Consider the following 55,063-nt stretch of genomic DNA (forward strand, 5'->3'; position numbering starts at 1 on the left):
CAGGCCTCGTGGCCGGCGACCCGCACCCTCGCGGTCTCGCCGAACAGCTTGCCGTCGACCTTGAAGCGCTCGCCTTCGCGTTCGGCCAGGGCGTCGACAAAGCGGAACCCGGCGTTGTGCCGGGTCCGCGCGTGTTCCGGGCCGGGATTGCCCAGCCCGACGATGAGGCGGATGCCGTCCATCGCACCGGCGCAGGCCGGCGCTCCACCAGGGAAGCGCCGGCGCAGCGCGCCTTACTTCTCCTCGGCGTCGTCCTGCTTCGCGGCCGGCACGTCGCCAGCCTCCTCGCCGGCCTCGGGCTCGGCCTCGACGCGCGCGTGGCGGGCCACGGCGACGGCGGGGTTGTGCCCCTCGTCCAGCTTGGTGGCCAGCTCGACGCCCTTGGGCAGCACGACCTCGGACAGGTGCACGGTGGCACCGACCTCCATCGCCGACAGGTCGACCTCGATCGACTCGGGCAGGTCACCGGGCAGGCAGACGATCTCGACGTCGTTCAGCTCCTGGGTCAGGACCACGCCCGCGGTCTTGCCGGCGGGCGAGACGTCGGCGTTCACCAGGTGCAGCGGCACGTGGACGCGGATGGCTTCCTTGGCGCTGACGCGCTGGAAGTCCAGGTGCATGATGACCTGCTTGTACGGATGGCGCTGCATGTCGCGCAGGAGCACGGTCTCGACCTTGCCGTCGACCTCGAGGTCGATGATCGACGAGTAGAACCACTCGTGCTGGCTGGCGACCCAGGTCTTCTCCTGGTCGAGCTGGATGCTCTGCGGGGCGACGTCGCCGCCGTAGATGATGGCCGGGACCTTGCCCGCATGACGCAGGCGGCGGCTCGCACCCTTCCCCTCGTCCTTGCGGCCGGCGGCCGTGATCTTGTGATTGCTCATTGTGGGTTGCTCACTTGCTGGGTTGGCCCGCCTCGCGGCGGAAAGATGGCTCCCCCGCGACCAGGGGAGCCGGAAAAGCGGAAACAGCGGATCGCGGCCCGGGGGCCGTCAGTCCACGTACAGCGAACTCACCGACTCACCGCCGGCGATGCGGCGGATGGTCTCGGCCAGCAGCTCGGCGACGCTGAGCTGGCGGATGCGGCCGCAGGCGCGGGCCGCGTCGGAAAGCGGAATGGTATCAGTCACCACCAGCTCGTCGAGCTGGGAGCGGGTGACGTTGTCGATCGCCGCGCCCGACAGCACCGGGTGGGTGCAGTAGGCGACGACCTTGGTGGCGCCCTGCGCCTTCAGCGCCGCGGCGGCCGCGCACAGGGTGCCGGCGGTGTCGACGATGTCGTCGACCAGCACGCAGGTCTTGCCGGCCACGTCGCCGATGATGTTCATCACCGTGGCGACATTGGCCTTGGGGCGGCGCTTGTCGATGATCGCGAGGTCGGCGTCGTCCAGCCGCTTGGCGATCGCGCGGGCGCGGACCACGCCGCCCACGTCGGGGCTGACCACGACCATGTTGTCGGTGCCGTGTGCGCGCCAGATGTCGGCCAGCAGCAGCGGCGAGGCATAGACGTTGTCCAGCGGGATGTCGAAGAAGCCCTGGATCTGGTCGGCGTGCAGGTCGACGGTCAGCAGGCCGTCGGCGCCGGCGGCGGTGAACATGCGCGCGGCGAGCTTGGCGGTGATCGGCACGCGCGATGAGCGCATGCGGCGGTCCTGGCGGGCGTAGCCGAAGTACGGCACCACCGCGGTGACGCTGCTGGCCGAGGCGCGCTTGAGCGCGTCGATCAGGGCCAGCAGCTCCATCAGGTGCTCGGCGGTCGGGGCGCAGGTGGACTGCACCACGAACACGTCCTGGCGGCGCACGTTTTCCTCGATCTCGACCTGGACCTCGCCGTCGGAGAACGTCGACACCAGCGCCTTGCCGGGACGCACGCCGAGCTCGCGGCAGACCTCGAGCGCAAGCGGACGGTTGGCATTGCCGGAGAAGATCAGCAGGTTGCCATCTTCCTTTTTCACGGGACTACTCCGCTGGACGCTGCAGGACAGGGATGTAACTGGCAGGGGCGGCAGGATTCGAACCTGCGGATGCCGGGATCAAAACCCGGTGCCTTGGACCTCTTGGCGACGCCCCTGCGGTGACCAGGCCGCAAGTGCATCCAGCAGCGGCGAGCGCGGCGCACCGGCGACCACGCGGGCATCGAGCCCTTGCGGCAGCCGGGCGAGCGCGTCCTCGGCGGGCCCGCGCGCGGCGAACTCGACGAAGCAACCACTGCCCGTCCCGGTAAGGCGTGGCGTGCCGACGTGCGCAAGCGCCTGGAAGGCCGCCTCGACGGCAGGTTCCAGGCCACGCAGCACCGGCTCGAACACGTTGCCGAGCGGAGCACCCGAAGCGAAGTCGGATATTGTCGCGGGCGCGGCATCCCTCGTCAATTCAGGGGCTTGGAACAGGGTCGCGGTGGCCACGTGGACGCCCGGATCGGCGACCAGGTACCACGCCGGCGCGAGATCCACCGGGAACAGCCGTTCGCCCACGCCTTCGGCCCAGGCGTTGTGGCCGTGGACGAAGACGGGCACGTCGGCGCCCAAGCTGGCCCCGATCGCGGCCAGCCGGTCCACGCCGGCCTCCAGCCCCCAGATCGCGTCCAGCGCCCGGAGCACCGTGGCCGCGTCGGACGAACCGCCGCCGAAGCCGCCACCGGCCGGCGTGCGCTTTTCGACGCGGATATCGACGCCATGACCGACATTGAGCTCCGATCGCAGCATGTCCGCGGCACGAAGGCTGAGGTCGGCCGCCTCCGGCACCGCCGCGAGATCCGGCCCGTGGCGGACGATGCGACCGTCCGGCCGCAGGCGCAGCCGCACCGTGTCGCCCCAGTCCAGCATCCGGAACACCGTCTGCAGCTCGTGGTAGCCGTCGGCGCGGCGGCCGGTGATGCGCAGGAACAGGTTGAGCTTGGCCGGCGCGGGCCAAGCCGACCAGCCAGCCTCGCTCACGGCTCCGCCCCGCTCCAAGCGTCGACCACGAGGCGGACGCCGGCATCGCCACGGCGGGCGTCGATGCGCAGCGGCAGCGCGGGCGCGCCGTCGATCGACGGTCGCCACGCGCGGAAATCGATCCCCCAGCCCGCCTGCTCCAGCCGCGCCGGCAGCAGGTCGGCACCGAACTCCAGGCGTGCCGGGCCGTGCACGGCCTCGTCGGCCGGCAGTCCGCGCAGCCACGCGCTCAGCGCCTCCACCGGCACCTCGAGACCGGTGGCCTCGAACAGCAGCGCCTGGCCGTCGGGACCGTGGCGGGTGCCGCCTTCCAGGCCCTCGAGGCGCGCCCCGCCACCGTCCACCGCCAGCCGCCAGCTCTGCCGGGTCACCGGCGCGGCCAGCGCGACCTCGAAGGCCGGCCCGTCCTGGCGCCATTCGATGCGGCCGCTGCCGCCCTTGCCGGCGCGGGTGATCGACGCGCGCCCCTCCAGCCACCAGGCCGGGACCGCCTGCAGGGCCCCGGCACGGGCCGCCTGCAGCGCCTCGGCACGGGCCTGTGCCGCGGGATCGAGCGCAGGCACGGGCGCAGGCGCCGGCAGCCGGGTGGCGCAGGCCGCGAGCATGGCCACGCAGGCCAGCGCCATCAGGATCCGCGCCGCCCTCATGCGCCGATGTCCTCGAGGGCGCGGCGCAGGGAGCGATTCTCCGGATCGATCGAGCGCGCCTGCTCGAACCACTCCATGGCCTCCTCGCGCCGCCCCAGGCTCCAGAGCACGGTGCCGACGTGGGAGGCGATCTCGGCGTCCTTCTCCAGCACGAAGGCCCGGCGGAGTTCGACCAGCGCCTCCTCGTCGCGGCCGAGGCGATGCAGCACCCAGCCGTAGCTGTCGATGATCGCGGCGTTGGCGGGTTCGGCGATGCGCGCGCGCTCGATCAGCTCCAGCGCCTCCCCGTAGCGGTCGGTGCGGTCGGCCAGGGTGTAGCCGAGCGCGTTGAGCGCCGCCGTGCTGTCGGGCTCGGCGACCAGGATGCGGCGCAGGTCGGCCTCGGCGCGCGGGATGTCGTCGCGGCGCTCCCACATCAGCGCGCGCGAGTACAGCAGGGCCGATTCGTCGGGAAACGCGGCCAGGCCGCGGTCCAGCGCGTCGAGTTCCGCGGCGTCGTCGCCGTCGGCCCGGCGCAGTTCGGACTCCATCAGATAGGCGTCGCGGCGCAGGCGGTCGTTGGCCGCGGCGTCCTGCTGCAGCGCGCGCAGGGCGGCCCAGGCCTCGTCCTGGCGATCGAGGTCGTGCAGCACCTTGGTCTCGCGCAGCCGCGCGGTGTCGCGCTGCTCGCCGCCCGGCACGCTGCGGTACCACTCGAGTGCCTCGCCGGGGAGCTCGAGGAATTCGGCCACCTGGCCCAGCAGCAGCCGGCGCGCCGGGTTCGGGACTTCGGCGCCGGCGGCCAGGCCTTCGTACAGCCCTGCCAGGGCCTGGCGGTCGTCGGCGTCGGCCAGCAGCGAGGCCCGCAGGGCGACCTGGCCTAGGTCGTCGTCGGACGCGCCCCCGGCCTCCAGCAGCGCGGCTCCCGCCGCAGGGTCGCCCAGCTCGGCGTAGCCCAGGGCGATGCGCTCGCGAATGCGCGGATTCGCGGGGTCGCCGGCGGCCAGGGCATCAAGCACCTGGCGCGCCTCGGCGCTGCGGCCGGCGCGATGCAGATGGCTCACGCGCAGCAGGCCCATGGCCGGATCGGCGGGATGCAGTTCGCGCGCGACCTCGTCGATCCGCCCGAACAGCGCGTCGTCGCCCAGCCCCAGCGCCAGCTGCCCGGCCGCGGCCAGGGCCATCGGCTGGGTGGGCAGCACGTCGCGCTCGAACAGCTCGCCGAGCACCCGCGCCGACAGCTCCGGATCGCGGCTGCCGGTGCCCAGGACCGCGTAGGCCGCCAGCCAGCCGCGCGCCCCGCCTTCGCGCAGCATCGTTTCCAGCTCGCGCCGGGCCGCGCGGGCGCGGCCGGTGCGCAGCGCCAGGGTCGCCCTCGCGCCCTGCATGCCGATCGAATCCGGGGCGCGGGCGCTCCACAGCGCCAGCGCCTCCTCCAGCGCGGCGTCGTCGCGGCCCATGAGCGCGTACTGGGTGGCCCGCGAGGCCAGCGCGGCGTCCCCGGGCGCGGCGCGCGCGGCTTCGAGATACCAGTGGACGGCCTCGTCCGGGCGCCCGGCGGACACCGCGAACTCGGCGGCCAGCACCTCGCGCAGGGGCTGCCCGGCAGGTGGCTTGCGCGCCGTGGCCGGCGCCGACAGCAGCGCCAGGCACAGCGCAGCGCCCAGCACGTGCGCGCAGGCGAACGCCGGGCCGGAACGGCCGCCGGAGCGGGTCCGGGACGCGCGGGGCGCGGGCACCGTAAAATAAGGCCGTGTCATGCCAGCACTTTATCGCAAGCACCTGAACACATGAGCCTCGTCGCCATCGGCCTCAACCACCAGACCGCGCCCGTCGAACTGCGCGAACGGGTGGCCTTTGCCAACGACCGGCTGGAGCGCGCGTTGGCCGACCTGCGCGGCCTGCCGGGGGTGCGCGAGGTCGCGCTGCTCTCGACCTGCAATCGCACCGAGCTCTACGCCGTCGCCGACGACGGGGGGCGCGCGCTGGTGAACTGGCTGGCGACCCATCCCGAAGACCCGCTGGGCGACGCCGGCTCGCTGCAGGCCTATCTGTACCGGCACGCCGGCGACGACGCCGCCCGCCACCTGTTCCGCGTCGCCACCGGCCTGGATTCGATGGTGCTGGGCGAGCCGCAGATCCTCGGCCAGGTGAAGCAGGCCTGGGCGGCCGCGCGCGGCGCCGGCACCCTGGGCGGGCACCTCGACCGCCTGTTCCAGCACGCCTTCGTCACCGCCAAGCGCGCGCGCACCGAGACCCGCATCGGCAACAGCCCGGTGTCGATGGCCTCGATGGCAGTGCGCCTGGCGCAGGACAGCTTCGCGCGGCCCGAGGACTCGGTCGCGCTGCTGGTGGGCGCCGGCGAGACCATCGAGCTGGCCGCACGCCATCTCGCCGCCGCGAAGGTGAAGCGCCTGATGGTTGCCAACCGGACGTACCGCCACGCCGAGGAGTTGGCCCACCGCCACGGCGGCACCGCGCTGCCGTTGGAGGAGCTGCAGCACCACCTGCACCTGGCCGACATCGTGCTGTCGGCCACCGCCAGCCGCGAGCCGGTGATCCGGCGTGCCGACGTCGAAGCGGCCCTGGACGCGCGCCGCCACCGGCCGATGCTGCTGCTGGACCTGGCCGTGCCGCGCGACATCGAGCCCGAGGTCGGCGGCCTGCGCGACGCCTACCTGTACACCGTCGACGACCTCGAGCGCGCGGTCGAGGACAACCGCCGCAACCGGCGCGAGGCCGCCGACGCCGCGGAATCGATCATCGACCTGCAGCTGGCGCAGTACGCCCGGGTGCAGGCCACCGGCGCCCGCAGCGGCCCGATCCGGCGCCTGCGCGCCCACGGCGAAGCGGTGAAGGCCGAAGTGCTGGACCGCGCCCGGCAGCAGCTGGCGGCGGGCCAGTCGCCGGAGGCCACGCTGGAGTTCCTGGCACACACGCTCACCAACCGCCTGCTGCACCCGCCCACCGCGGCCCTGCGCGACGCCGCGGCCAGCGGCGACACCGCCATGCTCGACGCGATCGCGCGCATGCTGCCGCCCGACGACGACGCCCCCGACGACCGACGCGATGCTGCCGACGCTGCGCCGTAAGCTCGAAGCCCTGGCCGAACGCCGCGACGAGCTCGAGCGCCTGCTCGCCGAGCCCTCGGTCGCCGCCGACCAGGCCCGCTTCCGCACCCTGTCGCGCGAGTTCGCCGGCCTCGAGCCGCTGGCCGCCACGCTCGCCGACGAGGCCCGCGCCCGCGCCGACCTCGAGGCCGCCGAAGCCATGCGCGCCGATCCGGAGCTGCGCGAACTGGCCAAGGACGAGGTCGAGGCCGCCAGCGCGCGCCTGGCCGAGCTCGACGATGCGCTGATGGCGCTGCTGGTGCCGCGCGACGCCCGCGACGACGGCGGCATCTGGCTCGAGGTCCGCGCCGGCACCGGCGGCGACGAGGCCGCGATCTTCGCCGGCGACCTGCTGCGCATGTACACCCGCTACGCCGAGCGCCAGGGCTGGCGGGTGGAGATCGAGTCCGCGAACCCGGGCGAGCACGGCGGCTTCCGCGAAGCCGTGGCCCGGATCGAGGGCGCGGGCGTCTACGCGCGGCTGAAGTTCGAGTCCGGCACCCACCGCGTGCAGCGCGTGCCCGAGACCGAATCGCAGGGCCGCATCCACACCTCGGCCGCGACGGTGGCGATCATCCCGGTCGAAGAGGAAGGCGAGCCGATCGAGATCAACCCCGCCGACCTGCGCGTGGACACCTTCCGCTCCTCCGGCGCCGGCGGCCAGCACGTCAACAAGACCGACTCGGCGATCCGCATCACCCACTTGCCTTCGGGTGTGGTCGTGGAGTCGCAGACCGAGCGCAGCCAGCACGCCAACCGCGACAAGGCCATGAAGCGCCTGCGCGCCACGCTCGCCGAGGCCGAGGCCGAGCGCCGCGCCGCCGCCACCGCCGCCAGCCGCAAGCTGCAGGTCGGCAGCGGCGACCGCAGCCAGCGCATCCGCACCTACAACTACCCGCAGGGCCGGATCACCGACCACCGCGTCGAAGGCCTGACCCTCTACGACCTGCCCAACGTGATGGACGGCGCGCTGGACGCGCTGGTGGACCGCCTCGCGCGCGAACACCAGGCCGACGAGCTGGCGCGGCTGTCGGAGCAGGCGGCGTGATTCCGCGGCCGCGCGCATGACCCTCGCGCGCGACCCCCGCGAGGAGGCGCGCCGCGCGGTCGCCGCGGCCCCCGGCAATGCCATCGCCTGGATCGTGCTGGCAGATGCCGAACTCGACGCCGGCAACGCGGCCGCGGGCGACGCCGCGGTGCGGCGGGCGCTGGCGCTGGCGCCGGGCCATCCCGAAGCACTCGCCCGCCTGGGCCGGCTGCAGTGGATGCAGGGCCGGCACCGCGACGCCGCCGACAGCCTGCGCCAGGCCGCGCGCGCAGCGCCTGGCCATCCGGGCATCGCGCTGTGGCTCGGGCATGTGCTGGAGGACACCGGCGAGGCCGAGGCCGCCGCCGAGGCCTATGCCCGCGCGCACGCGCTGGCTCCCGACGCGGCGCAGATCGCCGCCCACCTGCTGGCCTGGCGCCGGCGCCTGTGCGATTGGCGCGGCCTCGACGCGCTGTCGGCGCAGGTGCGCGGCGCCGTGGCCCGCGGCGAGGCGGCCGTGGAGCCCTTCGCCTTCCTCAGCGAGGACGCCGACGCCCTCGAGCAGCTGCGCTGCGCGCGCCTGAGCGCGGTCCAGGTCGCGCGCCGGGCAAGGGTGCTGCCGCCGCGCACGATCAGCGACGCCGGTCCGCTGCGCATCGGCTTCCTCTCCAACGGCTTCGGCGCCCATCCCACGGGCCTGCTCACGGTGGCCTGCTTCGAGGCGCTTCGCGCGGAGCCCGGGCTCGAGGTGCACCTGTTCGCGCTCAATCCGGGCGACGGCAGCGCGGTGCGCCAGCGGCTCGAGGCCGCCACGACCCTGCACGACGTCGCCTCCCTTCCGCATGCGCAGGTGGCGATGCGCATCCGCGACGCCGGCATCGACATCCTCCACGACCTGCGCGGCTGGGGCGGCGGCGGCGTACCGGCGGTGCTGGCGATGCGCCCGGCGCCGCTGCAGGTGAACTGGCTGGCCTATCCGGGCACGTCCGGGGCGCCGTGGATCGATTACGTGCTGGCGGACGGATTCGTGCTGCCGCCGGGGCTGGAGGCGGGCTTTTCGGAAGCCGTGGCGCGCCTGCCGCGCTGCTTCCAGCCCTCCGACACCCGCCGTGCGCCGGCACCGCCGCCGTCGCGCGAGGCCTGCGGGCTGCCGGACGAGGGCGTGGTCTTCTGCTGCTTCAACAACAGCTACAAGACCAACCCGGCGAGCTTCGCGCGCGCGATGGCCATCCTGCGCGGCGTGCCCGGCAGCGTGCTGTGGCTGCTGTCGGGTCCCGGCCGCGGCGACGACCGCCTGCGCGCCGCGGCATCGTCCGCGGGCGTGGACGCGGCGCGCCTGGTCTTCATGCCCAAGCAGCCGCACGCGGACTACCTCGCGCGCCTGCAGCTGGCCGACCTGTTCCTGGACAGCAATCCCTACAACGCCCACACCACCGCGTCCGATGCGCTCTGGGCCGGCTGCCCGGTGCTGACGCGCCCGGGCCGCAGCTTCGCCGCGCGCGTGGCGGGCAGCCTCAACCACCACCTGGGACTGGGCGAACTCAACGTGGCCGATGACGCAGCGTTCGTCGGACTGGCCACCGCGCTGGGCAACGACCCGGCCCGCCTGCGCGATCTTCGCAGCCGCCTGCACGGGCTTCGCGCATGCTCGGGCCTGTTCGACATGGCCGGCTTCGCGCGCGACTTCGCGGCCATGGCCCGGGCGATGGCCGCGCGCCACCGCGACGGGCTGCCGCCGGCGTCGATCGAGCTGCACCAGGCCTGACCCGCGGGCGGCACGCGCCGCCCGCCCCGACCCACCCCGCGGGAGCGCACGGATGAAGACGTTCAAGGGCGAGGAGTACAGGACCGAGCTGCGGCGCATGCAGCACGAGCTGGTGGCGATGGCGCGCTGGGCGCGGCAGCGCGGCGAACGCATCGCGATCGTGATGGAAGGCCGGGACACCGCCGGCAAGGGCGGCACGATCAAGGCCATCACCGAGCACCTGGACACGCGCCAGTACCGCGTGGTGGCGCTGCCGAAGCCGAGCGAGCGCGAGCAGGGCGAGTGGTACTTCCAGCGCTATGTGTGCCACCTGCCGGCGGCCGGCGAGATCGTGCTGTTCGACCGCAGCTGGTACAACCGCGCCGGCGTCGAGAAGGTGATGGGCTTCGCCACCGACGCCCAGGTCGACGCCTTCCTGGCGCAGGCGCCGGTGTTCGAGCGGCTGCTGGTCGACGACGGCATCCGGCTGTTCAAGTACTGGCTGTGCTGCGACCAGGAACAGCAGGAGGAGCGCTTCGCCGAGCGGCTCGAGGATCCGCTCAAGGCCTGGAAGCTGTCACCGGTCGACGTCGAGGCCCGGCTGCGCTACGACGACTACACCCGCGCCCGCGAGGACATGCTCGCGGCCACGCACACCGATCATGCGCCGTGGACGCTGGTGGACTTCAACCACCAGAAGTCGGGGCGGCTGGCGCTGATCCGGCACCTGCTCGACCGGCTTCCGGACGTGACCGTGCCGGCCAGGAAACCCGGCTTCGCGCCGCTGCCGGGCAAGCCGTCGAAGGAGCGTTACGGAGTCCTGGAGCCGATCGACCCGTACGACGGCGAGGACTGAGACCGCTGCCGCGCCCCCTCGCGCTGCACCCGCGGTGCGGGCCCGGGCGGACTCTCCCGGCCTCAGGCGCCCTCGCCCGGCGCGGGACCGCCCGCGGCCTCGATCGCCTGCTCCAGTTCGAGCGCGGTGACCGGGCCCAGGAAGGTCTTCACCCGGCGGCCGTCGGGGGCGACCAGCACCGTCAGCGGCAGGCCCCGCGGCGTCGGGAAGTCGGCGGGCGGGTCGTAGGTGCTCACGATGGCGACCGGATAGACCACCGGGTGCTTCGCCAGGAACGCACGCAGGGTGTCGGCATCGGTCTCCTCGTAGGCGAGGCCGATGACCTCCACGTGTTCGCGCAGGGCGTCGAGCGCGGACAGCTCGGGCATCTCCTTGAGGCAGGGCGCGCACCAGGTCGCCCAGAAGTTGACGACCACCCAGCGCCCGCGGCGTTCGGCCAGGTCGTAGCGCCCACCGTCGAGCGTGGTCACGACCAGGGCCGGGAATTCCTCGCTTGAAGCGGCAGCGCCGTCGGACCGGCCGGGGCCGGCCGGCTGCGCGTCACCGGTATCGCGGCCTGCGGGCGCATCCGCATCCTGCGCCTTCCTGGCCGTCGCGTCGGCACCCGGCGCGGCGGCGGTACCCGCCTGGTCGCGCTGGCAGGCGGCGAGCAGCAGCAGGAGCAGGCAGGTGGCGATCGCGTGGCGAAGCGGCATGGCGGTCATTCCGGGGTCTGGTCGAGGCAGTCGCCGACGCGGCGACGCAGGAGGTCGCGCAGCGGCAGGCGCAGCGCGTCGATGGTGGCGATCACCGCGGCGCCGCGCGCATCGTCGGCGCCCGGCAGGTGGGCTTCGGAGATCGGGATGCGCAGCTGGCCGGCTTCGTAGAGTTCGGCCAGGCTCAGTTCGTCGAGGTCGCGGGCCAGCAGCCATTCGCCCGACTCGGCGCGGCGCACCACGTTGATCGAGGCCAGCTGCCCGAGCGTCTCCTGCACCAGGGCGTCGGTGAGGACCGGCTCGCACTCGAGGATCCGGTCGCTGTGCAGGCCGTGGCCGGTGGTGCGCGCTTCGCGGAAGCGGTCGAGCAGGCGCAGCATGGCGTAAAGCTCGTAGCCCTGCGGCAGGCGCAGGTGCGCGGGCTGGTAGCGGAAAGCCGAGACCGAAGCCGCGAACGAGGCGCCGAGCAGGATGCTGACCCAGCCGAAATACAGCCACAGCAGGAAGATCGGCACGAAGGCCACCGCGCCGTAGATGTTCTGGTAGGCGTTGAAGCTGCCGAGATAGAAGCTGATCAGCCGCCGGCCGATCTCGAGCAGCACGACCGCCACGAGCGCGCCGGCGAAGGCATGCCGCCAGTGCACCGTGCGATGCGGCACCACGCGGTAGATCATCGCGAACGCCAGCAATTCGATCAGCACCGGCGCCGCATCCAGGAGCGCCGCCTGCAGCCACTGCCCGGCGCTGCTGCGGAACACATCCAGCGCGAACAGCCGCCCGACCACCGACAGGCTGGCCGCGGCGACCAGCGCGCCCAGGGTCAGCACCGTCCAGTACACGAGAAAGCGCGACAGCCGGGGCCGCGCGGTGTGCACCCGCCAGATGCGGTTGAACGCCGCCTCGATGCCGACCAGGGTCACCAGCACCGACACCACCAGCGCGATCACGCCGACCGCGGTCAGCTTGCCGGTGTTCTCCGAGAACGACATCAGCCAGTCGCGGATGCCCTGCGCCGAGCTGGGCACGAAGTTCGCGAACACGAACTCGCTGAGCAGGTCGCGCCACTCCTCGAACACCGGGAACGCCGACAGCACGCCGAACACCACCATCGACAGCGGCACCAGGGCGAAGGTGGTGGTGAACGACAGCGCGCCGGCGGCCTCGAACAGGCGGTCGTCGAGGAATCGGCGCCACAGGAAGCGCGCGAAGCTCATCGCGCGCGCGCGGTCGCGCAGGCGGTCGGCCCAGTGGTTGAGCGAGTCCAGTGGCTCCATCGTGGCGAGGTTAACCGATCGCACCGGCGCCGCCGCAGCGCGTCCCGGCCGCTGCGGCTATGCTTCCCGGCCCCCCGAGGAGTCGCCATGCCCGAGATCCTGGTCCTGTACTACAGCCGCGGCGGCTCCGTGGCCGCGCTGGCGCGCCAGATCGCGCGCGGCATCGGCGAGGTCGAGGGCATGTCCGCGCGCCTGCGGACCGTGCCGCCGGTGGCGCCGGTGACCGTGGCGGCGCAGCCGCCGGTGCCCGAAGAGGGTGCGCCCTACGTCGAGCCCCGCGACCTGTCCGACTGCGCCGGCCTGCTCCTCGGCAGCCCGACCCGCTTCGGCAACATGGCCGCGCCGATGAAGCACTTCCTCGACGGACTCGGCAGCGAATGGGCCAGCGGCACGCTGGTCGGCAAGCCGGCGGCGGTCTTCACCTCGACCGCCACCCAGCACGGCGGCCAGGAGTCGACGCTGCTCACGATGATGCTGCCGCTGCTGCACCACGGCTGCGTCATCGCCGGCATCCCGTTCACCGAGCCCGGGCTGTCGGCGACGCGCACCGGCGGCACCCCGTACGGCGCCAGCCACGTCGCCGGCGGCGACAACGACCCCGCGCCCAGCGACGAGGAGGCGAAGCTCGCGCGCGCGCTCGGCCGGCGCATCGCGGCGCTCGCGGCGAGGCTGGGCTGATGCCGCTGGCGACGTCGCGGCGGCTGCTGGCCGTGCTGCTGCTGGCGCTGGCCGCGCTGTTCGCGGCCTGGTTCGCGGGTGATGCCCGCTACCTGCAGGCGCTGGCGGTGTTCTCGCTGCCGCCGCTGCTGCTGGCGATCGGCGTGCTGGCGCGGCGCCGCACCGCCCCGTTCTGGTCGGGCGTGCTGGCGCTGGGGTGGTTCTGCCACGGAGTCATGCTGGCCTGGGCGCGCGCGGACGGCCGTGCCTATGCGCTGGGCGAGGTGCTGCTGGCCCTGGGCATCGTCGCGGCCACGAGCTGGCCGGGGCTGCAGGCACGCTTCGGCGGGCGCGGGGGCAAGCGCGGCACCGCGAAGGACTAGAATGCGCACCCGGCCCGCGCGACGCGGGCCCCGGCTGGCGCAATCGAGGAACACGCGATGGAAGAACTGCTGATCGTCACCACCGGCGGCACGATCGACAAGGTCTATTTCGACGACAAGTCGGACTTCCAGGTGGGCGAGCCGCAGATCGGCCGGATCCTCGAAGAGCTCGGCGTGGCGTTCCGCTTCCGCGTGATCCCGATCATCCGCAAGGACTCGCTGCACATCGACGATGCCGACCGCGAGCTGCTGCGCGCCACCATCGCCGCGCAGCCCACCCGGTACGTCCTGGTCACGCACGGCACCGACACGATGGTCGAGACCGCGAAGGCGCTGGCATCGCTGGACGGCCGCACCATCGTGCTTACCGGCGCGCTCAACCCGGCGCGATTCCGCGGTTCCGACGCCGAGTTCAACATCGGCACCGCGGTGGGCGCGGTGCAGTCGCTTCCGGCGGGCGTGTACATCGCCATGAACGGGCGCATCTGGGACCCGTTGAAGGTCCGCAAGAACGTCAGCGCGAACCGCTTCGAAGCCGCCTGACCCGCGCGCGCGACGTCCGGCCGCTCAGGGCCGCGGCGGCCTTGACGGCTGGCGCATGCGCGGCGGCTGGCCCGAGGGCGGCGGCACGGCGGGCGCTCGCAGCCGGGTCCTGGCGCGCTGGCCCAGCTCGCCCATGAACGCCAGGCCAAGGCGAGCGATGATGGTGGCGTGCTGGGCGGTCCCGCCGACCTGCTCCAGGGTGTCGTGGGGCGTGTGCAGCAGCGGGAAGAACGGGCCTTCGTCGTACATCGCCGCCGGAAAACCCGCCTGCGTCCACGATGCGTGGTCGGAGCAGGCGTAGCCGCAGGACGATTCGCCGCGGGTGTAGCCCAGCGGGGCCAGGTAGGCGTCGAACAGGTCGCGCAGGAACTGCACCAGCTGCGGGTGCGAATTGTCGGTCATCACCCGGATGTCGGTGGTCGAACCGGGCGAGCGGTAGTTGGTCATGTCCATCTGCAGCACGCCCACGACGTTGCGCCCCTCGCCGGCGAAGCGCTGCGCGATGGCGCGCGAGCCGCGCAGACCGACCTCCTCGGCCGCATAGCCCATGAACATCACCGTGCGCCGCGGGCGGTAGCCCTCGGCCATGGCGATGCGCAGCACTTCGGTGAGCGTGGCGATGCCGGACGCATCGTCGTCCGCGCCCGGGGCATCCATGTTCTCGCCCCAGCCGGAGTTCGAGATCGAGTCCAGGTGCCCGCCCAGCACCACGATCTCGTCGGCGAGGTCGGTGCCCTGGATGGTGAGGATCACCGAGGGCTGGCCGCCACAATTGCTGCAGTCGGTGAACAGCTCCGCACTGACGTCGGCGCGGCCCGCAGCCAGCGACAGCCAGTGGTCGCGGATCCACAGCGGCGCCGCGTGGCCATGGCTGCTGCCGTAGTAACGGTTCGGCCAGGCAGTGGAGAGATGGGTGATGGTGGCCCGTATCCCGTGCTCGGACACCTGCGCCAGCCAGGTCGTCACCATGTCCTGGTGGGCGACGGCATAGGCCGGCAGCGGCGCGCGCAGGCCGCGCACGCCGGCATCGGAGGCGATGAAGGCCTCGGCCTCGGCACGGCTGGCGAAAGCGAAATAGCCGCCGCAGCGGCGCTCGACCTCGTGCACGTGGCGGCTCAGGTCCTCGAGCTGGTGTTCGCGCAGGGTGGCCAGGACCAGCGCTCTGCCCTCCGCGTCGCGACGGGGCAGCGCGCGGCCGCTGAAATCACGCAGGGCGGCTTCGAAGGTGCCGCGTTCGGCAACCACGTGGACTTCGGCCATCGGATCGGACGCGGTCGCGCCGTTATCGTGGGCGGTGGCAGCGCCGGTCGCCAGCAGCGCGCAGGCGGCTGCCAGCCGCAGTGCCATCAGGTGGATCCGCATGTCTTCTCCCGGTCGATGCCCCGGCGTCGATGATTGCATGCCTCAGGGGCGGACGTGCCCCCGGAAACAACAAGGCGGCGGACGGGATCGCCCCGTCCGCCGCCCGTCACTCGCCCGCGGTCAGTAGCTGCCGACCAGGCTCACGCCCGAGTACGCGCTGTAGCCGCGCACCATGACGTGCCAGGTTCCGGCGGCCGGGCTGTTGATGGTGCAGGTCTCGGCGTTGCCCGCACGGTACGGCCGGCAGGTATAGCTGGTGGTGGTCGGGGCGGATCCCTGTCGCACATAGAGGTCCGCGTCGCCGGTGCCGCCCGACATCTGCACGCGCAGCTGGCTGCGGCCCGCCGGCACCTGGATGGTGTAGCGGCGCTCGCTCGACGCCGCGCCCGACAGGCCGGTCACCGGCACGCCGTTCTGCAGCGTGTTGCCGCCACCGCCGCCACCGGTGCTGTAGCTGGCGGTCAGGGTGGCGCCCGAGTACGCCGAATAGCCGCGCAGCATCACGTGGTAGGTGCCGGCCTGCGGCGTGGCGAAGCTGCAGGTCTCGGCATTGCCCGAACGGTACGGCCGGCAATCGTAGGTGGACGTGGTCGGCTGCGAGCCGAAGCGCACGTACAGGTCCAGGTCGCCGGTGCCGCCTGCGGTGGCGATGTTGAGCCCGGTGGCGCCCGCTGGCACGGTGACCGTCCAGTACTGCGTGCTGCCCGAAGCACCGGACACGGCCACCGGCGTCCCGTTCTGGAGCACGCCGTCGCCCGGACCCGGGTCCGGATCGCCGCCACCGCCGCCCGAGGCCGCGTCCACGGCGGCCTTCGCATCGATGATGCCGGCGCCGATCGGCTGCGAGGGCGTGGACGGGAAGGCCCGTGCCGTGCTCTTGATCAGCGCCTCGACCTGGGCCGGCGTCTTCGCCGGGTTCGACACCGACTGGATCAGCGCGACCACGCCGGCGACGTGCGGCGCCGCCATCGAGGTGCCGCTGTAGCTGGCATAGCTTTCGGCGCCCGGGCCCTGGCTGCCGCTGTTGAGCGTGGACTGGATGTTCGAACCGGGCGCGGCGATGTCGACGATCGCGCCGTAGTTGGAGAAGCTCGAGCGCGCGCCGGTGCTGGTGATCGAGCCGACGGCGATGACGTTGCTGCAGTTCGCGGGCGAGAAGCCCGAGGTGTTGGCGTTGCTGTTGCCGGCGGCGATGACGATCGTCGAGCCGCGGCCCACGGCGCCGTTGATCGCGCTCTGCATGGCGCTGCCGCAGCTGCCGGAGCCGCCCAGGCTGAGGTTGATCGCCTCGGCCGGGTTGGCATTGGCCGGCACGCCGCTGACCGAGCCACCCGAGGCCCAGATCACCGCGTCGGCGATGTCGGAGTCGTAGCCGCCGCCGCGGCCGAGCACGCGCACCGGCACGACCTTGGCGCCATAGGCCGTCCCGGCCACGCCCTTGCCGTTGTTGGTCACCGCGGCCACCGTGCCGGCCACGTGGGTGCCGTGCCAGCTGGACGCATAGCCGCCGGAGTAGTCGCCGGGATCGCTGGCGTCGCTGTCGCGGCCGTTGCCGTCGCCGGCCACCGAGGTATCGGAAATGAAGTCGTAGCCCGGCAGCACGTTGGCGTTGAGGTCGCTGTGGCTGGCGATGCCGGTGTCGAGAACCGCGACCACGGTGCCGGCGCCGCTGGTGGTGTCCCAGGCCTGGGTGGCGCGGATGCCGCCGGGGCCGGTGCCATAGCCCCACTGCTGCGAGAACATGGTGTCGTTCGGGGTCATGACCAGCGTGTTGAGCTTGTCGACCTCGACGTATTCCACGTTCGGGTTGGCCGCGATCTGGCGCATCAGGCTCTCGGCCTCGACGCGGTCGAGCTTGCGGCTGGTGGTGATGACTTCGGCGCCGACGGCCATGCGGCGCTCGTGGCGCAGGGCCAGCGGTGCGCGCCGCGCGGCGGCGGGTACCGCGCCGGCGGCGGCCCGCAGGGCGGCATCGCGCGCCTTCGCGCCGGCCTGTTCGGGACTGCCGTCGACGTACTTGACGATGAATCGATCGTGCTGGTCGGCGGACTTCAGGCCGCTGAGATCGAGGCGTTCAGTGGCCAGGGCGGGGGCGATGGCCAGGGACGACAGGGCCGCGGTGGTGGCCAGCGCGAGGGCGTGGATGCGCGCGCGGCGGAGCATTGCGTCGGTCATGGATGATGTTCCCGGAACGGAGGTGTGCCGCGGGGGCGGCGGGCCGACGGCGCCGCTCCGGGAAACCCCTCCCCCTTCGTGGCAGCCGCCGGAAACGGCGGACTGACACATTTCGTCCGCAAAGTGACGCTAAGCGACACCTCGACCGACCACAAGCGGGAACAGGTCTCATCCGGCGCCACATCCCGTGCCGCTGGTCACAGTTCCTGACATTGATACCGCGGGCCAGGCGCGATGGGCCTTGCGCCCGCCCGCTCAGAACATCCCGGTCTCCAGGCGCGCGGCCTCGGACATCATGTTGCGGGTCCACGGCGGGTCGAACACCAGCTCGACGTCGGCCTCGGCGACCGTCGGGATCATCTCCAGCTTGGTGCGCACGTCGTCGACCAGGATCTCACCCATGCCGCAGCCGGGCGCGGTCAGGGTCATCCGGACTTCGACCAGGCGCTGGCCGTCGTCGCGGTGCCGCACGCCGGCCTCGTACACCAGGCCCAGGTCGACGATATTGATCGGGATCTCGGGATCGAAGCAGGTGCGCATCTGGCTCCACACCAGGCGCTCCACCGCCGCGTCGTCGGCGCCTTCCTCCAGCTCCAGCGGCTCCGGCGGCTCCTTGCCGATCGCATCGGCGTCGTTGCCGGCGATGCGGAAGAGGTTGCCCTCGACGAAGACCGTGAAGCTGCCACCCAGCGCCTGGGTGATGTAGCCGACGCTGCCCGCGGGCAGCGTGACCTCGTCGCCCTGCGGGACGAGCACGGCGGCGCAGTCGCGCTCCAGGCGCACGGGTTCGCTGTTGCGGGAGTACATGCGGATTCGAAGTCGTCGGACAGGTCCGCCATTCTAACGTCCGGCGGGAGGCTATCCTGTACCGCCCCGAACGGTGCTGCGTTCCATGCCCCCCATCCGATCCCGGCCCATGACGGCGCTGGCACTGGCGCTGGCCGGCAGCATTGGCATCGCGGCCGCGTGGGTGCTGGTCGCCCAGGCGACCGGCCGCCAGTCGAGCTGGATGGCGGTGGTCGCCGCCGTCGACGCGCTGCTGCTGCTGCGCATGGGCGGCTATCGGCCCGGCGCGGCGCGCGCAGCCTGGGCGGTAATGGCGACGCTGCTGGCGATCGCGCTCGCCAACTGGGGCATCGCCGCGGACCAGGTCGGCCGCATGCTGGGGCTGCCGCCCTGGGATTCGATCATCCGGCTGGGCGCGGAGCACGGCTGGCTGCTGCTGCGCATGGCCAACGGCGCGGTGGACCTCGCCTGGCTTGCGGCCGGGCTGGTGGTGGCCGCGGCCTGGGGCCGCTGAGGACGCGCCACCCACGCGACGCTGCCGGAGCGGTGCGGCAGCCGCAACCGCTCCGGCGCGGACCCGGTATTTCGCGGCGACAGCCGCGCGCGCAGGTCCGGGCGCCTAGTGCCCGCCGTCGAGCGCCTTGAGCTCGCCCACCAGCGCGTTCGCCACCTCGGCGCCGTCGCCGTAGAGCATCCGCGTGTTGTCGGCGTAGAAGAGCGCGTTCTCGATGCCGGCGAAGCCGCGACCCTTTCCGCGCTTGATCACGATCGTGTTCTTCGACTCGACCACGTCGAGGATCGGCATGCCGTAGATCGGGCTGGCCGGGTCGGTCTTCGCGACCGGGTTGACCACGTCGTTGGCGCCGATCACCAGGCTGACGTCGGTGTTGCGGAACTCGGGGTTGATGTCGTCCATGTCGACGATCAGGTCGTAGGGCACGCCGGCCTCGGCCAGCAGCACGTTCATGTGCCCGGGCATGCGGCCCGCCACCGGGTGGATCGCGAAGCGCACCTTCACCCCGCGCTCGATCAGGCGCTGGCTCAGCTCCCAGATCTTGTGCTGGGCCTGAGCCACGGCCATGCCGTAGCCGGGCACGATCACCACGCGCTCGGCGTAGGCCATCATCGCGGCCACGTCGGCGGCGTCGATGGGCTTCTGGCTGCCGGTGATCTCGGCGGCCTCGCCGGTCGCACCGAAGCTGGAAAACAGCACGCTGCCGATCGAACGGTTCATGGCCTTGGCCATCAGCCGCGTCAGCAGCATGCCGGCCGCGCCGACCATGGTGCCGGCGATGATCAGCGCCTCGTTGCCGAGCACGTAGCCCTCGAAGGCCACCGCGAGGCCGGTCAGCGCGTTGTACAGCGAGATCACCACCGGCATGTCGGCGCCGCCGATCGGCAGGGTCATCAGCACGCCCAGCGCCAGCGCGGCGACGAAGAAGGCCACGACCAGCGGCACGCCCAGCGAGCGCAGCAGCAGCCCGCCCAGCACCAGCGCCGCCAGGAACACCGCGGCGTTGAACAGCTGCATGCCCGGGAAGCTGTAGCGCTTGTCCATGCGCCCGTCGAGCTTGGCCCAGGCGATGATCGAGCCGGACAGCGCCACCGAGCCGATCAGCGCGCCCAGCAGCGCCAGCACCGGGACGACCACCCCGGGCGCCTGCCCGGCCGAGGTCCAGCGCAGCAGCTCGACCGCACCGATCGCCGCCGCGGAGCCGCCGCCCAGGCCGTTGTACAGCGCCACCATCTGCGGCATGTCGGTGATCGCGACCTTCTTGCCCGAGACCCAGGCCAGCACCGTACCCAGCGCGACCGCGACCAGCATCAGCGCGATGTTCTGCAGGCCCGGGATGAAGAAGGTGACCAGCGTGGCCAGCACCATGCCGACGCCGGCCCACTGGATGCCGCTGCGCGCCGTGCGCGGCGACGCCATGCGCTGCAGGCCGAGCAGGAACAGGGTGGCCGCGACCAGGTAGCTGGCCTTGATCACCAGCAGCAGGATGGCCTCGCCGCTCATGCGCCGCCCTCCTTGCCGCCCTTGCCGGCCTTGGCGCGGTCGCTCGGCTTGAACATCTCGAGCATGCGCTCGGTGACGACGTAGCCGCCGGCGGCGTTGCCGGCACCCATCAGCACGGCGAGGAAGCCGATTGCCTTCTCCAGCGTGGTGTCGGCGTGCCCCAGCACCACCATCGCGCCGATCAGCACGATGCCGTGGATGAAGTTCGACCCCGACATCAGCGGCGTGTGCAGGATCACCGGCACCCGCGAGATGATCACGTGGCCGGCGATCGCCGCCAGCATGAAGATGTACAGCGCAACGAATCCATCGGCCACACGCGTTCTCCCCGGGCTGCCCGGCCTGATCATAACCGTCCGGACCCGCACCGCCACTGCCGCTGTCAACCGTCCGGGCCCGCGTGCGTTGTCCTTCCCGACCCCACTGGATGCGCGCGGATGGACGGCAGCCTGCAGCCACATCGCGGCGGCACGGAGGTGGCTATGCTGGATGCGATGCCAGCCGACGCCGCCACCCTGTCCGCCGCCGCCCCGACCGAAGCCGCCGGCGCTGCGACGCTGGAGGGCTTTCTCGACGGCATCGCCGCGCGCGCCTTCCGCTTCGCAGAGGCCGGGCTGCGCCATCGCGAGGACGCGCTGGACGCAGTCCAGGACGCGATGGTGAAGATGCTGGGCTATCGCGACAGGCCGGCGGAGGAATGGACACCGCTGTTCTGGACCATCCTGCGCAGCCGCATCGTCGATGCGCAGCGCCGGCGCACCCTGCGCCTGGGCTGGATGACGTCCGCGGACGAGCGTCAGGAGGCCGGCGTGGAATGGGCCGGGGACGAACCCGACCCGTCCCGCGCCCACGACGGCCGCGAGGCCTGGGGCGGACTGGTGGCGGCCCTGCGCGCCCTGCCGCGGCGCCAGCGCGAAGCCTTCACCCTGCGCGTGCTGGAGGAACTCGACGTGGCGACCACCGCGCGCGTCATGGGCTGCAGCGAGGGTTCGGTCAAGACACACCTGTCGCGTGCGCGCGACGCGCTGCAGAAGCAGCTGGAGGATTTCCGATGAACGACATGCACGACGACTTCGACCGCAGGATCCGTGCCCTGCATGCGCAGGCGGTGGAGCAGGTGCCGGCGCGCACGCTGTACGAGCTGCGCGTGCGCCGCGCCAACGCCGCCCCCGCGGCCACGCCGGCGCGCAGCGCCGGGCGCGCCGGCGGCTGGTGGCTGGCGGCGGGCCTGGCCGCGGTCTTCGCCCTGGGCATCGGCCTGCGCCAGCCCGGCCTGGACAGCGTGCCGGCCGGCGATTCCCCGCCGTCACTGGCCGCGGCCAGCGCAGCGGCGGACGCCGCGGCCTGGGACGACGGCCTGGCCGCGCTGGACGAAGACCCCGACCTGTACCTGTGGCTGGCCTCGCAGGACAGCCTGATCCTGGCCATGGAGTGAGCACCATGCCGAACATCCGCATCCGATCCGCCACCGCCGCGCTGCTGCTGGCGCTTGCCACCATCGCGCTGCCCGCCGCCGCCCAGGAGCACGGGGACGCCGCCCTGCCGGCCTGGGACCAGCTCAGCGCGGCACAGCGCGAGGCGCTGATCGCACCCCTGCGCCAGCGCTGGGACGACCACCCCGGCAAGCGCGCGCGCATGCTCGAACACGCCGAGCGCTGGCAGCAGATGGCGCCCGAACAGCGCGAGCGCGCGCGCCGCGGCGCCGAACGCTGGCGGCAGATGGACCCGGACAAGCGCGAGGCCCTGCGCGCGCTCTACGCGCACATGCGGACCCTGCCCGAAGCCGAGCGCGACGCCCTGCGCAAGGAGTGGGGCGCAATGACACGGGAGCAGCGCCGCGCCTGGGTCGAGGCCCATCCGGCTCCGCCCGAAGCGTCCGGGCCGCCGGCGCCGCCCCGCGGCCGCTGACCCGCGGCCGCTGACCCGCGGCCGGCCGCCTGCGCCGCGCCCTGTCCACCCGTCACGCGACGGACGGCTGGACGGCGCCTCAGCCCTCGCGCGGCGGCCAGGCGGTCTTCGCCACCAGTTCGTCGTCCCAGTCCAGCACCAGCGCGCCGTCGGACACCAGCAGGCTGGCGAAGTTGAAGACGTTGCGCGCGAACATCTCGCTGGCGTGCACGGCGCCGCTGCTGGCCAGGTCGAGCGGGCCCGCGATCGTGACCCCGCCCGCGTCGATGGTCTCGCCCGGCCTCGTCAGCTCGCAGTTGCCGCCGGTCTCGGCGGCCAGGTCGACGATGACGCTGCCGGCCGCCATGCCATCGACCATGCGCGCGGTGATGATCTTCGGTGCCGGCCGCCCGGGCACCGCCGCCGTGCAGACGATGGTGTCGATGCCCCGCAGATGCTCGCCAAGGCGCTTCTGCTGTTCGGCGCGCTCCTCGTCGGTCAGCGCGCGCGCGTAGCCGCCCTCGCCGACCGCGCTGACGCCCAGGTCCAGGAAGCGGCCGCCGAGCGATTCGATCTGCTCGCGGGTCTCCGGGCGCACGTCGAAGCACTCGACCTGGGCACCGAGCCTGCGCGCGGTCGCGACCGCCTGCAGGCCGGCCACGCCAGCACCGATCACCAGCACCTTCGACGGACGGATCGTGCCCGCCGCGGTGGTGAGCATGGGAAAGAAGCGCGGCGCCAGCTGCGCCGCGATCAGCACCGCCTTGTAGCCGGCCATGCCGGCCTGCGAGCTGAGGATGTCCATGGCCTGGGCGCGCGTGGTGCGCGGCAGGCGTTCCAGCGGGAAGGCGACCAGGCCGCCGGCGCGGATCGCCTCCGCACGCGCCGGATCGGCGTCCGGCTGCAGCTGACCGATGATCGCGGCGCCTTCGCGCAGCGTCGCCAGCAGCGCCGGGGGCGGCGCCTGCACGCACAGCACGAGGTCGGCCCCGGCCAACGCGGCGGCCGCGTCGTCGGCCAGCACGGCGCCTGCGGCCACGTAGGCCTCGTCGGCGAAGTGGGCGTGGCGGCCGAGGCCGCGCTCGACGGTGACCGCCGCCCCGAGGGCGACGAGCTTCCTGCAGGTTTCCGGCGTGATCGCGACGCGACGCTCACCCGGCGCGGTCTCACGCGCGATGCCGATCCTCACTGCCATTCCCCGCTCCCGGCGATGCCTTCGCCCCATCCTAGCGATGTCCGCCGCTCCGCGCGACGCCGGCCGGCTCAGCCGCCGGGAGCTCCGGCAAGCCGTTGCAGCACGGCCTCCACCGCGCCTTCGCCGGGCCGCGCGACCAGGTCGCCACGGGCCAGGGCGGCGGCGAGCTCGCCGGGTCGGGGCAAGCCGTGGCGGACGCCCTGCCGGTTCACCAGCAGGTGGCGCCCGCTGACCGGACTGGTCCAGGCCAAGCGCAGCCAGGTCGGCGCTCCACCCGCCTGTCCGCGTTCGACGAAGACCTGTCCCACGGCCATCTCCGGCACGTCGACATCGCTCCCCTCCGGCCTGGTGACGACCGCGGCATCCGCCAGCGGGACGAAGGCCGCCGGGCCGCGCGGCGCATCGGGCTGCGCCAGGGCGGCCACCAGCCGGGCCAGCTGCTCCTCGGCCGCCGCGTCCGCGATGCCACCGGACAGCAGGCAGGCGCGCAGCTGCGGCCCCAGCGCGATGAGACGGTCGGCGACCTCCCGGCCCTGCGCCGCGGCGGCGGCGGCATCGACGTCCAGGAGATCGTCGCCGACCGCCAGCGCCTCGCAATGGCGCATGGACCCTGCACCGTCGCGAAGCCAGGCCATGGCCAGCGCCTGCCGCCATGGCCCCGACAGGAAGTCCGCCACTTCGGCCAGCACGCGCCTGTCCTGCAGGCGCGCGGCCAGCTGCGCATCGGCGTCGCGACGCGCGTGCTGCAGGCGCTCGCCGCCAAGGATGGCCTGCCACGCGCGACGCTCGCTGATCGCGGCCCGTCGCTGCAGCGGCGCGCACCCCGCTTCGAGTTCGTCCAGCGCCGCGACGAAGACCGACGGTTCGCCGTGGCCATCGTTGGCCACGCGGTCGGCGAGCCGGTCGGCCAGCGCATGCAGCGCGGCCTCCTCGTCGGTGCGGGCGGGATTGGCGTCCCAGCACTCCAGCAGCCCCGACAGCAGCCGCATCGCGGGATGCGCCGGGTCTTCGAACAGTGACTGGTCGGCGAGCGCCAGTCGCAGCCAGGGCCATGCGAGCCGCGCCAGCCGCGCGTCCGCGCCCGGCGCCAGTGCGGTCCCGGCGCGCAGCCCATCGAACAGCGCGCCGACCGCATCGATCGCATCCCGCTGGCCCGGGGACGGCGTCGCCAGCTCGGGTGGCAGCCCCAGGCCCTGCGCGCCGACCCGCAGCGAGTCGGCCAGGTGCGCGCCGATCGGTCCGGCCACCTGCACGGGCTGCGCCGGGGTCTCGTTGCCCTGCAACAGCGACAGCACCGACGAGAACTCCTGCTCGCTGAAATCGCGGGCGTCCGTGTTGCCGCCTTCCCCGCCGCGCTGTCGGCGCAGGCGGTCGCGCAGGATCCCGCGGCGTCCGAAGCCGCGGTCCACGGTCGCGGCCAGGCCCGGGGCGGCGCGCCAAGACGAACTCCGCGGCTCCAGCGCATCGTGGCCGGCCCATGCTGCCTGGCCGCCCTTGCCCGCCACCGGCTGCGAGACCAGCGCCGCACCCCCGCTGGCGCCATCCAGCGCATGCCCACCTTCGGCGAGCGCGGTGTTGAGCCAGGCGTAGGCCTCGAGCAGGCACGGCGCGCACAGGCGCTCGTACTGGCGCAGCAGCGCGGCGCGCAGGATCCGGTCGCACTCGGTGGCGCTGAACGTGTCCAGGAAGGCGCCGATGACCGCCCGCGGCGCGAACGGGTTGGCCGGTCGTGCGTGTCCGCCCAGCGCGGCCGCCATCGACCAGAGGCGGCCTTCGATGATGCCCAGCACGTCGGCGAAGCGACGCTCCAGCGCCTCGATCGCCGGCTGCCCGATCAGCTGCGCATGCAGCTCGCCGTCGGAGACCAGGCCGAGGTCACGGGCGAACGCTGCCGCATCGGGCGGCGCGGGCCAACCGGCGAATCCGGCCGCCAGGTGCTGTTCCCAGCTGCGCTGGTGGCGGTTCGCGTCGTGTTGCAGCACGACCGCATTCGCCAGGGCCTCTGCGAGTTCGTCATCGGCCGCGCCCGCCGCCAGGCGCCGCAGCTGCGCTTCGGCGGCCTCCCTCGTCCCGGCCAGCAGCGGCTGGAGCCGGGAACGGAAGCCCTGGTGCAGGGCCTCGAGCTGCCGCGCCGGCTCCGGCACGGACGATGTCCGGGCATGGCCTGCGCCGGAACTGGATGGCGGTCGCATTTCTTGGAGAAGCCTGAGACAGGGCGGCGGCGCCAAGATAGCTCAACGCCGCCCCGCGCCGCATGACGACGGGTCCGCGAAGCCATCCAGTCCGACGTGCCCGGCCGACGTGCACGGCCGGAGTGTTCAGCCGTTCGCGGCCCTGCCCGCGCCTGGCTTCGGCGAAGCCTGCGCGTTCAGCTGCTGCCAGACCTGGCGCATGGCTTCGTCGAAAGGCGCATCGGTCGAGCGCACCACCACCCGGCCCGCCGCGACGAGCGCCGCCAGCTCTTCCGGCGAGGCCACCATGCGGCGCATGCCGCGGCGGTTGACCACCAGGAAGCGTCCGGTCAGCGGACTGACCCAGGCGATCCTCGCCGTGGTTTCGTGCCCATCCCCGTCGACCAGGCGCAGGCCCTGGCCAACGCGCAGCCGGCGCATGCGCGCGGCCACCTCGGGGTCGAAGTCGAGGGTGTCGGTGCCGCCGGCGATCTGCAGACCGGCCAGCGCGCCCTCGCCCGCCATCGCGTCGACCTCGTCGTGGTCGGACTCGGGCCGGTGCACGCGCCGCGGGGCATCCGGCAGGCCGAGCGCCGAGATGATCCGCGCCATGGCGTCGCGCGCCGCGGTGGCGTCCATGCCGCAGCTGGAATAGCACTCGCCCAGCGGCACCTGCAGCGCCAGCAGCTGTTCGGCGACCACCCGGCCGCGGGCGTGGGCGGCATCGACGTCGACCTGGACCATGGCGTCGCCCAGCGCGATGGCCTCGTGGTGGCGACCGCTGCCGGCACCATCGCGCAGCCAGGCCTGGGTCAGGTGGTGGCGCCAGTGGCGGTCGAGGAACTGCGCCACCGGCGCGGTCAGCATCCGCTCCGACAGCCGCGAGGCGACCAGCTCGGCGGCGTGCGCGCGCGCCTGCTGCAGGCGCTCGCGTCCGTGGATGGCCTCGGCGGCGCGCTTTTCGGCCAGCTCGCTGCGCCGGCGCTGCTGCTCCAGCTGGTCGCGCAGCTCCGCCGCGGCAAGCTCGAAGATGGCCTGGTCGTCGTCGTATTCCTCGACCACCCGGTCGACCGCACGCTCGGCGCGATCAAGGGTCTCGCGGTCGTGCGGGGTTTCGCCGGCATTGCCGTCGCAGGCCTCGGTCAGCACGTCGAGCAGGCGACGCGCCGGGTGGCTGCGGCGGTTGAACATCGAGTCGTCGGTCAGCGCGACCTTCAGATAGGGCACGACCAGGCGGCCGAAGAAGTCGCGTGCGCGATCCTCGAGGTCGTTGGCATCGCTGATCGAACTGAAGAGCATGCCGACGAGATCGATCGCGTCTTCCTCGTCGGTGCTGAAATGCGTCGCGTCGGCGTCCAGGCCGAGCTGGCGCACGCCGCCGCGGATGGCCTCGCGGATGACCCGGCCCAGCTCGCGCGCATCGGCGCCGGCGAGCGCGCGGGCATAGGGCGCGCTGTCGTCGCCCTGCAGGATCTGGGCGACGTTGAGCAGGTCTTCGGTGCGCAGGACGTGGACGTCCGACGGAGGCACGAGGTCTTCCCGCAGCGGCTCCATGGCGTCGTCGGCGACGGGCGCCGCGTCATGGCCGGCCGCTCGCCATTGCGCCAGCTGTTCGCGGACCACGTCGCGATAGCGCGGGGGGCGACCCTCCGCGGCCGCGGCCTCGATCGGGCTGGACGCGATCGGCGCGCCGATGCCGTAGCCCATGGGCACGCCCCCGATCCCGCCTGTCCGGGCGCCTCCACCAGGCGCGTGGACCGGGCCGCCACCGGCGCCGCCGCCAGTGCCGCTGGCACCGGCATCGGCACGGGCACCCACCCCGGCACCGGCACCGGCACCGGCACCGGAATGCTCGACCACGCCGCCATCCGGGATCCAAGCGTCTCCGGCCTCGGCCTGGCCGGCGGACCCGACCGCTCCGCCGGAGCCACCGCCACCGGACCCGCCGCTGGCACCCGCGCTTCCACGCGGACGGCCGCCACGGGCGCCGCTCCCGGACTGGAACCCGAAGCCGGCGTCTTCCAGCATCCCGTTGAGCTTTTCGTAGAGGTCGCCCAGCACCTCCGGCAGGCGCTTGTCGAACTGGTTGAACACCAGTGGACGCAGGCCACGGGTCAGGTCCTCGGCGCCGAAGAGCTCGACGAACGCGGCCACCGCGGCCTCGGGGCGCACGGGGTTGGGCCGGCTGCCCTCCACGCCGAGCGCCCTGGCGAGCGCCTGCAGGCGCTCCTCCAGCTGCTCCAGCGGATGCAGGAACTGGTGGTCGAGCAGCTCCGTGGTGTGCTGGCCCGCGAGGTGGATCTCGAGCTCGCCCTCGGACATCAGGCTGAGCGACTTGTCGGCGGTGGGCGGAGCCACCGGCTTGCGCCAGGCGTCGAACCCGCGCTCCAGCGACTCGCGGTAGCGGGTGGCCAGGTCGAGCGCCCGGTGCCCCAGCGCCATCACCGCCATGCGGTCGTCCTGGGCGCCGCTGTAGTCATGCCCCGCCAGCGCCTCCAGCCGCACCTGCTCCTCGATCGTGCCCCAGAAGCCGGACAGCACGCCGCCCAGCGCGGTCACCGTTTCGCGCCGCAGGGCGTCGAACAGACGCACGGGATCGCGCACCGCACCGCTGCGGGGAAGGGAGGGGGAGTATCGGGGGGCGTCTTCTGCGATCATTCTGGATGCGACCGGTGCCGGGGGATGCACCCACGCATACCATCCCTGAATGGAGCCATCGAGGTCTGTGACTGCAATCCCAAATACCCCAGACACCGCCGCGCTCGCGACGCTCGACGCCCGCAGGTCCGTGCCCGCGCGCCAGCTTGCTGAACCCGGCCCGTCACCATCGGAGCTGCAGCGCATGCTTGCCTCCGCGGTGCGCGTGCCCGACCACGGCAAGCGCGTGCCGTTCCGCTTCCTCTCGATCCAGGGCGACGCGCGCGACGCGCTGGGCGAAGCGGTCGCCGCGCGTGGCCTGGCCCTGCGCCCCGAGGCCGGCGAGGCCGCCGTGGCCAAGGACCGCGCACGTTTCTCCCACGCGCCGCTGGTGGTGGTCGTGGTCGCGGTGCTGGATCCCGCCGACGAGGCGATCCCTGCGCAGGAGCGCCTGCTCACCGCCGGCTGCGCCTGCTTCGCGCTGCTGCAGGCGGCCCAGGGCCTGGGGTTCGGCGCCTCCTGGCTGACCGGATGGCCCGCCTACGATCCCGGGGTCGCCGCCCTGCTCGGCCTGGGCGCGGACGAGCGCATCGCCGGCTTCATCCACGTCGGCACGCCGAAGCTGCAGCCGCCGGAGCGCGAGCGGCCGGACCCCGCGGCCCTGCTCCGCGAGTGGACGCCTCCGGCGTGAGCCTGCCGGCTCCTGCACCGCCGCTCTACCTGGTCGACGCCAGCCTGTACGTGTTCCGCGCCTGGCATTCGATGCCGGCCGACGGGTTCCACGACGCCGATGGCTGGCCGACCAACGCGGTGCACGGCTTCGCGCGCTTCCTGCTCGACCTGCTCGAGCGCGAGCGCCCGCGCCACATCGCCATCGCCTTCGACGAAGCGCTCGACTCCTGCTTCCGCAACGCGCTGTACCCGGCCTACAAGGCCAACCGCGACGCGGCGCCGGCCGAACTCAAGCGCCAGTTCGCGTACTGCAAGACGCTGTGCGCCGCGCTCGGCCTGCCGGTGCTGGCGCACCGCGAATACGAGGCCGACGACCTGATCGGCACGGCGCTGGCGCTGGCGCGCGGCGATGGCTTCCGCGGCGTGATCGTCTCGGCGGACAAGGACCTGTCGCAGCTGCTCGACGGCCACGACGAGCAGTGGGACTACGCCCGCGGGCAGCGCTGGAGCGCGGCCGGGGTCAAGGCGCGCCACGGCGTGCACGCCCACCAGGTCGCCGACTACCTCGCGCTGTGCGGCGACGCGGTCGACAACATCCCCGGCGTTCCCGGGGTTGGCGCCAAGACCGCGGCGGTGCTGCTGGCCCATTTCGGCAGCCTCGACGCGCTGCTCGAGCGCGTGGACGAGGTCGCCTTCCTGCGCATGCGCGGCGCCGCCACGGTGGCCGCGCGGCTGCGGGAACACCGCGAGCAGGCGCTGCTGTATCGCCGCCTGTCGACGATCGCCTGCGACGCGCCGCTGCCCGACGTCGCGCCCCCGTTCGCCCGCGCCGCGGCCGATGCCGCGACGCTTTCCGCCTTCGCCGACGCCGTCGGCTTCGGGCCGATGACCCGCCGCCGGCTCGAGACCGCCGGCGGCACGGGGATCCCCGGCAGTGCGGCGGCAATGGCGGAAGGCTAGGATCGACGCATGGACCACACCCGCATCCGCTCCACCGACGACGAACCGGAAATCCTCTACCAGGGCGACTGGCTGCGCATGGTCAGGCGCGGCCACTGGGAATCCTGCGAGCGCACCCACGGCAAGGACGGCCTGGCCGTGCTGGTGATCGCGGTGACGCCCGACGACCACGTGCTCTTCGTCGAGCAGTACCGCGTGCCGCTGGGCGCGCGCACCATCGAGATGCCCGCCGGCCTGGTCGGCGACGACGTCGAAGGCGACACGCTGGAGTCCGCCGCGCGCCGCGAGCTGATCGAGGAGACCGGCTGGGACGCGGGCCGCATCGACGTGCTGCTGGTCGGCCCCACGTCCTCGGGCATGAGCAACGAGCGCATCGCGTTCGCACGCGCGCTCGACCTGCGCAAGGTCGGCGACGGCGGAGGCGTGGCCGACGAGGACATCACCGTGCACGCCGTCCCGCGCGCCAGCGCGCCGGCCTGGCTGATGCGCAAGTACGCCGAGGGCTACGAGCTCGACCTCAAGCTCTGGGCGGGGCTGTGGATGATCGAGTACAACCCGGACGGCTCGAAGGCCTGAGCCGGCCCGCCTGGCGCTGCGGGCGGGCTTCGCGCTGGGCGACACCCGGGCCTCGGCACGCCCGCCGTGCGCCGGCGATCGGCCCGCTGACCCAGCGGATCTTGGCGATGTCCGCGCCTCCAGCGCGCGCCTGCGCGGTGGAGGCCGGGTAGCCCTCAGGCGAAGCGGTCGGTCGCCCGGACCAGCGCGTCGACGGTCTCGTCCTCGAACGCGGAGTGGCCGGAGGCCGGCGTGACCACCAGCTCGGCCTTCGGCCAGACCTGGTGCAGGTCCCATGCGTTCTGGATCGGGCAGACCACGTCGTAGCGGCCGTGCACGATGACGCCCGGGATGTCGACGATGCGGTAGGCATCGCGCAGCAGCTGGTCGTCGCACTCGAAGAAGCCGGCGTTGGTGAAGTAGTGGTTCTCGATCCGGGCGAAGGCGAGCGCGAACCGCGGGTCCTCGTGGTCGGACATGAAGCCAGGATCGATGTGCAGGAAGCTGGTGGCCGCCTCCCACACGCTCCAGGCGCGCGCCGCGGCCAGGCGGGTGGCCTCGTCCTCGGAGGTCAGGCGGCGGTGGAAGGCCGCGATCAGGTCGCCACGCTCGCTCTCCGGGATGGCCGCGATGTAGTGCTGCCAGGCCTCCGGGAACAGGCGCGAGGCGCCTTCCTGGTAGAACCACTCCAGCTCCCAGCGGCGCAGCATGAAGATCCCGCGCAGCACCAGCTCGGTGACCTTCTTCGGATGGCTCTGGGCATAGGCCAGCGCGAGCGTCGAGCCCCAGGAGCCCCCGAAGACCTGCCAGCGATCGATCCCGAGGTGCTCGCGCAGGCGCTCGATGTCGTCGACCAGGTGCCAGGTGGTGTTGTCGACCAGGTCGGCGTGCGGCGTCGAGCGGCCCGAGCCGCGCTGGTCGAACAGCACGATGCGGTACTTCGCCGGATCGTGGAAGCGGCGCATCTTGTCGGTGCAGCCGCCGCCCGGGCCGCCATGCAGCATCACCACCGGCTTGCCGTCGGGATTGCCGCACTGCTCGTAATACAGGACGTGGCGATCGTCGACGCGGAGGGTGCCGGTGTCGAAGGGCTCGATCTCGGGATACAGCGTGCGCATGGAGACTCGCTCTCGTGCAGGAACGCCGGCCAGTCTACCAGCGGGCCGGATCACGCCGGCGCCGTGCGCCCCAGGCTGACGCGGTCGCGGCGCTCGAGGTCCTGGACGGTGGCGACCTCGACGAAGCCCGCCGCGTCGAGCAGTGCACGCACCGCAGGCCCCTGGTCGAAGCCGTGCTCCAGCAGCAGCCATCCGCCGGGCTCGAGGTGCGACGGCGCGACGGCGACGAGGAGCCTGATCGCGTCCAGGCCGTCGGCTCCGGACGACAGCGCCGAGGCCGGCTCGTGGCGGAGGTCGCCGCGCGCCAGGTGCGGGTCACCGTCCGCGATGTAGGGGGGGTTGCTCGCCACGAGATCGAAGCGCTCGCCGGCCAGCGGTGCGAACCAGTCGCCCTGGCGGAAGGCGACGCGGCCAGCAAGGCCATGGGCGACGGCGTTGCACTGCGCGACCGCCAGCGCGGCCTCGCTGCGGTCGGTGGCGACCACGCGCGCCCGCGGCCGCTCCGTGGCGATCGCCAGCGCGATCGCGCCGCTGCCCGTGCCGAGGTCGGCGACGCGGACGTCGGCCGCCGGGTCCAGCCGCTCCAGCGCCTGCTCCACCAGCAACTCCGTCTCGGGGCGCGGGATGAGCGTGTCCGGTGTCACCCGGAGGTCGAGCGTCCAGAAGCCGCGATATCCCAGGAGATAGGCGACGGGCTCGCCCGAGGCGCGGCGCGCCACCAGCGCGCGGAACCGCGCGGCCTGGTCGGCCTCCACGACGACGTCACCGTGGGCATACAGCCAGGCCTGCGGGCGCTCCAGCACGTGGAGCAGGAGCAGGGCGGCGTCCCCGGCATCGATCACGGCGCGCGCCTGCGCCAGGAACTCGGAGATGCTCTGCTCGCGCATGATAGATCACACCTATCGATTGAATAAATATAATCAACTTTACTGAATGATAGGCTGGACCTAACATTCCCCCTGTCCGGCAGCCGCCGGTTTTCTCCCACCTCGCGAGGATTCCCATGTCCGTCATCAACACCGAAATCAAGCCGTTCAAGGCTACCGCCTTCCACAACGGCGAGTTCGTCGAAGTCGACAGCGCCAACCTGAAGGGCAAGTGGTCCGTGTTCGTGTTCTACCCGGCCGACTTCACCTTCGTCTGCCCGACCGAGCTCGAGGACCTGGCGATCAACTACGACGAGTTCAAGAAGCTCGGCGTCGAGATCTACAGCGTGTCGACCGACACCCACTTCTCGCACAAGGCCTGGCACGACAGCTCGGACGCGATCGGCAAGATCCAGTACCCGATGATTGGCGACCCGACCCACGAGATCTCGAAGAACTTCGAGATCCTGCGCCCGACCGGCCTGGCCGACCGCGGCACCTTCATCGTCGACCCCGAGGGCGTGATCCAGTCGATCGAGATCACCGCCGAGGGCATCGGCCGCGACGCGCTCGAGCTGCTGCGCAAGGTCAAGGCCGCCCAGTACGTCGCCGCCCACCCGGGCGAGGTCTGCCCCGCCAAGTGGAAGGAAGGCGAGAAGACCCTGAAGCCGTCGCTGGACCTGGTCGGCAAGATCTAAGCAGTACCCCACTCCCATCCCCGCTCCGGCGGGGGTGGGGCTGGACCGGAGTCCGTGCCACGGCGCGGCCTGCGGTCCATCCCCACGCCGGTGGCGAGCCGTCGCACGACGGGTCGCAGGCCGAAGCCTTGCCGCAATCCAGGAGTCCGCCATGCTCGAAGACGATCTCAAGACCCAGCTCAAGGCCTACCTCGAGCGCCTGCAGCGCCCCGTGGTGCTGGTCGCCAGCGTCGACGACGGCACGAAGTCGGCCGAGATGCTGGAGCTGCTGGAAGACATCCGCGCGCTCTCGGACAAGGTCACGGTCGAGGTGTCGCGCGACGACGCCCACCGCAAGCCCTCCTTCGCCATCACCTCGCCGGGCCACGACATCGACCTGCGCTTCGCCGGCCTGCCCATGGGCCACGAGTTCACCTCGCTGGTGCTGGCCCTGCTGCAGGTCGGCGGCCATCCGTCGAAGGCCGCGCCGGAACTGCTGGAGCAGGTCCGCAACCTCGAGGGCGAGTACCGCTTCGAGACCTACTTCTCGCTGTCCTGCCAGAACTGCCCGGACGTGGTCCAGGCGCTGAACCTGGCGGCGGTGCTGAACCCGAACATCCAGCACGTGGCCATCGACGGCGCCCTGTTCCAGGACGAGGTCGAGGCGCGCGAGGTGATGTCGGTGCCGACCGTGTTCCTCAACGGCGAGGTCTTCGACCAGGGCCGCATGAGCCTGGAGCAGATCGTCGCCAAGCTCGACACCGGCGCCGCGAAGCGCGACGCCGCGGCGATCGCGAAGAAGGATGTGTTCGACGTGCTCGTGGTCGGCGGCGGCCCCGCCGGCGCCGCGGCCGCGATCTACGCCGCGCGCAAGGGCATCCGCACCGGCGTCGCCTCCGAGCGCTTCGGCGGCCAGGTGCTGGACACCATGTCGATCGAGAACTTCATCTCCGTGCCGGAGACCGAGGGCCCGCGCTTGGCCGCGCAGCTCGAGGCGCACGTGCGCCAGTACGACGTCGACATCATGAACCTGCAGCGCGGCACCGCGCTGAGCCAGGACGCCGACGGCGTGACCACCATCGAGCTGGAGAGCGGCGCGTCGGTCCGCGGTCGTACCGTGGTGCTCGCCACCGGCGCGCGCTGGCGGCAGATGGGCGTGCCCGGCGAGGACCAGTACCGCAACAAGGGCGTAGCCTACTGCCCGCACTGCGACGGCCCGCTGTTCAAGGGCAAGCGCGTGGCGGTGATCGGCGGCGGCAACTCCGGCGTCGAGGCCGCGATCGACCTCGCCGGCCTGGTCGCCCACGTCACCCTGGTCGAATTCGACGGCCAGCTGCGCGCCGACGAGGTGCTGCAGCGCAAGCTGCGCAGCCTGCCCAACGTGCGCATCATCACCTCCGCGCAGACCACCGAGGTGCTGGGCGACGGCAAGCGCGTCACCGGCCTGGTCTACCGCGACCGCGCCGGCGGCGATTCCCACCGCGTGGAGCTGGAGGGCGTGTTCGTGCAGATCGGCCTGCTGCCCAACACGGAATGGCTGAAGGGCACGCTGGAGCTGACCCCGCGCGGCGAGATCGTGGTCGACGACGCCGGCCGCACCTCGCTGCCGGGCGTGTTCGCCGCCGGCGACGCCACCACCGTGCCCTACAAGCAGATCGTCATCGCCATGGGCGAAGGCGCCAAGGCCGCGCTCAGCGCGTTCGACCACCTGATCCGCACCAGCAGCCCGAAGGCGGAGGCGGCGACGGCCGAGGCCTGAGCCGCACCGCCCTCGACGACGGGGGCACGACATGAACCTGCGCGACCTGAGCTACTTCATCGCCCTCGCCGACCACCTGCACTTCGGCAAGGCGGCGGCGGCGAGCTTCGTCAGCCAGCCCACGCTCTCCACCCAGATCCGCAAGCTGGAGGAGGAACTGGGCGTGGCCCTGGTCGAACGCGCCCCGCGCAACGTGATGCTCACGCCCGCCGGGCGCGACGTCGCCGTCCGTGCGCGCCGGATCGTGGCCGACGTCGAGGAGATGCGCGAGGCCGCGCGGCGCAGCCAGGACCCCGAGGCCGGCCGGGTCACGCTCGGCCTGTTCCCCACCCTCGGCCCCTACCTGCTGCCGCACGTGGTGCCGGCGATCCGCAAGCGCTTCCCCGAACTCGAGCTGCTGCTGGTGGAGGAAAAAAGCGACGTGCTGCTGGAGCGGCTGCAGCAGGGCCGCCTCGACGCCGCCCTGCTGGCGCTGCCGGTCGGCGACGACCAGCTGCACGTCGAGTTCCTGTTCGAGGAACCCTTCGTGCTGGCGGTCCCGGAAACGCATCCGCTGGCCGGGAGCGGGCCGCTGTCGATGTCCGAGATCGCGGACGAACGCCTGCTGCTGCTCGCCGACGGCCACTGCATGCGCGACCAGGCGCTCGACGTCTGCCATCTCGCCGGCGCCGGCGAAAAGGATGGCTTCCAGGCCACCAGCCTGGAAACCCTGCGCCAGATGGTGGCCGCCAACGTCGGCGTCACCCTGCTGCCGACCCTCGCCGTGAAGCCGCCGGTCGCGCGCTCCGAGAACATCGAGCTGGTCGACTTCCGCGACCCGGCGCCCAGCCGCCGCATCGCGATGGCCTGGCGCCGGAGCACGGCCATGGGCGACTTCCTGGGCCAGCTCGCCGACGTGATCCGCGACCTGCCGCCAGACCTGCTGCGTCCCCCGGTGCCGGACACCACCGTCCCGATCCACGTCCCGGGCGCCGCCGGCGTCTAGTTCCGGGCCGCGGCGCGGCTCAGGAAGAAACACCCGCCTGGCAGCTCACGCCGGTGCCGCCCAGGCCGCAGTAGCCGCCGGGATTCTTCGACAAGTACTGCTGGTGCTCCTCTTCCGCGTAGTGGAAGGGCGGCGCCGGATGCACGACCTCCGTGGTGATCGCGCCATGGCCCGCGGCCAGAAGCCGCTGCTGGTAGGCGTCGCGGCTGGCCAGCGCCGCCGCGTACTGCGCGTCCGTATCGCAGTGGATCACCGAGCGGTACTGGCTGCCGACGTCGTTGCCCTGGCGCATGCCCTGGGTCGGGTCGTGGCCTTCCCAGAAGCGCGCCAGCAGCGCCTCGAACGCGACCCGCGCCGGGTCGTACACCACCAGCACCACCTCGGCGTGGCCCGTGCGGCCGCTGCAGACCTCGCGATAGGTCGGCGCATCGGCGTCGCCGCCGGCATAGCCCACGGCCGTGGTCTCGACACCGGGCATCGTCCAGAACAGCCGCTCGGCGCCCCAGAAGCAGCCCATGCCGAAGGCCACGCGGGACATGCCCGGGAAATCGCCTTGCAGCGGGCGGCCGTGGACGTGGTGGACGTTCGAAAGGCGCATGTCCGGCGCTCCGGGTGGGGGATCCCGATGATGGTCGCGCAGCCGGCGTGACGGCAAGCCGCGCATGCGCCGCTCCGCTACACTGCCCGGTCCACGGCGCAGGCCCGCGCCCGCTTCCCCGACGACCCGCATGACCGCACCCCACGACACCACGGCCGGCGCCGACACGGCGCCCGTGAAGCAGGACTTCATCCGCCAGATCGTCCGCGACGACCTGGCCAGCGGCAAGCACGCCGCGATCCGGACCCGCTTCCCGCCCGAGCCCAACGGCTACCTGCACATCGGCCACGCCAAGGCGATCTGCCTGGACTTCGGCATCGCCGAGGAGTTCGGCGGCCGCTGCAACCTGCGCTTCGACGACACCAACCCGGCGAAGGAAGACCCGGAGTTCGTGGCCGCGATCCAGGACGACGTGCGCTGGCTGGGCTTCGAATGGAACAGCCTGCGGCATGCCTCGGACTACTTCGAGGTGTTCTACCTGGCCGCCGAGAAGCTGATTCGCCAGGGCGACGCCTTCGTCTGCGACCTGTCGCCCGAGGAGGTGCGCGCGTACCGCGGCACGCTCACCGAGCCCGGCCGCGAATCGCCGTACCGCAACCGCGGCGTCGAGGAGAACCTCGACCTGTTCCGGCGCATGCGCGCGGGCGAGTTCGCCGACGGCGCGCGCACCCTGCGCGCGAAGATCGACATGGCCAGCGGCAACATCAACCTGCGCGACCCGGCGATCTACCGGATCAAGAAGGTCGCGCACCAGAACACCGGCGACGCCTGGCCGATCTACCCGATGTACGACTACGCGCACGCCCTGGGCGACGCGGTCGAGGGCATCACCCATTCGCTGTGCACGCTGGAATTCGAGGACCACCGGCCGCTGTACGACTGGTGCGTGGACCGGGTCGACCTGGCCGGCAACCCGGAGCTGCTTGCGCCGCTGGCCGCGAAGGGCCTGCCGATCGAGGCCGCGAAGCCGCGCCAGATCGAGTTCTCGCGCCTCAACATCAACTACACCGTGATGAGCAAGCGCAAGCTGACCCAGCTCGTCACCGAAGGCCTGGTGGACGGCTGGGACGACCCGCGCATGTACACCCTGCAGGGCCTGCGCCGCCGCGGCTACACCCCGGGCGCGCTGCGCCTGTTCGTCGACCGCATCGGCATCAGCAAGCAGAACTCGATGATCGATTTCTCGGTGCTGGAGGGCGCGCTGCGCGAGGACCTCGACGCGCGCGCACCGCGGCGCATGGCCGTGGTCGCGCCGCTGAAGCTGGTGCTCACCAACCTGCCCGAGGGCCACGCCGAGACCCTGCGCTTCGCCAACCATCCCAAGGACGAATCCTTCGGCGAGCGCGAGGTGCCGTTCTCGCGCGAGCTGTGGATCGAGGGCGACGACTTCGCCGAAGTGCCGCCCAAGGGCTGGAAGCGTCTGGTGCCCGGCGGCGAGGTCCGCCTGCGCGGCGCCGGGATCGTGCGCTGCGACGAGGTGGTCAAGGATGCCGATGGCGGCATCGTCGAGCTGCGCGGCACGCTCGATCCGGAGTCGCGTCCGGGCATGGAAGGCGCCAACCGCAAGGTGAAGGGCACGATCCACTGGGTCGATGCCGCGCGCGCGGTCGAGGCCGAGGTACGGCTGTACGACCGCCTGTTCTCGGTGCCCGATCCGGACGACGAGAGCGAAGGCCTGGGCTACCGCGACCACCTCAATCCCGACTCGCGCGCCACGGTGCGGGGCTACGTCGAACCCGCGGCCGCGACGGCGTCGGCGGAGCAGTCGTACCAGTTCGAGCGCCTGGGCTACTTCGTGGCCGATCGACGCGACCACCGCGAAGGCGCACCGGTGTTCAACCGCAGCGTGACCCTGCGCGACACCTGGGCCGCGAAGGCCTGAGGGCCGGCCACGCGCCGGCCTTCGCCGGCGCCTGCACCCGCGGGGGCTACCATGCCCCGCGACGTCCACGACACGGAGACTTCCATGCGCCGGATCATCCCGTCCGCGTCCATCGCCCTGCTCGCCCTGCTGCTGGCGGCCTGCAGCGCCGCCCAGCCCGGCGGCAGCGTGCAGGCGCCGCCGATGTCCGATCCGCAGCCGGCCACGCCGATGCCCGCACAGCCTGACCCCGTTGCCCGGCCCGGGCGACCGTCGGTGCCCGGCGTGCCCGACCTCGACCGCAGCTGCCGCGTCGACAGCGACTGCGCGGTGAAGGATGTCGGCAGCTGCTGCGGCTATTCACCGTCCTGCGTGAACAAGGCCGCACGGCCCGACCCGAAGGCGGTGCAGGCCGCCTGCGCCGACGCGGGCATGGCCGGCGTCTGCGGCTTCCGCGAGATCGAGGCCTGCGCCTGCGTGTCCAACACCTGTGAACCGGCGCGCTCCGGCGGGGCGGTGGCGCGATGAGCCTGGCCGCCCTCCCGACGGACGTGGCGCTGCGGCTGCCGGCATGGGTCGAGGGCATGCTCGACCGCGACCGGCCCCGTGCCACCGACGCCGACAAGGTCGCGCTGGCCATCGCCTTGGCCGGCCGCAACGTCGCCGAAGCCACCGGCGGCCCCTTCGGCGCGGTGCTGTTCGGCCCCGACGACCGCGTGGTCGCCGCCGGCGTCAACGTGGTGCTGCCGCAGTCGACTTCGCTGGCCCACGCCGAGAACTTCACCTACATGCTGGCCCAGCAGGCGCTGGGCCGCGCGCGCATCAACCTCGACGAGGCCGGCCGGCCCTGCGGCCCGTACACGCTCGCGACCTCGGCCCAGCCCTGCTGCCAGTGCTATGGCGCCACGGTCTGGGCCGGCGTCGACCGCCTGCTGATCGGCGCCCGCGCCGAGGACGTCCACGAGCTCACCGAGTTCGACGAAGGCCCGCTGCCGGCCGACTGGCCGGGCGAGCTGGCCCGCCGCGGCATCGAGGTGGTGCGCGACATCGCCCGCTATCAGGCGCGCGAGGTGCTCGCCGCCTACGGCCGCGCCGGCGGGCAACGCTACTGATGCACGACGCCCAGGCGCCCACGGCGGACGCATCCGGGCTGCTGTGCTACTGCCGCGCCGGCTTCGAGCCCGAGCTCGCGGCCGAGCTGGGCGAGCGCGCGGCGGCGGCCGGCCAGCACGGCTATGCCGCGACCGGGCGCGGCAGCGGCTACGTCCGCTTCCTCGCGCCCGGGGCCGATGGAGCCGCGCTGTCGCGCGCCCTGCCCTGGCGCTCGCTGGTGTTCGCGCGGCAGAAGCTGCGGCTGCTGGCCACGCTGGACGGCATCGACACCAGCGACCGGGTCACGCCCATCCTGGCCGCGCTCGCGACGCAGGCCGGCGCCACCGCCCCGGCCTTCGGCGCCCTGGTCGTCGAGCATCCCGACAGCGACGACGCCCGGCCACTGGCCGGCCTGGCGCGCGCGCTCGGCAACGCGCTGCGACCGGCGCTGCGCAAGGCCGGCCTCCTCGCCGCGAAGGACGACCCGCGGCGTCCGCGCCTGCACGTCTGCCTGCTCGCCGGCAACCACCTGCTGCTGGCCCTCGCCGATCCCGCCGACGCCTCGGACTGGCCGATGGGCGTGCCGCGCCTGCGCCTGCACCGCGACGCGCCCTCGCGCTCGGCGCTGAAGCTCGACGAGGCCTTCCAGGTCCTCCTCGACGATGGCGAGCGCTCGCGCCTGCTGCGCGCCGGCATGACCGCCGCCGATCTCGGCGCCGCGCCCGGCGGCTGGACCTGGGTGCTGCAGCGCGCCGGCCTGCACGTCACCTCGGTCGACAACGGACCGCTGCGCCAGCACGTCCTCGATGCCGGCGGCGTCGAGCATCTGCGCGAGGACGGCTTCCGCTGGCAGCCACCGCGGCCGCTGGACTGGATGGTCTGCGACATGGTCGAGCAGCCGCGCCGGGTCGCTTCGCGCATGGCCACCTGGTTCCGCGAGGGCTGGTGCCGGCAGGCGGTGTTCAACCTCAAGCTACCGATGAAGAAGCGCTGGCTGGAAACTTCGCTGTGCCTGGAGCTGTTCGCCCGCGAGGCCGGGCGACCGCTGGAACTGCGCGCCCGGCAGCTCTACCACGACCGCGAGGAGATCACGGTCCTGGCGCTGCCGGCGCGCGGCTGAATCCCGCCGCGCCGTTCAGATGCCAGCAGGCGAACGCTGACCACGGCTTCATGGCCGCGGGACTAGCGTGGCGCCGACCTCCACGACGGGAATCGCCCATGGACACCCGCAAGCTCACGCATCCGCTCACCCTGGCCGCGTTCGCGGCCGCCATCGGCACCAGCGGCCCTCTGCTGGCCCAGTCGGCCGGGAGCGTCGGTCTGCAGACCGTCACCGACCAGCAGACCCGCGCCGCGCACCAGGACGCCCGCACCGCCGAACAGGATGCGCGCATGGCGCGCGAGGCGGCGGAGCAGGCCGAGGCACAGCGCCGCAGCGGCGCGCTCACCGCGGAAGGCCAGGCGCAGGCGGAATACAGCGCCTGGCAGGCCGACCAGGCCTCGCGTCGCGCGGAACGCGCCGCGCATGCGGCCGGCCACGCCGGCAACAGGGCCGGAGGCGCGAGCTCCGCCGCCCATGGTGGAGCCGCGCAGCCCAGCCAGGTCGCCGCGCAGGCCCACGGGTCGGCGGCCGACGCCCGCGCAGCCGGCAGCGTCGCCCGCGAAGCCGCCATGGAAGCCCAGGCGGCGGCCGAGGCCGCACGCGCAGCCGCCAACGCGCCGCCGGCGCCGCCGCCGAGGACCCCGCCGGCGGTCACCTATCCGAGCGAGCCGCAGGTGACGATCACCAACAGTGCTCCGGACTCCGTGGTCGGCGAATACCGCATCGACATGGCCGCCATGGACAGCAACGGTGACGGCCGCATCAGCCGCGCCGAAGCGCGCGCCAACACCACCCTGACCGCGGAATTCCGCGCGGTCGACAACAACGGCGACGGCGTGCTCGATGCCGGCGAGCTGAAGGGCTGGATGCGCTGATCCCGGGCGGTGCGCCGGCGGAGGATCAGATCCCCGCCGCGCGCCGCCACAGCGCGCCCGCGACCGGCGGCACGCGACCGGCGATGCCGAGCGCGTGTCCACGCAGGAGCACCGCGGCGGGCGACGCGCTGGTGTAGACGCGATTGATGGCGTCGAAGGCGCGCGCCGCGACGGTGGCCTCGCTGCGCCGCGTCCGCGCCCAGCGCGTGATCCGCTGGGGCGTGTCCCAGGCCTGGCGGCGCGCCAGCGCCCCGGCGACGGAGTCGCGCAGCGCCGCCACGTCGCGCAGGCCGACGTTCACGCCTTGACCCGCCAGCGGATGCATCACGTGCGCGGCGTCCCCGAGCAGCAGCACGCGCCCCAGGGAATAACGCTCGGCCAGCTGCAGGCGGAGCGGGAACGCGGCGCGCGGCGAACACGGCTCGACGTCCCCGAGCCGTCGGTCGAACGCACGCGCCAGGGACGCCCCGAAGGCCGCGTCGTCCATCGCCAGCGCCGCCTCGGCCTCGGCGGTGGGCAGGGACCAGACGATCGAACAGCTGCCGTCCGCAAAGGGAAGGAAGGCCAGCGGGCCACCGGGCAGGAAGCGCTGCCAGGCCGTGGCCTGATGGGGATGCTCCGTGCGCACGTATCCGACCACGCCGGACTGGCCGTAGCCCTGCCCGCTGGTGTCGATGCCCGCCAGCTGGCGCAGGGTGGAGCCGGCGCCGTCGGCCGCGAGCACGATCCGCGCCGCCACCCGGCTGCCATCGTCCAGGCGCAGGCGGACGCCGCGCTCGTCCTGCTCCAGCGCCTCGACGCGCGCGGGGCAGCGCAGGTCCACGCCGGCGCCGGGCAGGCAGGCCCAAAGGCGATCGACCAGCAGGCCGTTCTCGACGATCCAGCCGAGCTCGCGCCGACCCAGGCGATCGGCGTCGAAGGCCAGTTCGCCGCCGCCGGCCGCGTCCCAGACGCGCATGCGGCGATAGGGCTGCAGGCGCGTGGGGCTGCCGTCGCGACCCGCGACGCCGTCCCAGGCGCCGATGGCATCGAACAGGGCGGCATTGTCGTGGGCGAAGGCGAAGACGCGCAGGTCGGGACGCGCTTCCGACCAGGGCGGCGGCGCGCGGCCTTCGACCAGCACCACCGACAGGCCGAGCCGTGCCAGCGCGAGCGCCGCCGCGGCGCCGACCACGCCGCCGCCGGCGACCGCCACGTCGACCATGCCGCGGCTCATCGCAGGCCTCCGGTGCGGCAGGCCGCGGGCACGTCGCCGCGATAGCCCATGGCGCCGCCGGCGATCCCGGCCTGCAGCCCCGGCAGCGCCGCCAGCGCCACCAGGCCGGCCGCGCGCAGCAGCGAGGCGCCCTGTCCGGGGTTCGAGGTCAGCCGCGCGAGGCCATGCGAGAAGTCGAGCGTGCGGCTGCGGTCCTCGCGACGACGCGCGGCGTGGGCCTGCAGCAGGGCATCGCCGCCAGGATCGCCGCCTTCGCGTGCGCAGGCCACCAGCAGTTCGGCCAGGGTCAGGGCGTCGCGCAGGCCGAGGTTGAAGCCCTGCGCGCCCACCGGATGGATGCTCTGCGCGGCGTTGCCGACCAGCACGGCGCGCGGGGCGAGCGTCGCCGCGGCACGGACCGCGACCGCCGGATACGCGCTGCGCGGCCCCACAGAGCGCAGCCGCCCGAGGCGCCAGCCGAAGGCGTCCTGCACGCGCGCCAGGAACCCGGCGTCGTCCAGCGCCTGCACCGCCTGCGCGTCGACGGCGGCGACGCCGTGCACCAGGCCCCAGGCGCGGTCGCCGCGCGGCAGCAGCGCGGTCGGCCCGTCGTCGCCCAGGCGCTCGTAGGCGGTGCCGTCGGGCGCACGCGCGGCGACCAGGCGCGCGACCATCAGCACCTGGCCGTAATCGTGCCGGCTCGTGGCGATGCCCAGCGCGTCGCGCACCCCGCTGGCGGCGCCGTCGGCGGCCACCACCAGGCGCGCGCGCAGCCGCGACGGCCCTTCGCCGGCGAGCTCGAGCACCCGGCAGCCATCCTCGTCGGGCGCAAAGCCGGTGAAGCGCGTGCCGCGATGCCGCTCCAGGCCGGCCACCGCGGCCAGCCGCGATTCCAGCGCCTCGCCGAAATCCCGCGCGACCACGACCTGCCCGAACGCCTCGCGGCCATGGTCCTTCGCCTCCAGCAGCACGCGACCGAAGTCGCCCCGGCGGCTGACGTGGATGCGCGCGATCGCACCGGTGGGCGCGCGCAGGCGCTGCATCACCCCCAGGGCGGTGAGCGCGTTGACCGTGGCTTCCGCGAAGCTGAGGTTGCGTTCGTCGAAGACCGCCGGCATCGCCGTCGCCGGCGCCGCCTCGACCATGGCCACGTCCAGGCCGCTGTCCTCCAGGGCGATGGCCAGGCTTGCACCCACCAGGCCACCACCGATGATCACCACGTCGCGAGTCGCCGTCATGCCGGCATGATACGGCCGCCCGGCCCCGCGGTTCGCTAGAATGGCGGCCGTCCGCAATTCCCTGGAGCCGCCAGCGCCCATGAACACCACCCTGCAACGCGCCATCGTCCTGTCGCTGCTCGCGCTCCTGATGGCCGCCACGCGCAGCCACGTCTTCACCCACTTCACGCCGGTGCCGGATGCGTCCTGGGCCGTGTTCCTCATCGGCGGCTTCTACCTGCGGGACTGGGCGCGCTGGGCCTTCCCGGCGCTGATGGCGCTGGCGGTGGCGATCGACTGGATGGTGATCCGCGGTCAGGGCATGGATTTCTTCGCCCACTACTGCGTGTCGCCGGGCTACTGGATGCTGGTGCCGGCGCACGCGGCGATGTGGGCCGGCGGCCACTGGCTGCGCCGCCACTACACCGACGCCAGCCCGGGTGCCCTGGCGCGCCTCGCGGCGGTCGTGGTCGTGGCCACCGCGACCTGCCACCTGTTCGCGCAGGGCGGCTTCTACTGGCTGTCGCCGGCGGTCGCCGAGCCGACCGTGGCCGGCTGGGCCGCCAACTACGGCCACTGGTTCGGTCCCTACCTCGCCGCCACCGCGATGTTCGTGGCCGTAGCCGCGGTCGCACAGGTGCTGTCCGAGGTCGTGGCCCGCCACGCCGGGCCGGCCCGGCAGCGCAAGCGCGGCTGAGCGCGATGGGCAACCGTCTCTCGAAGATCTACACCCGCACCGGCGACGACGGCAGCACCGGCCTGGGCGACGGCAGCCGCACCGGCAAGGACTCGCTCCGGGTCGAGGCCTACGGCACCGTCGACGAGGCCAATGCCTGCATCGGCGTGGTGCTGGAGGCGGGCGTGCCCGACGGCGTGCGGGACCTGCTGACCTCGGTGCAGCACCAGCTGTTCGACCTCGGCGGCGAGCTCTGCATTCCCGGCCATGCGGCGATCGACGACGACGACGTCACCCGGCTCGAGCAGCACCTCGACCGCTACAACGCCGACCTGCCGCCGCTGAAGGAGTTCATCCTTCCCGGCGGCGGCGAAGCCTCCGCGCGCTGCCACGTGGCGCGCACGGTGGTGCGCCGCGCCGAGCGCTGCGCGGTGGCGCTGGCCCGCGCCGAGGACGTGCGCCCGCAGGCCGTGCGCTACCTCAACCGCCTCTCCGACCTGCTGTTCGTGCTCGGTCGCGTGCTGGCCCGTGAAAGCGGGCGCGGCGAGGTCACCTGGCAGCACGAGCGCCGCCGGGGCTGAGCATGGCCGCGAAGCCGCTGCCGGTGTTCACCCACGCAGCGTGCTTCGGGCACGACACCGGACCGGGACACGTCGAGGTCCCCGCCCGCCTGGGCGCGGTGGTGACGGCGCTGCGCGACCATGTCCCCGGCATCGAATGGCTGGAGGCGCCCCGCGCCACCCGCGGCCAGCTGCTGCGGGTGCACGAGCCACTGCTGCTGCACGCGATCCTGGAAACCGGTCCCGACGGGCGGATGCAGCTCGATCCCGACACCGTGCTTTCCCCGGGCTCGGCCGAAGCGGCCCTGCGCGCGGCGGGCGCGGTCGTGGCGGCGGTGGACCTGGTGATGGGCGGCGAATCCGACGCGGCGTTCTGCGCCGTCCGTCCGCCCGGCCACCACGCCACCCCGGGCCACGCCATGGGCTTCTGCCTTTTCAACAACGTCGCCGTGGGCGCCGCGCACGCGCTCGAGCGCCACGGGCTGGCGCGGGTGGCCGTGGTCGACTTCGACGTGCACCACGGCAACGGCACCCAGGCGATCTTCGCCACCGAAGACCGGGTGCTCTACGCCAGCGCGCATGAAATGCCGCTGTTCCCCGAAAGCGGCGACCCGCGCGAACGCAGCGCCGGCCTGCACGTGCACAACGCCGCGCTGCAGCCCGGCAGCGGCAGCCACCGTTTCCGCGAAGCCTGGCGCGAGCGGCTGCTGCCGGCCATCGACGCCTTCGCGCCGCAGCTGGTGATGGTGTCCGCCGGCTTCGACGGCCACCGCGCCGACCCTGTCGCGCACATCGAACTCGAGGCCGACGACTACGCCTGGCTCACCGGCCAGCTGGTGGACATCGCCGCGCGGCACGCCGGGGGGCGCCTGGTGTCGGTGCTCGAGGGTGGCTACGACCTTTCCGCGCTGGCCGAATGCAGCATCGCCCACGTGCGCGCCCTGGCCGGCAGGCCGCCCGGCTGACGCGCCGGCATTCACCTGCCGTGCATTGCCGCTGCCCGGGCGATGCGGCAAGCTAGCCGCCGCTTCTTCCCCCCGGAATCCTGCGTGCGCCAAGCCTTCCGCCTGCTCCCGCTGCCGCTGTGCATCGCCTCCGTCCTGGCGCTGCACCACCCCGGCGCGATGGCGCGCGACGACATCGAGCCCGACTGGAGCCTGTGTCCGCTGGTGGAATCTGTGCCCGCCTTCCCGGACGCGCAGCCGGCGACCGGCTCGCCGGGCGACCGCGCCTCGCAGCCCACCGACATCGCCGGTGACAACCTCGCGGGCGTGGACGGCGAGAGCGTGGAGTATTCCGGCAACGTCACCCTGCGCCGCGGCGACCAGTTCCTGGGCGCGGACAACCTCGAGTACCGCGCCGAGGACTCGACCTACGTCGCCAGCGGACGCGTGCGCTACCAGGACTCCGGCATGCGCCTGGTGGCCGAGCACCTGGAGGGCGACCAGGAGGCCGATACCCACCGCGTCGACGACGTCACCTACCAGCTCACCGAGCGCCGCGGCAACGGCGGCGCCGAGCGCATCGAGATGAAGGGCTCGCAGGGCTCGCTGTACGGTTCGACCTACTCCACCTGCTCGCCCGACGACCGCTGGTGGGAGCTGCGCGCCGAGCGCATCGACATCGACAACGAAGAGGGCCAGGGCATCGCGCGCAACGCGACCCTGCGCCTGGGCAAGGTGCCGGTGCTGTACGTGCCGATCTTCGCCTTCCCGACCGACAACCGTCGCAAGACGGGCCTGTTGTATCCGAGCATCTCGTACTCCAGCCGCAACGGCTTCGACTGGCGGCAGCCGATCTACCTCAACCTCGCGCCGCACTACGACATGACGATCGAGCCGCGGCTGATGAGCAACCGCGGCCTGCTGCTGGGGACCGAGTTCCGCTATCTCACCGACGGCGGACGCGGCACCCTGGACGTCGAGCTCCTGCCCTCCGACCGCCTGGCGCGCGACGGCCGCGCGGAAGAGGACGCCGATGGCATCCCGCCGGAGAACCGCCGCAAGGACAACCGGGGCATGATCCGCTTCAGCGGGCGCCAGAACCTCGACGAGCACTGGCAGGCGCGGTCCAACGTGCGGTGGATCAGCGATCCGCGCTACATCGAGGACTCCAGCAGCACGCTCAACGGGCAGACCAGCTTCTCGTTCAAGAGCGACGTCGGCGTCTACGGCCGCGGCCGGACCTGGGACGCGGCGGTGCACGCGGACTACTGGCAGCTGGGCGACTACACCCGCACCGAAACCATCCTGCCCTACCACCGCCTGCCCCGTGCCTACGTCAACTGGGAGGACGATTTCAGCAACAGCCGGTTCATCGCCGGCATGTCCGCCGACATCACCCGCTTCCAGCACGCCAACTCCGAGGCCAAGCCCGGCGGCACCCGCGTGGATCTCAAGCCCTGGCTGTCGATGCCGCTGGAAGGCAGCGCCTGGTTCGTCACGCCCACCGTGGCCTGGCGCCATACCGCCTACGAACTCGAGGACGCCCTGGCGCGGCAGATCGCCCGCAGCAACGGGACCGATGTCGACACGTCGCCCTCGCGCAGCCTGCCCATCGCCACCGTCGATGCCGGCGTCTACTTCGACCGCGACACCCTGTTCCGCGGCGAATCCCATCTGCAGACGCTCGAGCCGCGCCTGTTCTACCTGTACGTGCCCTACCGCGACCAGCTGGGCCTGCCGCGCTTCGACACCCAGAACATGTCGTACAGCTGGGGCCAGCTGTTCCGCGACAACCGCTTCACCGGCGCCGACCGCCAGGCGGACGCCAACCAGCTGACGCTGGCGCTGACGACGCGGCTGGTCAACTCCGAGACCGGCCGCGAGACCCTGTCGGCCAGCATCGGGCAGATCCGCTATTTCGAGGACTCGCGCGTCGGGCTGGCCGCCAACTCCCCGGTGATCCCGAAGGGCAAGTCGACCTGGATCGCCGATGCCAGCTACGAGATCAACGACCGCTGGAGCATCGGCGGCACCTATCACTGGAACCCCGCCAGCCGCCAGGAAGACCTGGCGAGCCTCCGCACCCGCTACCTGATCGGCGACGACGGCGTGGTCAACCTGTCCTACCGCTACCGCCGCAACGCCAACAATCAGGATGACCTGCTCGAGCAGGTCGACCTGTCGTTCCTGTATCCCATCAATCCGTCCTGGAGCCTGGTCGGGCGCTACTACTACTCGCTGCTGGACGACCAGCTGCTCGAGGGCATCGCCGGCGTGCAGTGGGACAGCTGCTGCATGGCCGCGCGCCTGGTCGCGCGCCGCTACGTCCGCAATTTCCGCGGCGACATGAACGACGCGATCCAGCTCGAGATCGAATTCAAGGGCCTCGGCTCGGCCGGTCCCGAAACCGCCAGCCGCCTGCGCCGTGCTATCCTCGGATACCACCGCGAGGACCTGTATCTGGTGCCTCCGCCCGATGTCCGCAACGACGACGGCGACCCGCCCTCGGCCGACGACGACATTTTCCAATGAAGAATTTCCGCTTCGCCCTTGCCCTCGCCCTGACCGCCTTCGTCCCCCAGGCCTTCGCCCAAGACGTCCAGCCGATCGACGGCATCGCCGCCATCGTGGACGAGGACGTCATCCTCCAGAGCGAACTCGATCGCGCGGTGCGCAACATCACCGCCCAGTACGGCGACCGCGCCGACCAGCTGCCGCCCGTGCCGGTCCTGCGCCGCCAGGTGCTGGAACGGCTGATCCTGGTGCAGCTCCAGACCGCGCGCGCCAAGTCCACCGGCGTGCGCGTCGGCGAGGAGGAAATCGACGCGGCGCTGGCGGCGATCGCGCGCCAGAACAACCTCACCCCGGACCAGCTGCGCCAGCAGCTCGCGGCCGACGGCCTGTCGTTCAGCGAGTTCCGCGCCTCGCTGTCCGACGAACTCGCCATCCAGCGCCTGCGCCAGCGCTTCGCGCAGTCCTCGATCGTGGTCAGCGACGGCGAGGTGGATGCCGCACTGGCGACTCAGGCCAGCGGCACCCAGTACCAGCTGGCCAACATCCTGGTAGCGCTGCCCAACGGCGCGACGCCGGAACAGATCTCCACCGCGCAGGAGAAGATCGACGGCATCAAGGCGCTGCTCGATCGCGGCGAGATGGATTTCCAGGCCGCTGCCGTGCGCTACTCCGACGCTCCCAACGCGCTCGAAGGCGGCGACCTCGGCTGGCGCAGTCCGGACGAGATCCCGTCGGCGTTCGCCAACGTCGTCGGCGGGCTGCAGGCCGGCCAGGTGATCGGCCCCGTGCGTGGCCCGAGCGGCTTCCAGCTGCTGCAGCTGCGCGACGTGCGTGACGCCACGGGCCCCGCGGCCGCACAGAACGTCACCCAGTACCAGGCCTCGCACATCCTGGTGCGAGGCGACGATGCCGCGGCCAAGGCGCGCATCGACGCCCTGCGGGCCCGCGTCGGCGCCGGCGAGGAGTTCGCCGCCGTGGCGCGCGACGCGTCCGACGACACCGTGACCCGCGGCCAGGGCGGCGACCTCGGCTGGTTCGTGCACGAGGCCTTCGGCCCGCAGTTCGGCGACCAGGTCGGGGCGCTGCAGGATGGCGAAGTCTCCGCACCGTTCCGCACCCAGGCCGGCTGGCACATCGTGCAGCGGACCGGGACGCGCCAGACGGACGTCGGCGCCGAGAACCGTCGCAACCAGATGCGCGAAGTGATCGGCCAGCGCAAGCTCGAGGACGAGTGGAACCGGTTCCTGCGCGAGATGCGCAGCGAGGCCTATGTCGACATCCGCCCGTCGTCGGGCGTTGCCGGCGTCTCCGACGGCGGCTGAGGTGAAGCGCCCCCGGCTCGCGCTGGTCCCGGGTGAACCGGCCGGCGTCGGGCCGGAGTTGTGCGTCCGCGCACTGCAGCGCCCCTGGGCCGCGGACCTCGAGGTCTTCGGCGACGCGGACGTGCTGCTCTCCGCCGCGTGCCGGATCGGACTTCCGCTGGAGCGGCCATCCCCGGACACCCTTTCCGCCCCCGGTGGCCGCTTCGCGCTGCACCACCTGCCCGGCGCGGCCACCGCCGAACCCGGCCGCCCGCACCCCGCCAACGCCGCTTCGACCATCGCCGCCCTGCTCGCCGCCGCCGACGCCTGCAGTGCGGGCCGGTGCCAGGGCATGGTCACCGGCCCAGTGCACAAGGCCGCGATCAACGACGGCGGCATCGCCTATACCGGCACCACCGGCCTGCTCGCCACGCACGCGGGCCGCGAGGTGGTGATGATGCTGGCCAACCCCGCGATGCGCGTGGCGCTGGCCACGGTGCACATTCCGCTGCGCGAGGTCGCCGACGCGCTGACGCCGGCGCTGCTGGAGCGCAGCCTGCGCATCCTGCACGCCGCCCTGCGCGACGACTTCGGGATCGGGGAGCCCCGCATCGCGGTCCTCGGCCTGAACCCGCACGCCGGCGAGGACGGCCATCTCGGGCGCGAGGAGCTCGACACCCTCATCCCGCTGCTCGAACGCCTGCGCGGCGAGGGCCTGCGCCTGGAAGGTCCGCTGCCCGCCGACACCGCCTTCCTGCCATCGAAGCTCGCGCGCTTCGACGCGATACTGGCCATGTACCACGACCAGGGCCTGCCGGTGCTCAAGCACGCCGGCTTCGAACAGGCGGTCAACATCAGCCTCGGCCTGCCCTGGCCGCGGGTCGCGGTCGACCACGGCACGGCCTTCGACCTCGCCGGCACCGGCCGGGCCGATCCGTCCAGCCTGTTCGCCGCCATCGACGCCTGCACCCGCCTGGCCGCCACGCGCGCCGCACGGAACCCCACGCCATGACCCAGCACGACGGCCACGACGGCCGCTTCCGCGAGCCCGCCAAGAAGGCGCTCGGCCAGCACTTCCTGCACGAGCGCGGCGTCGTCGACCGCATCGTCCTCGCCGTGGACCCGAAGCCCGGCGACCACATCGTCGAGATCGGCCCCGGCCAGGGCGCGATGACCTTCCCGCTGCTCGACCGCCACGGCAGCCTCACCGCGATCGAGTTCGACCGCGACCTGCTGGCGCCGCTCACGGTGCGCGCGCGCGACCACGGCGAGCTGACGCTGATCCACGCCAACGTGCTCGATGTCGACTTCACCGCGCTGGCCGAGGGCACGCGGCTGCGCCTGGTCGGCAACCTGCCCTACAACCTGTCCTCGCCGATCCTGTTCCACGCGCTCGAGCACGCCGCCGTGGTACGCGACATGCACTTCATGCTCCAGAAGGAGGTGGTCGACCGCATGGCCGCCGCGCCCGGCAGCAAGGTCTACGGGCGCCTGAGCGTGATGCTGCAGGCCTGGTGCCGGGTCACCGCACTGTTCGACGTCGGGCCCGGCGCATTCAGGCCTCCGCCGAAGGTCGATTCCGCAGTGGTGCGGCTGGTCCCGCGCGACCCCGCCGAAGTCGGCATCGACGACCCGGCGCGCTTCGCCGCCGTCGTGCGCGCGGCCTTCGGCCAGCGCCGCAAGACCCTGCGCAATGCACTGCAGCCGCTGTGCGACGCCGAGGCGATCATCGCCGCCGGCATCGACCCGACGCGTCGTGCCGAGCAGCTCGAGGTCGCGGAGTTCATCCGCCTCGCGAATTCCCTCGCGCGCACCTAGTCCCGGTATTCACGCGCAGCGCTTACACTCGTCGCCATGGACGACACCCCCGACTACACCCTGGAGATCCAGATCGCGACGCGATTCCTGCCCGAGGAATCGGCGCCCGAAGACGACCGCTACGTCTTCGCCTACACCATCCGCATCCGCAACCTCGGACAGCGCGCGGCGCAGCTGCTGGACCGGCACTGGGTGATCACCGACGGCAACGGCAACGTCGAGGAAGTGCGCGGCGAAGGCGTGGTCGGCGAGCAGCCGCGCATCGAGCCCGGCGACCAGTTCACCTACACCTCCGGCGCGGTCCTCGAGACCGCGGTCGGCACGATGGAAGGCAGCTACGGCATGGTGGGCGACGACGGCACCCGCTTCGACGCACCGATCCCGCCGTTCACCCTCGCCGTCCCGCGCACCCTGCACTGACATGGCGATCTGGGCGATCGGAGACCTCCAGGGCTGCCTGGGGCCTACCCGGCGGCTGCTCGAGCGCATCGCGTTCGACCCCGCGCGCGACAAGCTGTGGTTCTGCGGCGACCTGGTCAACCGCGGCGGCGAGTCGCTGGAGACGCTGCGCCTGGTGCATTCGCTGCGCGAGAGTGCGATCACCGTGCTCGGCAACCACGACCTGTCCCTGCTCGCGATTTCCGAGCGCCGCGAAGCCGACCAGCGCAAGGTCAACCCCGACCTGCAGCAGGTGCTGTTCGCGCCCGACCGCGACGAACTGCTCGACTGGCTGCGCTCGCAGCCCCTGGTCCACGCCGACCGCGAGCTGGGCTGGATGATGGTGCACGCGGGCCTGGCGCCGAAGTGGACCGCGGACGACGCCTTGGCCATGGCCGCCGAAGTCCAGCAGGCGCTGCGTGGGAAGAACCGCCAGAACCTGTTGCGCAACATGTACGGCGATCGCCCGACCTGGTCGCCGGGCCTGCGCGGCACCGACCGCCTGCGCGCGATCATCAACATCTTCACCCGCATGCGCTACTGCAGCCCGCGCGGGCGGATCGCCTTCGAGGAGAAGGGCGCGCCGGGCACGCAGCAGCCGGGGCTGTATCCCTGGTACGCGGTGCCGGGCCGGGTCGAGCGGGGGCTGAAGCTGGCCTGCGGCCACTGGTCCTCGCTGGGGCTGTTCATCGGCCACGGCGTGCATGCGCTGGACACCGGCGCGGTCTGGGGCGGCACGCTGACCGCGCTGCGGATCGACAGCGAAGAGCTGCACGTGGTGCAGGTGCCGGGGCGCGACGTGCCGGCCACGCCCCCGCAGCCGCGTTCCCGCCAGGGCTGAGGACGCCTCCGCCCCGGTCCGGGTGGCTCAGGACGTTCCCGCACCGATGCGGGCGGAGTCCACGAAGTCGAAGGCGAAGGCATGCCGCGCGTCGGCCGGATGGTGCTCGCGGCGGACTTCGCGCCAGGCCGCCCGGTCGACCTCCGGGAAGAAGGCGTCGGCATCCTCGACCACGGTGTCAACATGGGTCAGGTGCAGCATCGAAGCCTGCGGCAGCGCCAGCGCGTAGACCTCGCCGCCGCCAATGACGCAGAGCTGCGCGGCCCCGTCCACGACGGCCATGGAAAGGGCCTCGTCCAGCGAAGCCACGGCATCCATGCCCGGGAACGGCACCCGGCCACCGCGCGTCAGCACCAGGTTGCGGCGCCCGGGCAGCGCACGCCCCAGCGATTCGGCGGTCTTCCGGCCCATCAGCACCGGCTTGCCGAGCGTCAGCGCCTTGAAGTGGCGGAAGTCGTCCGGAAGGTGCCAGGGCATCGCATTGCCGCGGCCGATGGCCCGCCTGCGGTCGAGGGCGGCCACGAGGACGATGGCGGGTACCCCGCCGCCCTGTCCCGTCACGCGCCCTGCCTCAGACCGCCACCGGCGCCTTGATCGCCGGCGCCGGATCGTAGCCCTCGATCGCGATGTCCTCGTAGCTGAAGTCGAAGACGTCGCGGATCGCCGGGTTCAGCGCCAGCTTCGGCAGCGGCCGCGGCTCCCGCGCCAGCTGCTCGCGGGCCTGCCCGAAATGGTTGGAGTACAGGTGCGCGTCGCCCAGCGTATGCACGAAGTCGCCCACGCCCAGGCCGGTCGCCTGCGCCACCATGTGGGTCAGCAGCGCATAGCTGGCGATGTTGAACGGTACGCCGAGGAAGATGTCGCCGCTGCGCTGGTAGAGCTGGCAGCTCAGCTTGCCGTCGACGACGTAGAACTGGAACAGCGCGTGGCAGGGCTGCAGCGCCATGGCCGGCAGGTCGGCGACGTTCCAGGCGCTGACCACCAGGCGGCGCGAATCCGGATTGCGACGGATCTCGTCGACGACCCAGCGGATCTGGTCGATTTCGCCGCCGCGGCCGTCGGCCCAGCGCCGCCACTGCTTGCCGTAGACGGGCCCCAGTTCGCCGTCGGCGTCGGCCCACTCGTCCCAGATCGTGACCTTGTGGTCGCGCAGGTAGGCGGTGCTGGTCTCGCCCTTCAGGAACCACAGCAGTTCGTGGATGATCGAGCGCAGATGCAGCTTCTTGGTGGTCACCAGCGGGAAGCCTTCGGCCAGGTCGAAGCGCATCTGCCAGCCGAAGACGCTGCGCGTGCCGGTGCCGGTGCGGTCGGCCTTTTCGGCGCCGTGCTCGAGGACGTGGCGGAGGAGGTCGAGGTACTGGCGCATGCGTGTTCCTATCCGGGCTGCAGGGTCGGGCTGCGACGGGAACGCCACAGCCAGTACAGGCCGAGCAGCACCAGCGGGGTGCTCAGCACCTGGCCCATGGTCAGCCAGCCGAAGGCGAGGTAGCCGATGTGCGCGTCGGGCTCGCGCACGAACTCCACCAGGAAACGGAACGCGCCGTACAGCAGTGCGAACATGCCGGCCACGGCGTAGCGCGGGCGCGGCCGGGTGGAGAACCACCACAGCAGCGCGAACATCGCCACGCCCTCGAGGAAGGCCTGGTACAGCTGCGAGGGGTGGCGCGCGTACGGCTCCAGTTGCCCCGCCTGGTGCAGCGCGCGCAGCGCGGCGTCGTCGAGGTAGGCGAGGTCCTGCGGCAGCGCGCTGCGGAACACTGTGGCCCAGGGCAGGTCGGTGGGCTTGCCCCAGAGCTCGCCGCCGATCCAGTTGCCGATGCGGCCGAAGCCCAGCCCCAGCGGCACCAGCGGCGCCACGAAATCCATCGTGTCCATGAAATGCAGCCGACGCTGGCGCGACCACAGCCAGCTCGCCACCAGTACGCCAAGCAGGCCGCCGTGGAAGCTCATGCCGCCCTCCCACACCTTCACCAGCATCAGCGGGTTGGCGAGGAAATCACCGAACGAGTAGAACAGCACGTAGCCGATGCGCCCGCCCAGTACCACGCCGAGCATGCCGTAGAACATCAGGTCGCCGAAGCCGGCCTCGTCGACGCCGGGCAGGCGCCCGGCACGGATCCGCGACCGTCCCAGCAGCCAGGCGCTGAGGAAGGCCAGCGCATACATCAACCCGTACCAGTGCACCCCGGGCTGGAAGGTCCGGCCCGCCAGCTCGAAGGCGGGCGACTGGAGTGCGATCGGATCGACCAGGTGCAGGAGGCTCATGCCGCGTCGCTCACTCGTTGGCCACGCCCCTCAGGGCGCGGCGCTTGGCCCACAGGTTCAGGCCTTCGACGAAGGCCGAGAACGCCATCGAACCGT

Annotated in this window: 56 protein-coding genes and 1 tRNA gene (2 of these 57 only partly in view); 31 read left to right on the forward strand and 26 right to left on the reverse strand. The window is 72.7% G+C overall.

Translation table 11 applies throughout. The features are described from left to right. From pth to H9645_RS07205, 7 genes are all read right to left on the reverse strand, one after another. Positions 1–182, reverse strand: the start of a protein-coding gene (gene pth, locus H9645_RS07180; RefSeq protein WP_189498911.1) for an aminoacyl-tRNA hydrolase. 400 nt of this gene lie to the left of the window's left edge; 182 of the gene's 582 nt are visible here — the first part of the coding sequence; it begins with the start codon at positions 180–182; its stop codon lies off the left edge, out of view. A 51-nt stretch (positions 183–233) separates the two neighbouring features. Continuing rightward, on the reverse strand, positions 234–884 hold the full coding sequence (locus H9645_RS07185) for a 50S ribosomal protein L25/general stress protein Ctc (RefSeq protein ID WP_191729028.1): 651 nt from the start codon (positions 882–884) through the stop codon (positions 234–236). Between the two features lie 108 nt (positions 885–992). After that, a complete protein-coding gene (locus tag H9645_RS07190; RefSeq protein WP_189498907.1) occupies positions 993–1,955 on the reverse strand; it encodes a ribose-phosphate diphosphokinase in 963 nt (320 codons plus the stop codon). Between the two features lie 39 nt (positions 1,956–1,994). Further along, positions 1,995–2,071: transfer RNA gene (locus H9645_RS07195), tRNA-Gln, on the reverse strand. Then, positions 2,034–2,933, reverse strand: a complete 900-nt coding sequence (ispE, locus tag H9645_RS07200) for a 4-(cytidine 5'-diphospho)-2-C-methyl-D-erythritol kinase (protein WP_318240508.1) — start codon at positions 2,931–2,933, stop codon at positions 2,034–2,036. Before ispE ends, H9645_RS07195 begins: the two co-directional genes overlap by 38 nt. Beyond that, positions 2,930–3,580, reverse strand: a complete 651-nt coding sequence (gene lolB / locus H9645_RS14185) for a lipoprotein insertase outer membrane protein LolB (protein WP_225218091.1) — start codon at positions 3,578–3,580, stop codon at positions 2,930–2,932. The genes ispE and lolB overlap by 4 nt, the downstream gene beginning before the upstream one ends. Continuing rightward, complete coding sequence (locus tag H9645_RS07205; RefSeq protein WP_318240514.1) at positions 3,577–5,229, reverse strand: tetratricopeptide repeat protein; 1,653 nt, start codon at positions 5,227–5,229, stop codon at positions 3,577–3,579. The genes lolB and H9645_RS07205 overlap by 4 nt, the downstream gene beginning before the upstream one ends. Before the next feature lie 120 nt (positions 5,230–5,349). Between H9645_RS07205 and hemA the strand changes: the two genes are divergently transcribed. From hemA to ppk2, 4 genes are read left to right on the forward strand one after another with little or no spacing between them, the layout of a single operon-like run. Beyond that, entirely contained in the window at positions 5,350–6,651 is a 1,302-nt protein-coding gene (gene hemA / locus H9645_RS07210; protein ID WP_191729031.1) for a glutamyl-tRNA reductase, read from the forward strand. Then, positions 6,629–7,717, forward strand: coding sequence for a peptide chain release factor 1 (gene prfA, locus H9645_RS07215; RefSeq protein ID WP_191729032.1), 1,089 nt, complete (start codon positions 6,629–6,631; stop codon positions 7,715–7,717). Before hemA ends, prfA begins: the two co-directional genes overlap by 23 nt. Before the next feature lie 16 nt (positions 7,718–7,733). Next, entirely contained in the window at positions 7,734–9,461 is a 1,728-nt protein-coding gene (locus H9645_RS07220) for an O-linked N-acetylglucosamine transferase, SPINDLY family protein (RefSeq protein ID WP_191729033.1), read from the forward strand. Between the two features lie 52 nt (positions 9,462–9,513). After that, complete coding sequence (gene ppk2 / locus H9645_RS07225; protein WP_191729034.1) at positions 9,514–10,296, forward strand: polyphosphate kinase 2; 783 nt, start codon at positions 9,514–9,516, stop codon at positions 10,294–10,296. Between the two features lie 62 nt (positions 10,297–10,358). On the opposite strand, the gene H9645_RS07230 is transcribed toward ppk2, so the two are convergent. Together H9645_RS07230 and H9645_RS07235 are read right to left on the reverse strand one after the other, a co-directional pair. Further along, a complete protein-coding gene (locus H9645_RS07230; protein ID WP_191729035.1) occupies positions 10,359–11,000 on the reverse strand; it encodes a TlpA family protein disulfide reductase in 642 nt (213 codons plus the stop codon). Then, on the reverse strand, positions 10,997–12,265 hold the full coding sequence (locus H9645_RS07235) for a YihY family inner membrane protein (RefSeq protein ID WP_191729036.1): 1,269 nt from the start codon (positions 12,263–12,265) through the stop codon (positions 10,997–10,999). Before H9645_RS07235 ends, H9645_RS07230 begins: the two co-directional genes overlap by 4 nt. Before the next feature lie 87 nt (positions 12,266–12,352). On the opposite strand from H9645_RS07235, the gene wrbA reads away from it, so the two are divergent. Genes wrbA through H9645_RS07250 form a run of 3 tightly spaced genes read left to right on the forward strand, consistent with a single transcriptional unit; the run spans position 12,353 to position 13,848 of the window. Next, positions 12,353–12,943, forward strand: a complete 591-nt coding sequence (gene wrbA, locus H9645_RS07240; RefSeq protein WP_191729037.1) for an NAD(P)H:quinone oxidoreductase — start codon at positions 12,353–12,355, stop codon at positions 12,941–12,943. Continuing rightward, positions 12,943–13,305 (forward strand): DUF2069 domain-containing protein, encoded by a 363-nt coding sequence (locus H9645_RS07245; protein ID WP_191729038.1) that lies wholly within the window; start codon positions 12,943–12,945, stop codon positions 13,303–13,305. Before wrbA ends, H9645_RS07245 begins: the two co-directional genes overlap by 1 nt. Positions 13,306–13,362: 57 nt before the next feature. Beyond that, entirely contained in the window at positions 13,363–13,848 is a 486-nt protein-coding gene (locus tag H9645_RS07250; protein ID WP_191729039.1) for an asparaginase domain-containing protein, read from the forward strand. A gap of 24 nt (positions 13,849–13,872) precedes the next feature. Here H9645_RS07250 and H9645_RS07255 read toward each other — a convergent pair whose 3' ends face one another. The 3 genes from H9645_RS07255 to sufT all read right to left on the reverse strand — a co-directional run bounded on the left by H9645_RS07255 (position 13,873) and on the right by sufT (position 18,192). After that, entirely contained in the window at positions 13,873–15,195 is a 1,323-nt protein-coding gene (locus tag H9645_RS07255) for a M20/M25/M40 family metallo-hydrolase (protein ID WP_191729040.1), read from the reverse strand. A 135-nt stretch (positions 15,196–15,330) separates the two neighbouring features. Then, on the reverse strand, positions 15,331–17,385 hold the full coding sequence (locus tag H9645_RS07260) for a S8 family peptidase (RefSeq protein WP_191729041.1): 2,055 nt from the start codon (positions 17,383–17,385) through the stop codon (positions 15,331–15,333). 255 nt (positions 17,386–17,640) lie between these two features. Next, positions 17,641–18,192 (reverse strand): putative Fe-S cluster assembly protein SufT, encoded by a 552-nt coding sequence (gene sufT / locus H9645_RS07265; RefSeq protein WP_191729042.1) that lies wholly within the window; start codon positions 18,190–18,192, stop codon positions 17,641–17,643. Between the two features lie 109 nt (positions 18,193–18,301). Here sufT and H9645_RS07270 point away from each other — a divergent pair, with 109 nt between their 5' ends. Beyond that, complete coding sequence (locus H9645_RS07270) at positions 18,302–18,685, forward strand: hypothetical protein (RefSeq protein WP_191729043.1); 384 nt, start codon at positions 18,302–18,304, stop codon at positions 18,683–18,685. A gap of 105 nt (positions 18,686–18,790) precedes the next feature. On the opposite strand, the gene H9645_RS07275 is transcribed toward H9645_RS07270, so the two are convergent. Continuing rightward, positions 18,791–20,188 (reverse strand): NAD(P)(+) transhydrogenase (Re/Si-specific) subunit beta, encoded by a 1,398-nt coding sequence (locus H9645_RS07275; protein WP_191729044.1) that lies wholly within the window; start codon positions 20,186–20,188, stop codon positions 18,791–18,793. Further along, positions 20,185–20,505 carry an NAD(P) transhydrogenase subunit alpha part 2 gene (locus H9645_RS07280; RefSeq protein WP_191729045.1) on the reverse strand — a complete coding sequence of 107 codons (321 nt, stop codon included), beginning with the start codon at positions 20,503–20,505 and terminating at the stop codon, positions 20,185–20,187. Before H9645_RS07280 ends, H9645_RS07275 begins: the two co-directional genes overlap by 4 nt. Before the next feature lie 165 nt (positions 20,506–20,670). On the opposite strand from H9645_RS07280, the gene H9645_RS07285 reads away from it, so the two are divergent. From H9645_RS07285 to H9645_RS07295, 3 genes are read left to right on the forward strand one after another with little or no spacing between them, the layout of a single operon-like run. Next, the gene (locus H9645_RS07285; RefSeq protein ID WP_425490221.1) at positions 20,671–21,243 is read left to right on the forward strand and encodes an RNA polymerase sigma factor; all 573 of its coding nucleotides are present in this window, start codon (positions 20,671–20,673) and stop codon (positions 21,241–21,243) included. Beyond that, a complete protein-coding gene (locus H9645_RS07290) occupies positions 21,240–21,623 on the forward strand; it encodes a hypothetical protein (protein WP_189498869.1) in 384 nt (127 codons plus the stop codon). The genes H9645_RS07285 and H9645_RS07290 overlap by 4 nt, the downstream gene beginning before the upstream one ends. Positions 21,624–21,628: 5 nt before the next feature. After that, positions 21,629–22,096, forward strand: coding sequence for a DUF3106 domain-containing protein (locus H9645_RS07295; protein WP_191729046.1), 468 nt, complete (start codon positions 21,629–21,631; stop codon positions 22,094–22,096). Between the two features lie 79 nt (positions 22,097–22,175). Here the strand turns inward: H9645_RS07295 and H9645_RS07300 are convergent, their stop codons facing one another. The 3 genes from H9645_RS07300 to H9645_RS07310 form a co-directional block, all read right to left on the reverse strand. After that, positions 22,176–23,270, reverse strand: a complete 1,095-nt coding sequence (locus H9645_RS07300; RefSeq protein WP_191729047.1) for an NAD(P) transhydrogenase subunit alpha — start codon at positions 23,268–23,270, stop codon at positions 22,176–22,178. Between the two features lie 68 nt (positions 23,271–23,338). Continuing rightward, complete coding sequence (locus H9645_RS07305; protein ID WP_191729048.1) at positions 23,339–25,414, reverse strand: DUF1631 family protein; 2,076 nt, start codon at positions 25,412–25,414, stop codon at positions 23,339–23,341. 174 nt (positions 25,415–25,588) lie between these two features. Next, entirely contained in the window at positions 25,589–28,045 is a 2,457-nt protein-coding gene (locus tag H9645_RS07310; RefSeq protein WP_191729049.1) for a DUF1631 family protein, read from the reverse strand. Positions 28,046–28,148: 103 nt separating this feature from the next. Here H9645_RS07310 and H9645_RS07315 point away from each other — a divergent pair, with 103 nt between their 5' ends. The 3 genes from H9645_RS07315 to H9645_RS07325 are packed head-to-tail and all read left to right on the forward strand — an operon-like array spanning position 28,149 to position 30,286. Then, the gene (locus H9645_RS07315; RefSeq protein WP_191729050.1) at positions 28,149–28,769 is read left to right on the forward strand and encodes a nitroreductase family protein; all 621 of its coding nucleotides are present in this window, start codon (positions 28,149–28,151) and stop codon (positions 28,767–28,769) included. Next, a complete protein-coding gene (locus tag H9645_RS07320) occupies positions 28,766–29,710 on the forward strand; it encodes a 5'-3' exonuclease (protein ID WP_191729250.1) in 945 nt (314 codons plus the stop codon). Before H9645_RS07315 ends, H9645_RS07320 begins: the two co-directional genes overlap by 4 nt. 24 nt (positions 29,711–29,734) lie before the next feature. Continuing rightward, on the forward strand, positions 29,735–30,286 hold the full coding sequence (locus H9645_RS07325; RefSeq protein WP_425490222.1) for an NUDIX hydrolase: 552 nt from the start codon (positions 29,735–29,737) through the stop codon (positions 30,284–30,286). Between the two features lie 155 nt (positions 30,287–30,441). Here H9645_RS07325 and pip read toward each other — a convergent pair whose 3' ends face one another. Then, the gene (gene pip, locus H9645_RS07330; RefSeq protein ID WP_191729052.1) at positions 30,442–31,383 is read right to left on the reverse strand and encodes a prolyl aminopeptidase; all 942 of its coding nucleotides are present in this window, start codon (positions 31,381–31,383) and stop codon (positions 30,442–30,444) included. Between the two features lie 50 nt (positions 31,384–31,433). Then, complete coding sequence (gene prmC, locus H9645_RS07335) at positions 31,434–32,270, reverse strand: peptide chain release factor N(5)-glutamine methyltransferase (RefSeq protein ID WP_191729053.1); 837 nt, start codon at positions 32,268–32,270, stop codon at positions 31,434–31,436. A gap of 116 nt (positions 32,271–32,386) precedes the next feature. On the opposite strand from prmC, the gene ahpC reads away from it, so the two are divergent. From ahpC to H9645_RS07350, 3 genes are all read left to right on the forward strand, one after another. Continuing rightward, positions 32,387–32,947, forward strand: coding sequence for an alkyl hydroperoxide reductase subunit C (ahpC, locus tag H9645_RS07340; RefSeq protein ID WP_191729054.1), 561 nt, complete (start codon positions 32,387–32,389; stop codon positions 32,945–32,947). Positions 32,948–33,098: 151 nt separating this feature from the next. Beyond that, positions 33,099–34,685: an alkyl hydroperoxide reductase subunit F gene (ahpF, locus tag H9645_RS07345; RefSeq protein WP_191729055.1), complete on the forward strand. Its 1,587-nt coding sequence runs from the start codon at positions 33,099–33,101 to the stop codon at positions 34,683–34,685. Positions 34,686–34,716: 31 nt separating this feature from the next. Further along, on the forward strand, positions 34,717–35,670 hold the full coding sequence (locus tag H9645_RS07350; protein WP_191729056.1) for a LysR substrate-binding domain-containing protein: 954 nt from the start codon (positions 34,717–34,719) through the stop codon (positions 35,668–35,670). Between the two features lie 19 nt (positions 35,671–35,689). Here the strand turns inward: H9645_RS07350 and msrA are convergent, their stop codons facing one another. After that, the gene (msrA, locus tag H9645_RS07355; protein WP_191729057.1) at positions 35,690–36,334 is read right to left on the reverse strand and encodes a peptide-methionine (S)-S-oxide reductase MsrA; all 645 of its coding nucleotides are present in this window, start codon (positions 36,332–36,334) and stop codon (positions 35,690–35,692) included. Positions 36,335–36,398: 64 nt separating this feature from the next. On the opposite strand from msrA, the gene H9645_RS07360 reads away from it, so the two are divergent. From H9645_RS07360 to H9645_RS14405, 5 genes are all read left to right on the forward strand, one after another. Continuing rightward, positions 36,399–38,150, forward strand: a complete 1,752-nt coding sequence (locus tag H9645_RS07360; protein WP_191729058.1) for a glutamine--tRNA ligase/YqeY domain fusion protein — start codon at positions 36,399–36,401, stop codon at positions 38,148–38,150. An 84-nt stretch (positions 38,151–38,234) separates the two neighbouring features. Further along, positions 38,235–38,657 carry a hypothetical protein gene (locus H9645_RS07365; protein WP_191729059.1) on the forward strand — a complete coding sequence of 141 codons (423 nt, stop codon included), beginning with the start codon at positions 38,235–38,237 and terminating at the stop codon, positions 38,655–38,657. Continuing rightward, positions 38,654–39,241 (forward strand): nucleoside deaminase, encoded by a 588-nt coding sequence (locus H9645_RS07370; protein ID WP_425490214.1) that lies wholly within the window; start codon positions 38,654–38,656, stop codon positions 39,239–39,241. Before H9645_RS07365 ends, H9645_RS07370 begins: the two co-directional genes overlap by 4 nt. Then, a complete protein-coding gene (gene rlmM, locus H9645_RS07375) occupies positions 39,241–40,341 on the forward strand; it encodes a 23S rRNA (cytidine(2498)-2'-O)-methyltransferase RlmM (RefSeq protein WP_191729060.1) in 1,101 nt (366 codons plus the stop codon). Before H9645_RS07370 ends, rlmM begins: the two co-directional genes overlap by 1 nt. Before the next feature lie 98 nt (positions 40,342–40,439). Further along, a complete protein-coding gene (locus H9645_RS14405) occupies positions 40,440–41,198 on the forward strand; it encodes an EF-hand domain-containing protein (protein WP_425490215.1) in 759 nt (252 codons plus the stop codon). A gap of 25 nt (positions 41,199–41,223) precedes the next feature. On the opposite strand, the gene H9645_RS07385 is transcribed toward H9645_RS14405, so the two are convergent. Continuing rightward, complete coding sequence (locus tag H9645_RS07385) at positions 41,224–42,414, reverse strand: FAD-dependent oxidoreductase (RefSeq protein WP_191729061.1); 1,191 nt, start codon at positions 42,412–42,414, stop codon at positions 41,224–41,226. After that, positions 42,411–43,631, reverse strand: a complete 1,221-nt coding sequence (gene ubiH, locus H9645_RS07390) for a 2-octaprenyl-6-methoxyphenyl hydroxylase (RefSeq protein WP_191729062.1) — start codon at positions 43,629–43,631, stop codon at positions 42,411–42,413. The genes H9645_RS07385 and ubiH overlap by 4 nt, the downstream gene beginning before the upstream one ends. A 79-nt stretch (positions 43,632–43,710) precedes the next feature. On the opposite strand from ubiH, the gene H9645_RS07395 reads away from it, so the two are divergent. The 9 genes from H9645_RS07395 to H9645_RS07435 all read left to right on the forward strand — a co-directional run bounded on the left by H9645_RS07395 (position 43,711) and on the right by H9645_RS07435 (position 52,702). Further along, a complete protein-coding gene (locus H9645_RS07395; protein WP_191729063.1) occupies positions 43,711–44,307 on the forward strand; it encodes a hypothetical protein in 597 nt (198 codons plus the stop codon). A gap of 5 nt (positions 44,308–44,312) precedes the next feature. Further along, positions 44,313–44,867 (forward strand): cob(I)yrinic acid a,c-diamide adenosyltransferase, encoded by a 555-nt coding sequence (locus tag H9645_RS07400; RefSeq protein ID WP_191729064.1) that lies wholly within the window; start codon positions 44,313–44,315, stop codon positions 44,865–44,867. Positions 44,868–44,884: 17 nt separating this feature from the next. Then, positions 44,885–45,811: a histone deacetylase family protein gene (locus H9645_RS07405; RefSeq protein ID WP_191729253.1), complete on the forward strand. Its 927-nt coding sequence runs from the start codon at positions 44,885–44,887 to the stop codon at positions 45,809–45,811. Between the two features lie 84 nt (positions 45,812–45,895). Continuing rightward, entirely contained in the window at positions 45,896–48,322 is a 2,427-nt protein-coding gene (lptD, locus tag H9645_RS07410) for an LPS assembly protein LptD (protein ID WP_425490217.1), read from the forward strand. Then, complete coding sequence (locus tag H9645_RS07415) at positions 48,319–49,626, forward strand: peptidylprolyl isomerase (RefSeq protein ID WP_191729066.1); 1,308 nt, start codon at positions 48,319–48,321, stop codon at positions 49,624–49,626. The genes lptD and H9645_RS07415 overlap by 4 nt, the downstream gene beginning before the upstream one ends. Position 49,627: 1 nt before the next feature. Next, positions 49,628–50,617, forward strand: a complete 990-nt coding sequence (gene pdxA / locus H9645_RS07420) for a 4-hydroxythreonine-4-phosphate dehydrogenase PdxA (protein WP_191729067.1) — start codon at positions 49,628–49,630, stop codon at positions 50,615–50,617. Then, entirely contained in the window at positions 50,614–51,423 is an 810-nt protein-coding gene (gene rsmA, locus H9645_RS07425; RefSeq protein WP_191729068.1) for a 16S rRNA (adenine(1518)-N(6)/adenine(1519)-N(6))-dimethyltransferase RsmA, read from the forward strand. The genes pdxA and rsmA overlap by 4 nt, the downstream gene beginning before the upstream one ends. Before the next feature lie 36 nt (positions 51,424–51,459). Next, positions 51,460–51,843 carry a Co2+/Mg2+ efflux protein ApaG gene (gene apaG / locus H9645_RS07430; protein ID WP_191729069.1) on the forward strand — a complete coding sequence of 128 codons (384 nt, stop codon included), beginning with the start codon at positions 51,460–51,462 and terminating at the stop codon, positions 51,841–51,843. 1 nt (position 51,844) lies between these two features. Then, positions 51,845–52,702, forward strand: coding sequence for a symmetrical bis(5'-nucleosyl)-tetraphosphatase (locus H9645_RS07435; protein ID WP_191729070.1), 858 nt, complete (start codon positions 51,845–51,847; stop codon positions 52,700–52,702). Positions 52,703–52,729: 27 nt separating this feature from the next. Here H9645_RS07435 and H9645_RS07440 read toward each other — a convergent pair whose 3' ends face one another. From H9645_RS07440 to H9645_RS07455, 4 genes are all read right to left on the reverse strand, one after another. Next, positions 52,730–53,179, reverse strand: coding sequence for a dihydrofolate reductase (locus tag H9645_RS07440; protein ID WP_225218110.1), 450 nt, complete (start codon positions 53,177–53,179; stop codon positions 52,730–52,732). 94 nt (positions 53,180–53,273) lie between these two features. Next, positions 53,274–54,068, reverse strand: coding sequence for a thymidylate synthase (locus H9645_RS07445; protein ID WP_191729071.1), 795 nt, complete (start codon positions 54,066–54,068; stop codon positions 53,274–53,276). Positions 54,069–54,076: 8 nt separating this feature from the next. Further along, positions 54,077–54,967 (reverse strand): prolipoprotein diacylglyceryl transferase, encoded by an 891-nt coding sequence (gene lgt / locus H9645_RS07450; RefSeq protein ID WP_191729072.1) that lies wholly within the window; start codon positions 54,965–54,967, stop codon positions 54,077–54,079. A gap of 10 nt (positions 54,968–54,977) precedes the next feature. After that, on the reverse strand, positions 54,978–55,063 hold the final stretch of the coding sequence (locus tag H9645_RS07455) for a TerC family protein (protein ID WP_191729073.1). Its footprint extends 652 nt past the window's final position; only the last 86 of its 738 coding nucleotides appear in the window; its start codon lies off the right edge, out of view; its stop codon occupies positions 54,978–54,980.

It is taken from the genome of Luteimonas colneyensis, assembly GCF_014836665.1.
GTDB lineage: Bacteria > Pseudomonadota > Gammaproteobacteria > Xanthomonadales > Xanthomonadaceae > Luteimonas > Luteimonas colneyensis.

Excerpts from the sequence above, each read along its gene's own strand:
- H9645_RS07415 (WP_191729066.1), top strand. The coding sequence starts at position 48,319 with ATGAAGAATTTCCGCTTCGCCCTTGCCCTCGCCCTGACCGCCTTCGTC.
- rlmM (WP_191729060.1), top strand. The coding sequence starts at position 39,241 with ATGCACGACGCCCAGGCGCCCACGGCGGACGCATCCGGGCTGCTGTGC.
- H9645_RS07350 (WP_191729056.1), top strand. The coding sequence starts at position 34,717 with ATGAACCTGCGCGACCTGAGCTACTTCATCGCCCTCGCCGACCACCTG.
- H9645_RS07370 (WP_425490214.1), top strand. The coding sequence starts at position 38,654 with ATGAGCCTGGCCGCCCTCCCGACGGACGTGGCGCTGCGGCTGCCGGCA.
- ubiH (WP_191729062.1), bottom strand. The coding sequence starts at position 43,631 with ATGACGGCGACTCGCGACGTGGTGATCATCGGTGGTGGCCTGGTGGGT.
- H9645_RS07235 (WP_191729036.1), bottom strand. The coding sequence starts at position 12,265 with ATGGAGCCACTGGACTCGCTCAACCACTGGGCCGACCGCCTGCGCGAC.
- H9645_RS07400 (WP_191729064.1), top strand. The coding sequence starts at position 44,313 with ATGGGCAACCGTCTCTCGAAGATCTACACCCGCACCGGCGACGACGGC.
- lgt (WP_191729072.1), bottom strand. The coding sequence starts at position 54,967 with ATGAGCCTCCTGCACCTGGTCGATCCGATCGCACTCCAGTCGCCCGCC.
- msrA (WP_191729057.1), bottom strand. The coding sequence starts at position 36,334 with ATGCGCGGCTTGCCGTCACGCCGGCTGCGCGACCATCATCGGGATCCC.
- H9645_RS07260 (WP_191729041.1), bottom strand. The coding sequence starts at position 17,385 with ATGACCGACGCAATGCTCCGCCGCGCGCGCATCCACGCCCTCGCGCTG.
- H9645_RS07250 (WP_191729039.1), top strand. The coding sequence starts at position 13,363 with ATGGAAGAACTGCTGATCGTCACCACCGGCGGCACGATCGACAAGGTC.
- H9645_RS07300 (WP_191729047.1), bottom strand. The coding sequence starts at position 23,270 with ATGGCAGTGAGGATCGGCATCGCGCGTGAGACCGCGCCGGGTGAGCGT.
- ahpF (WP_191729055.1), top strand. The coding sequence starts at position 33,099 with ATGCTCGAAGACGATCTCAAGACCCAGCTCAAGGCCTACCTCGAGCGC.
- H9645_RS07270 (WP_191729043.1), top strand. The coding sequence starts at position 18,302 with ATGACGGCGCTGGCACTGGCGCTGGCCGGCAGCATTGGCATCGCGGCC.
- H9645_RS07395 (WP_191729063.1), top strand. The coding sequence starts at position 43,711 with ATGAACACCACCCTGCAACGCGCCATCGTCCTGTCGCTGCTCGCGCTC.
- prmC (WP_191729053.1), bottom strand. The coding sequence starts at position 32,270 with ATGCGCGAGCAGAGCATCTCCGAGTTCCTGGCGCAGGCGCGCGCCGTG.
- H9645_RS14405 (WP_425490215.1), top strand. The coding sequence starts at position 40,440 with ATGGACACCCGCAAGCTCACGCATCCGCTCACCCTGGCCGCGTTCGCG.
- ppk2 (WP_191729034.1), top strand. The coding sequence starts at position 9,514 with ATGAAGACGTTCAAGGGCGAGGAGTACAGGACCGAGCTGCGGCGCATG.
- H9645_RS07360 (WP_191729058.1), top strand. The coding sequence starts at position 36,399 with ATGACCGCACCCCACGACACCACGGCCGGCGCCGACACGGCGCCCGTG.
- H9645_RS07445 (WP_191729071.1), bottom strand. The coding sequence starts at position 54,068 with ATGCGCCAGTACCTCGACCTCCTCCGCCACGTCCTCGAGCACGGCGCC.
- H9645_RS07255 (WP_191729040.1), bottom strand. The coding sequence starts at position 15,195 with ATGGCACTGCGGCTGGCAGCCGCCTGCGCGCTGCTGGCGACCGGCGCT.
- rsmA (WP_191729068.1), top strand. The coding sequence starts at position 50,614 with ATGACCCAGCACGACGGCCACGACGGCCGCTTCCGCGAGCCCGCCAAG.
- H9645_RS07295 (WP_191729046.1), top strand. The coding sequence starts at position 21,629 with ATGCCGAACATCCGCATCCGATCCGCCACCGCCGCGCTGCTGCTGGCG.
- wrbA (WP_191729037.1), top strand. The coding sequence starts at position 12,353 with ATGCCCGAGATCCTGGTCCTGTACTACAGCCGCGGCGGCTCCGTGGCC.
- H9645_RS07185 (WP_191729028.1), bottom strand. The coding sequence starts at position 884 with ATGAGCAATCACAAGATCACGGCCGCCGGCCGCAAGGACGAGGGGAAG.
- sufT (WP_191729042.1), bottom strand. The coding sequence starts at position 18,192 with ATGTACTCCCGCAACAGCGAACCCGTGCGCCTGGAGCGCGACTGCGCC.
- H9645_RS07290 (WP_189498869.1), top strand. The coding sequence starts at position 21,240 with ATGAACGACATGCACGACGACTTCGACCGCAGGATCCGTGCCCTGCAT.
- H9645_RS07275 (WP_191729044.1), bottom strand. The coding sequence starts at position 20,188 with ATGAGCGGCGAGGCCATCCTGCTGCTGGTGATCAAGGCCAGCTACCTG.
- lolB (WP_225218091.1), bottom strand. The coding sequence starts at position 3,580 with ATGAGGGCGGCGCGGATCCTGATGGCGCTGGCCTGCGTGGCCATGCTC.
- H9645_RS07285 (WP_425490221.1), top strand. The coding sequence starts at position 20,671 with ATGCTGGATGCGATGCCAGCCGACGCCGCCACCCTGTCCGCCGCCGCC.
- apaG (WP_191729069.1), top strand. The coding sequence starts at position 51,460 with ATGGACGACACCCCCGACTACACCCTGGAGATCCAGATCGCGACGCGA.
- prfA (WP_191729032.1), top strand. The coding sequence starts at position 6,629 with ATGCTGCCGACGCTGCGCCGTAAGCTCGAAGCCCTGGCCGAACGCCGC.
- H9645_RS07230 (WP_191729035.1), bottom strand. The coding sequence starts at position 11,000 with ATGACCGCCATGCCGCTTCGCCACGCGATCGCCACCTGCCTGCTCCTG.
- pip (WP_191729052.1), bottom strand. The coding sequence starts at position 31,383 with ATGCGCACGCTGTATCCCGAGATCGAGCCCTTCGACACCGGCACCCTC.
- H9645_RS07440 (WP_225218110.1), bottom strand. The coding sequence starts at position 53,179 with ATGCCCTGGCACCTTCCGGACGACTTCCGCCACTTCAAGGCGCTGACG.
- H9645_RS07365 (WP_191729059.1), top strand. The coding sequence starts at position 38,235 with ATGCGCCGGATCATCCCGTCCGCGTCCATCGCCCTGCTCGCCCTGCTG.
- H9645_RS07435 (WP_191729070.1), top strand. The coding sequence starts at position 51,845 with ATGGCGATCTGGGCGATCGGAGACCTCCAGGGCTGCCTGGGGCCTACC.
- H9645_RS07315 (WP_191729050.1), top strand. The coding sequence starts at position 28,149 with ATGGAGCCATCGAGGTCTGTGACTGCAATCCCAAATACCCCAGACACC.
- ahpC (WP_191729054.1), top strand. The coding sequence starts at position 32,387 with ATGTCCGTCATCAACACCGAAATCAAGCCGTTCAAGGCTACCGCCTTC.
- H9645_RS07245 (WP_191729038.1), top strand. The coding sequence starts at position 12,943 with ATGCCGCTGGCGACGTCGCGGCGGCTGCTGGCCGTGCTGCTGCTGGCG.
- H9645_RS07385 (WP_191729061.1), bottom strand. The coding sequence starts at position 42,414 with ATGAGCCGCGGCATGGTCGACGTGGCGGTCGCCGGCGGCGGCGTGGTC.
- hemA (WP_191729031.1), top strand. The coding sequence starts at position 5,350 with ATGAGCCTCGTCGCCATCGGCCTCAACCACCAGACCGCGCCCGTCGAA.
- H9645_RS07220 (WP_191729033.1), top strand. The coding sequence starts at position 7,734 with ATGACCCTCGCGCGCGACCCCCGCGAGGAGGCGCGCCGCGCGGTCGCC.